Source organism: Thermanaeromonas sp. C210, assembly GCF_013167955.1.
Taxonomy (GTDB): domain Bacteria; phylum Bacillota; class DSM-521; order Neomoorellales; family Neomoorellaceae; genus UBA12545.
The window spans coordinates 1-57671 of sequence record NZ_BLWF01000003.1 but is presented as its reverse complement, the minus strand read 5'-3'; the positions used below and the strand labels follow the sequence as shown (position 1 = coordinate 57671).

The following is a 57671-nucleotide window of genomic DNA, read 5'->3' as shown; positions in this document are numbered from 1 at the left end:
TTTATTTCCTCCCTCAGGCTCCCCAGCACCTGGGCGGGGGTAATCCCCCCGTCTCCTACGGCCGCCACCAGGTCGTCGGCCGTGGCCAGGTTGAACTTGCGGGCCGCCTCCTGCAGGAGGGGGGGCTTCAAAACTTCTTCCGAGTTCAGCCCCTGCTTGCGGCATTCCTTTTCCAGCAGCTCCCTGCCCCGGGCCAAATTCTTCTCCCGCTCCTCTTTGCGGAACCACTGGCGGATGCGGTTCTTGGCCTGGGAAGTCTTGACTACCTTCAACCAATCCCGGCTGGGGCCGCTCCCCTTTTGCACCAAAATCTCCACGATGTCTCCCGTTTTTAACTGGTAGTCTAAGGGAACGAGTTTGCCGTTCACCCGCGCCCCTACACACTGGTGCCCCACATCCGTATGCACCCGGTAGGCAAAATCAATGGGCACCGACCCCGCCGGCAACTCCACCACATCTCCTTTAGGGGTAAACACGTACACCCGGTCCGAAAAGAGGTCGATCTTGAGGGACTCCATAAATTCCCTCGGATCCCGTAGCTCACGCTGCCAGTCAAGTATCTGGCGCAGCCAGGTGAGCTTCTGCTCGAATTCGTGATCCGATACGGTATAACCCTCTTTGTACCGCCAGTGGGCCGCAATCCCGTATTCGGCCGTCCGGTGCATTTCCCAGGTGCGGATTTGAACTTCAAAGGGTTCCCCTTCGGGTCCCAGAACGGTGGTGTGGAGGGATTGGTACATATTGGGTTTGGGCATGGCAATATAATCCTTGAAGCGGCCCGGGATGGGTTTCCATAGGGCATGGATGATTCCTAATACTGCGTAACAATCTTTAACCGTATCCACGATGACCCGGAGGGCAATAAGATCATAGATTTCGCTTAGCTCCTTCTGGTCTTTTTTCATCTTGTTGTAAATACTGTAAAAATGCTTGGGCCTCCCCTGAATATCCGCTTCAATCCCGCTTTCCTGCAATTTTTCCCTTAAAATGGAAGCTACTTTGTAGATATACTCCTCCCTCTCCTGGCGTTTCTTGGAAATGCTCTTTACCAGGTCGTAATAAACATCGGGCTCCAGGTAGCGTAAAGCGTGGTCTTCCAGCTCCCATTTTAAGCGAAAAATGCCCAAGCGGTGGGCCAGGGGAGCGTAAATTTCCAGGGTTTCCCGGGCTATTTCCCGCTGCTTTTCCGGGGGGCAGTGCCTCAGGGTCCGCATATTATGCAGGCGGTCGGCCAGTTTAATCAATATGACCCGTATATCCTTGGCCATGGCCAGGAACATCTTGCGCAGAGTTTCCGCCTGCTGCTCCTCCTTGGTCTTGTACTCCAGGCGGCTCAGCTTAGTAACCCCGTCAACAAGGTAGGCCACTTCTTCCCCGAAATTCTCCCGCACTTCGTCCAGGCCGACCGCAGTATCCTCCACCACATCGTGAAGCAACCCGGCGGCAATGGTGACAATGTCCAATTGCAGTTCGGCCAGGATTTCCGCCACGGCCAGGGGATGAATGATATAGGGCTCGCCGGAATACCTCTTCTGATCACCATGGGCCTTCCGGGCATAGTCGTAAGCCCTGCGGATAAGCTGCAAGTCGGCGTCGGGATAATAAAGGAGGATCTGCCTCTCCAACCCCTGGAGGTCCACAACCTTCACCTCCTTAAACCCCGGAGCTCCCGCCATAAATCCATTGCCAGTTTATAATCCCGGCAGAGTTGACGGTAGCGCCACGAGTTATGTAGGTCCCGCTTCCCCTTGGTCCCGGCGGTCAGCCGTACCCTCGTTCCCCTGGAATCTTCTGTTAACTGTACTAATCCCAATTCTTCCAGGACATTCACACCGCACCGGACCAAGTATCCGCCCAGCATCTTCCTATCCAGGTAAACCCCTTCCCTCCCGGAGGTCAACGCTGCCAGGCGCCGGTAAAGGCGCCCGAGAAAGGGCCGTAAGCCCGACATTTCCGGAGGTTCCTGGTTCAGAAACCGGCCCCCCAGGTAGACTTGCGGCCGCGCCGGTTGCGGCGGCAGGCTTAGCTCCATTTCCTCCCGTCCCCGGGGAAGGTAAGCGAAGACTACCGTCTGCGCCGGGTAAAACCACGCCGGCCTGGAACCCACCCCCACCAGGAGACACACCTCTCCGGCGAGGGAGGCCCGGCGGACCAAGGCTTCCTGATGGACGGTTAAGCCTTCGTCCAGCACCACCTTTAGCCCCTGCTGCCGGAAGAAGCGGGCCAGCCTTCGGGCCTGCGGGTAATCAGCGGCGTAAAGGAGCGTCCGCTCTCCCCTAGATGCCCTCTCCAAGGCACAGCTTATCGGGTCCTCAATACTGATGGCCCCAGGCCGACCGGCGGGGCTCCAGGGTTGCGCCCTCGGCACGCCCTCGCCTATTTCCGGGGACCATAGCTGCCACCCCTCATGTTCCATCCCTGCTATCTTAAACAACTCTATAGGTTGCAGGATAATCCCCGGGCAGTGGTTTCCAGGCCTCAGTTCTTCCTCCGGTAACCACGGCCCCCACGGCCGCAGCTCCCGTTCCGGAAGGGCCAGCAGGCGCCTTAATCCGTAGTAGCAGGCCAGGACTCCCCGGCCCGAGGCGAATACCAAACTCCCTGCTATCCTACCCTGCCTCAAATGCTCGCCCAGCTCTCCCAGAAGGGCTGCTGCCCAGGTAGGCGACTCCCTGCTTTCCCCTTCCCGGCTCCCTTCTCTTGCTTCCGGGTAAGTGACTATCCCTGGCCCCTCGTTGTCGCGGGGCTTTTCCTCCCCCACCACGACGATGGGAGAGGACTCCGCGGGCCGCAGGTCTGCCACCACCAATTCCACTTCTTCGCGGCCGTTATACCGGTCTACAACCGGCCGAAAGGCCACATCTATTTTGCTCCCTTCTCCCACGCCCTGAGGCAGGGCCATGTTAAAGCCGATGGCAGGCAGCTCTTGCCCCTCGGCCAGGAGCCTGAATTTAATATGTACTCCCTGGGCCCCCACCGCCCGTAAGGCGGCAATTTCCGCTCCCCGGTACAGGAAGAGGGGACGCGGGTTCTCCTCGCCAAAGGGGGCCAGACCCTCTAATTCTTCCACTAGACCCTTGTCTATCTGGCTGAACAGTACCTCCGCCTCCAAGTGTAGCAAGGGTTGGGGCACCTCCCCGGTGCAGGCCGCCTCCAGGGCGGCAAGAAAGGCTTCGCGAAAGGGGGCGACCTGGTCCTCGGCTATTTCCAGGCCCACGGCCTGTCCGTGGCCTCCGAAGGCGGAAAGGTACTCGCGACAAATCTGTACAACGCTAAAAAGATCGATGCCCATGGCACTGCGTCCGGAACCCCGGCCCCTGCCCTCCGGCCCCAAGCCGATGAGAATAGCCGGCCGGCCCAGGCGCTCCGCCAGCCTGCCCGCTACAATTCCCAGCACTCCCGGGTGCCACCCGGGGGAGGCCAGGACCACCCCGGGTTCTCCCCGCTCCAGAGCTGCTTGGGCCTGAGCCAGCGCCTCGGCCAGCACTTGTTCTTCTAGGAGCTGACGGGTCTGGTTTTCCCGGTTCAGGGTCTGGGCCAGCTCCCAGGCTTGTTGCGCCGAGGGGGTGAGGAGCAAATCCAGGGCGGGCCGGGCCGAACCCAGCCGCCCGGCTGCATTGAGGCGCGGCGCCAGGCCGAAGGCTATTCTTTCAGCGCTTAACTCCTCAGGTTTGAGGCCGGCTGCTTCCAGGAGGGCCTTTATCCCTGGCCTCCTGGCCTCCTTAAGCACCTCCAACCCGGCACGTACCAGAATCCGGTTCTCCCCCAGGAGGGGCACGGCATCGGCAACGGTCCCCAGGGCCGCCAGGTCCAGGGCCCAGCCGGCAGGTATCCCCTCGGGGCACAGGTCAAAAAGCTGCGCCAACCCTTGGGCCACCTTAAAGGCCACCCCGGCCCCGGCCAGGGCGGTGCTCCGTCCGGGAGCCAGCCAGGGGTTCACCACTGCCAGGGCGGCGGGAAGCTCGCCGGAAGGCCGGTGGTGATCGGTGATTATCAGGTCCAGGCCGTGTTCTGCGGCCCAGGCGGCCTCCCCCACGGCGGTGATGCCGCAGTCGACACTGACAGCCAGAGTACACCCCTGCCGGAGGCCCCAGGAGAGCCCTTCTATCTTCAGCCCGTAACCTTCCTCCAGGCGGTGGGGAATGTAAAACTCCACTACCACCCCTAACTTTTCGAGGGTTTCCCCCAAAATAGCAGCCGCCGTAAGCCCGTCCACATCGTAGTCTCCGTACACCAAAACTTTTTCCCCGGCCCGCACGGCCCGGCTCAGGCGCTCTAGGGCCTGCTCCATCCCCGGTAGGGCATAAGGTGAACTCAAATCTTCTACTCCTCCGGTCAAAAAGGTCCGGGCTTCCTCTACCGTCTTAACCCCCCGGTTTATCAGGACCTGGGCGGTGACCGGCGATATGTTCAGGGCCCGGGCCAGGGTTCCCTGGAGGATAAAATCCGGCGGGTGGACTTTCCACAGGGACCTCGACATTCAGCCCTCCTCCCTGGGGCAGGTGTTGCATCCCCGGCAGCCCTCATCTTCCTCGCAGGGTTCAATGTGGATGAGAACTTCGGTATAGGGTAAGGCGGCCTTGATGGCCGCCGTAATCCTGTCACTTAACCGGTGGGCCTGGGCCACTGATTGGCGTCCGGGAACTACCAAGTGTAAATCGATTTGGCGCTCCCGGCCGGACTTGCGGGTGCGCAACTTGTGAAATTCCACATACTGGTCGGCATAGGAGCTTATAATGTCTTTGATCAAGCGCTCTTCCTCCTCCGGCAGGCAAACGTCCATTAAGGGAGTAAAGGCTTCCCGCGTCAACCGGTAAGCCGCCGCCAGAATGAGGGCGGCCACCACCAGGGCAGCCAGGGGATCCAGCCAGTTAAGGCCCGTGATCTCGATGGCCACCAGCCCCACCATAACGCCTGCCGAAGTATATACGTCCGTGCGCAGGTGCCAGGCATCGGCTGCCAGGGCCACCGACTGGGTCTCTTCCGCAACCTTAAAGAGATAGCGGGAAACACATAGATTAATGAGGGCCGATAAGCCCATGACGGCCATACCGATTCCCGGCTGAATCACTTCCGCCCCCAGCCGCAGCTTTTTTACAGCTTCCGCTATGATGGCCATGGCGGCCCCAAAGATGAGGAGGGCTTCAATAGTGCCGGCCACATTTTCGATTTTACCATGGCCGTAGCGGTGCTCGAAATCGGCCGGCTTGCTGGCCTCCCTTACCGAAAAATAGGCAATTACCGCCGCCAATAAGTCCATTCCCGAGTGGATGGCCTCGGAAATGACGCTCAAGGAGTTGGTGGCCAGTCCGGTGGCCAATTTCAGGAGCACCAGAAAGGCGTTGGACACCACCGATATCCTGGCCGCCCTCGCCCGCTCGTCCACGGAAATCGTCCCCTTGACTTTAAAAAATTGGACTTCATCCTTCGTCCCGATGAAGTCCTACCGCTCCGCTACTTCCCCCTATCGCGTGCGGGCTTCCGCCTCCGGCCCGCACCTGCCAGGTTAATCACCCTTGGAAAAGCGGGCCTACCCTTGCCAACGCAACCATTGTCCTTTCCAGGCCTTGTTCCCATTGTAACACTGAAAACCGTCGGGCCGCAAGATTTACCACTACAGAGAACCGACCACCTGGATTAAATGGAGAGTCCACAGGATCAGCACCCCTACCCGGGGGGCCAACCACGCAGCCAAAAGGCTCCAGTATCTGCCAAACTTGCCCTGTTCCTTGAGGAGCAACAACTCCCTGGCCCCCGCCAGACCGGCCAAGGCCACTCCCCAGCGAGGTCCCGCCAAGGCTCCTCCCACCAGCAGGGCAGCCAGGCCGGCGGCCATCACCCGGCTGGGGTCCGGGAGCCGCCTGGGACCGAGCAGCCCAGGTACCGCTACCAACCCAACGGCCAGAACCGCACCTACCAGTAACAGTATAAGCATAAGTCCACCGGGGGGTGCGTGCAGGGCATAAGTTAAAACGGCCGCCAGAAGGGCGAACAGGCCTGTCCATGGATAGAACAGGCCTGCGGCCAAAACCACGACGAGGAATACCCCCCAGAGGAAAACCACCCTCGGCCCCTCCTTAAGGGGACGTCGCCCGGCGAACCTTGGCCCGGGCGGTCCGCCTCCGTCCCTGAGTTAGGTTACGCAAATCGATCCACAGGGGGCTGGCGGTAAAGATGGATGAGTAGGTACCGCTGACGGTACCAATAAGAAGGGTCAAAGCAAAGAATTTGGTAGTATCTCCTCCTAATATCAGCAGGGCCAGCAGAGCCATCACAACGGTAGTCACCGTGTTAATACACCGGGTGAGGCTCTGGGCAATGCTCTTGTTGACCAGCTCTTCCAAACTCTCCTTCTTGCGCAGCCGGAGGTTCTCCCGGATCCGGTCAAAAATTACAATGGTATCGTTAATGGAATACCCGATGATGGTCAGGATGGCCGCCACGAAGGCACTGTTAACCTCCCATCGGAAGAGGGCAAAAAGGCCAACGGTGACCAGCACATCGTGGAGCAGGGCCACCACTGCGGCGATGCCGAAGAGAAATTCAAAACGGAATCCGATATAAATAACCATTAGCACGGTCGCCAGGGCCAGGGCATATAGCCCCTTTCGCGTCAGTTCGGCGCCGATTACTGCTCCTACCCTCTCATTCCGCTTAATATCGAGGTTGCCGAACTTTTCCTTCAGGCTATCCAGCATCCTGGTGCTTTCTTCTTCCGTCAGCACCGGAGTCCGGAGCAGGAACTCGTTGGGTCCGGCCGTCTGAATGGAGGCCTGCTCTAGGTTAAACTCCTTCAAAGCCTCCCGGACCTGAGACGTTTCCACCGGCTGCTCAAATTTAACCTGCAGTAGGTTCCCGCCGGTAAAGTCGATGCCCAGGTTTAACGGCGGCCGGTGGGTGGCCATGGCAATAATCCCCGGAATAATCACCAATATGGAAAGGAAATACCAGAGCTTACGTTTACCTACGAAGTCCAACAGCCTTCACCCCTCTGCCTCGACCGAAGGTTCCCGCCTTACCCCGTACAACCGCACATCCTGGAAGGCCGGTATATTGACAAGGAGGCGCAACAAGAATCTGGTCAGCGTAATGGCCGTAAACATGCTAGCTGCGATGCCTAACACTAGGGTGACGGCAAAACCCCGGATGGTCCCGCTTCCCAGAAAGTAAAGGACAACGGCAGCCAGCACAGTGGTAGTGTTAGAGTCAAAGATGGTAGCAAAAGCCCTGGTAAAGCCCGCCTCTACCGCAGCGCGCAAGGTCTTGCCATTCCGCAACTCTTCCTTCAGGCGCTCATAAATAATGATGTTGGCATCCACCGCCATGCTCACGGACAGGAGCAAACCGGCGATGCCCGGCAGCGTCAAGGTGGCCTTCAGGGCCCATAAAGCCGCGAGGACGATTACGGCATATACGATCAAGGAAAAATCGGCCACCAGGCCGGGTAGACGGTATACAATAAGCATGAAAAGGGCAATGGCGATTAGCCCGACGACGATGGCGTTCCTGCTCTTAAGCAGGGAGTCCTGTCCCAGGGTCGGTCCCACGGCCCGGCGTTCCTCTATCTCGACGGGCACCGGCAGGGCGCCGCCCCGCAAAAGGGCCGCCAGGTCGGCCGCTTCTTTGAAATCGGCAAAGCCGCCGCTAATCACCGCTTCGCCGTTGGGAATAGCCTCTCGCACTACGGGATTGGTCAAGAGTTCATTATCCAAGTAAATCCCGATATGCCTCCGCGGATCATTCAGGCTGTACTGCTTTACCAGTTCCGCCGTAACTTCGGCGAACTTCTTGGTCCCCTCGTCATTGAACTTTAGGGTTACCATGGGCTCATTAGTCTGCTGATCAATAATGGCCTTGGCATCCCTCAAATCCTTGCCGCTTACCACCACCTGGCCGTCGGCGGTCTTAAATTCCAGCAGGGCCGTTTTCCCAATTACCTTTACGGCTTCCTCGGGATCATTGATCCCTGCCAGTTCGATGATGAGGCGACGGCTGCCTTCCCGCTGGATCAGCGGCTCGGCGAGGCCCAGTTCGTCCACCCGGCTGCTCATGACCCGGCGGAGGGCCTCCATATCCTCATCCGTCACTTGGTGGTCAGCGGTGTCCTTGGCTTCCACTACGATGTGCACCCCGCCCCTTAAGTCCAGGCCCAGTTTCATGGACCGGATTAAAGGGGGTAGAACACCTACCCCCAGGGCCAGGATGGCCAGAAAAACGGCGACGGCCCTAAAGGTTTTCTTACTTCCTCCCGTCAAACTCCCTTCCCCCTCTGCTGCACGGCCGAACTAACCACGTCATTATAGCTCTCCCCCACGTTGATGTCAATTCAAAGGAGGCGGGCGTTATTAATTACCAGGCCAAACTGGCAGCCTAAAAAGGCAGCGGCCCGGCGGCACATCATCATCCGGGTCAGGAAAATCTCGAAGTACTCCGCCGGGTTGCTGATATTTAAATCGATCTTGAGTTCCAGGGTGATGGTTTTTTCCTTTTCTTCCACCCGCAGGAAGGAGTGTTCTACCGCATAGTTGACCCGATCGTGGAGGTCGAAGGTGGCCAGCTCTGTATTCCGCACCCTGGAACGGTGCACATCAGATTTGTCGGCCAGGATCAAAGCGGCTGCCACCGCATTGACCGCCTGGCCGTAGGCCTCCTCGTGGTTGCCTATAGCCCCCATAATGAGGGCCGTCTCCTCCGGTACCATACCTAGCCGGGACAAAATATGGTAAGCCAGCAAAGCCCCTGCCTGGCCGTGATTTTCGCGGCTGATGACGTTGCCTATATCATGGAGGTAGCCCGCAATAGAGGCTAACTCGGCCATGCGTTCCGGATAGCCCAGCCGGTGAAGGACGTTATAACTAATACTGGCCACCAGGCTCAAATGGCGGTGGCCATGCTCGGTGTAACCCAAAACCTCCAGATGCCGGTTGCCTTGCTGGACCAAAATTTCTACTTCCGGATCCTTCTTAACCTCTTCCAGGGTTACCGGAGCCAAGGATTACTTCGCCTCCTGGCCGGGCACATAAGAGATGGCGCTCTTATTTACTTCCACTTCTACCTTGTCGGCAATGCGCAGCATTACCGTATCATCCTTTATCTTGGTAATACGCCCGTGGAGGCCGCCCACGGTGACTACCCGGTCGTCCACCTTTAACTTGCTGAGCATTTCCTGGCGCTTTTTCTGCTGCTTCTGCTGGGGACGGATGATCAAGAAGTAAAAGATGGCAAAAAAGAAGACCAGGTAAAAAATGGTCAGCCCCCATCCCTGGGCCTGCTCCATAACATCACCTCCCATTATTCCTTTCGACAAAAGACGGATAACACCTTTCGCCCTTATAAATTTTCTCCCGTGCTGTTGTAGCGGGCATAGAATTCCCGGGCCATATCCTCCAGACAGTCCTCGGCTATGGCCCTACGGATGCGCTCCATTAAGCGGAGGGAAAAGTGCAAGTTGTGAATGGTCGTTAGCCTTAGACCTAAGACCTCGTTGGCCTTGAGGAGGTGTCGAATGTAAGCCCGCGAAAAATTCCGGCAGGCATAGCAGTCGCATTCGGGGTCCAGGGGTCTGAAGTCCCGGGCATAGGAAGCATTGCGTACCACCAATTTGCCCCGGCTGGTAAGTACCGTGCCGTTGCGGGCAATACGCGTAGGCAGCACGCAATCAAACATGTCGATGCCCCTTTTTACTCCCTCTATAAGGCAGTCCGGCGAGCCCACTCCCATAAGGTAGCGCGGCCGGTCCTCGGGCAGCAGGGGCCGCAGCTCTTCCAGGATCCTGTACATCACATCCTTAGGTTCCCCTACACTCAAGCCTCCAATACCATAGCCAGGGAAGTCCAGGGAGGTAATTTCCCTTGCGCTGCGCCGCCGGAGTTCGGGGAAGGTCCCTCCCTGGATGATCCCGAAAAGGGCCTGGTCCTTCCGGCGGTGCACCTCCAGGCAGCGCTCGGCCCACCGGGTCGTGCGTTCTACTCCGGCTTCGACCTCCTCATAAGTGGCGGGATAGGCCACGCACTCGTCAAAGGCCATGGCTATATCCGAACCCAGGGCTTCCTGCACCGCCATGGATTCTTCCGGCCCCATAAAATGGGTGGAGCCGTCCAGGTGGGAACGGAAGACCACGCCGTCAGGTCGGATCTCCCGCAGCGGGGAAAGGCTAAAAACCTGAAACCCCCCGCTGTCCGTCAGGATGGGCCGGTGCCAGTTCATAAACTTGTGCAATCCCCCGGCCTCCCTGATAATTTCCGCCCCCGGCCGTAGATACAGGTGATATGTATTGCTGAGGATGATCTCCGCTCCCAGCTCCACCACTTCTTCCGGGGTCATGGTTTTAACCGTGGCCTGGGTGCCCACCGGCATAAAAACCGGGGTGTGGACTACCCCGTGGGGGGTAACCAGACGGCCCAACCGGGCCCCGAAGGTCTTCTCCTCTCTAAGTACCTCAAAGGTAACAGCAGCCATTGCCTGTGTCACTCCTCAGAGGATTAGCATGGCGTCACCAAAGCTGAAAAACCGATAACCCTCTTCTACGGCCACCCGGTAGGCCTGGAGGATCTTCTCCCGCCCCGCGAAGGCGCTCACCAGCATGAGGAGGGTGGAACGGGGTAAATGGAAGTTAGTAATTAGGCAGTCAACCGCCTTAAAGGAGTAACCAGGATATATAAAAAGATCCGTATATCCCTCTCCCGGGGATATCCTGCCCTCCGGGGTGGCCACCGTTTCCAGGGTACGGACTACCGTGGTCCCCACGGCCACCACCCGTCCGCCCCGGGCCCGGGCCTTGTTGATGGCCTCGGCCGTTTCCGGCAAAACAATATAGTATTCGGCATGCATGCGGTGTTTTTCCACCGTTTCTTCCTTCACCGGGCGGAAGGTACCGAGGCCGACGTGCAGTAGAATCGAAGCCACTTCCACCCCCTTTTCCCTTATTTTTTCCAACAGGCGGGGGGTAAAGTGGAGGCCCGCCGTGGGGGCTGCCGCCGAACCGGGATGCCGGGCGTAGACCGTCTGGTAGCGCTCGGGATCCGGCAGTTCCCGCCGGATGTACGGGGGCAAGGGCACCCGTCCCAGCCTGGCCAAGATATCCTCCCAGCTTCCCCGATAGGCGAATTCCAGTACCCGTCCACCTTCGTCGGTGGTAGACAACACCCGGGCCTCCAGCTCTCCTTGACCGAAAATAAGCCGGGTACCGGGCGGTACCCGGCGGCCGGGCCGCACCAGGGTCTCCCACCGGTCCCCTCCCAGAGGGCTCAGGAGGAGCACCTCTACCCGGCCTCCCGTTCCCGCCTTCCTGCCGAATAAGCGAGCCGGTATGACCCGGGTATCGTTTAGCACTAGAATATCTCCCTTTTCCAGGTATTGCGGCAGGTCATAGAAACGGCGGTGCTCCAGGCGCCCGTCCCGGCGGTGCAACACTAGGAGCCGCGAGCTATCCCGCGGCTCCACCGGTTCCTGGGCTATTAATTCCGGGGGCAGATAATAATCGAACTCCTCTACGCGCATACTATCTCCCCGCAAAAGGTGCAACCACCAGTTTTCCGTCCCGGCGGTCCTGGTTATAATAGTGTTCAATTATCTCCCGGTAACTATACCCCTTCGCGGCCATCCCCCTGGCCCCCCACTGGCTCAGACCCAGGCCGTGACCGTTACCGCGGCCCTGAATAACTACCTGCCGAAATACCTTGGGCACCGTGCGGCTCCCGTCCCGGCCGGCTACCACGTATTCGCCCGCCGCGCCGTTCACCGCATCCGGGGCGCCCTTAGCCCCCACCGCCACCAGTTCGCCGCCGTAGCTTAGCTCCCGCCTATTCCCCCTTGCGTCCACCACGGCCACGGTAGAATCCGTCTCCAGGGTAAATAAGGTGCTGCGCAGCCCGAGAACCGACCGTATGCCGTCCCGGTAGGCCGACACCGCGCTCCTATCGCCTATTATATCCAGCCGCGTTGCCCGCCCGGATATCGTGGGCCCGCTCCCGTCCGACCTCTGCCGGGAGACTACCAGTTCCCTCACTTGCCCTATCTCGGTTTTCTGGCCCGTCCTCTCTAACCAGGCCTCTACCCTCCTCTGGATCTCTTCCCTGGTCAGGCTAAGGGTCCACCTGTAAGTATCAGCGGGCCACCCGCTGTACTGGAGGGCATGCTCGTCCTCCGGGGAAGGGACGCCCCGCAGGTAGGGCAAGGCCGCGGACCATACGTTTTCGCTGTCCTCTGTATGTCCCCCGGCATTGGAATGGAAGTAAGCTTCAATGAGCTTGCCGTCATAATAAATAACTTGTCCGCGCGTGGAATCCACGGCCTGCTTTACCTTGTCAGCGCCCGGGACCACTTCGGCTTCATAGCCGTCATAGACCTGAGTAGAGGTATCATCGGTTACATCATAAGGGGCCGCCGGCCTCACCCTGCTTAAGGCAAAAGTGCGGGAAACTACGGCTTGAGCTTTGAGGGCTTCCAGTCCGGCACCGGTACCCATCTCGGCCCCCACTACTCCGTAAAGATACTGTTCCACATCCAAACTATTAATGGCCGCCAGCCCCGTCCCCTCATAAAGGATCCGGAGGCTTCCCCGGTAGCGCTTCCCCTGGTATTTAAAGAGATTCGAGGCTTTCTCGTCCGCCGGTTTAAACTCCACCCTTCCGACCCTTACGGGGGGCAAAGCCTGCCCCTCCTTGAAAAGTCTTAACTGGCCTTCTTCCAGCCTGACCTCCCAGGACTCACCCGTGCCGGGCCGGGCGAGCTCCTTTCCCTGTCCGTCCACCAGCCGGTAGCTGCCCTGAACCGCCTCAAAACTAACCCGGCTAAGGCCTCTATCCAGGAGTACCCTTATGGATGGGGAGTCCGGGTCACCCGCCCCCGCCGGAGAAGGTAAGAGGGTAACCGTCAACAGGAAAAGAAAAAGAATTCCTCCCCGTAAAGTCTTCCTGCCCAATGCCCCTTCCTCCATTTCTCCTCAGGTACTGAACTATGTGCACCAACTCTCACCGCGGGCATCCCGCCACCAACATCCGTTGTCGGCGGCACAACCCCCGCGACAACCTTACCTCTACCAGGTCCTTCCCACCACCGGCGCCGGAAATCAGCCTCTTCAATCCCCCGGCCGCGTTAGGCCTTTCCTTTCCCTGTCGGGTTCCCGTCCTGGAACTCACCGCGCCGGTCTTTCATTTTTCCCCGGCCAACCCCGGGGCTCCTTTTCCCTCGGAGGGGGGCTCCCCCTGCCCTTGCCCCCTTCTCCTCCGCGGGGGGCTTTCTTACGACCGGTCTCCTCCACCGGCCTCTCCTTATCTTCCGCAGTATTGCCTGCCTCTGCAGGCCTGGAGTCCTCGGCCTCCCATACCCAGTTCTCCCGCTTTCCTCCCTTTGGGGCGTCATTCCCCATTTCCGCGCCGTCGGTGCGCGCCGGGGTGCCCGGCGATGACTTTACAAGATTACCGCGCAATCCGTCACCGACCTCTTCCCGTCTCCCTTCGGCCCGCCCGGCTGCCTCGGGATCGTAGTCGACCTTTGAGCCCAGGGCTTTCTCCAGGAGGGGCTTTACCCTTCTCTCCTTTTCCTCAAGATTATTACGTCCTCCCAGGGAGCGCAGGATCTCCTGCCAGTCAGCCCCCGACTTCCGTAACACATCTAGAATCCTCTCCTGCTTAAGGCTCTCGCCGCTCACGTCCACCCCCTGGGCCAGGGACTCCAGCAACACGGCGTATTTGCCGGAGGAAAGACCGGCCCGCGAAGCTTGCTCCCGCAAGGCAGGCTTCATAGTGGCCGCCTGCACTACCGGTATAATCCGGTTCTCTTCCAGCGCCTTTTCGGCCGTCGTCGTCAGCCGGGCAGCGAGGCTCTCACCGGCCTCCAATCCTTCCTCTGCGTCGGTGGCGGGAACCACAGCCAGCAACAGTACCCCTTCCTCTTGGGCCCGGTAATAGCCCCTTCTAACGGCTTCCCGAGCCAATTCCGCTACAGCCCTCTGGACTTCGACCTTCTCTAAACGCAGGCCCTCCAGGAGATCTTCCCCCTCCGGGTTGAAGGCCCGGGCCTCCATAACCCTTTCCCGTCTGTCGGCGGCCAGCTCTATGCTCGGGTTGATATCCACGCTGATGTAATAAGCTACTTCCCGGGGCCCGCCGAAGAGGTTACCGGTCCAGGGGACTACCAGAGCTATAAACAATAAAGCCGCAGCCGCAACTACCACCCTATACCACGGAATTCCACGGGATGCTTTAGGGGGCAGCATGATTTCTTCCCCTACTTCGGGCAAAGGTACGGCAAGGCGTACCCGGCGAAACTCGCCTTCAGGGGTGAGAACAATAGCCTTCCTGCCCCGTACCTCTAAAACCACGCCCCTTTCAGCGCAGGCCACACCCCTCACCTCCTCTCTTCCAACCTAAATATTCCTGGAGATACTCATATTGCCCCATCATTATCACGGCGGCGGCAATAATGTACTTGCGGTGGCGCTCCAGCGTCTTCCGGCTGGTGTCCAGCTCCTTTTCGAGGGCCTTTAAAGGGAGCTCGTGCTTTTCCTGCAAATGGCACCGGAAAACCGGGTTGTCCGCGATCACCCGGGCACAGGCCAGCGCCCGCTCCCTGGCATCTCGGTGGCGGGGGCTACCCCTCACCAGGTCGGCAAAGGTAATCCCGTAATGGGCCAGATCCTGCTGGTAGCGGATGACCTCCCGTCTCCGGTCCTCCAGCTCGGCCACCAGCGTATAATCCTCGATCCCGGCCACCATACCGCCCCCTCCCTGTCCCGGAGCTTGGTCCAGGGCGGACAGCGGGATATTCTGCCGGTGCCGCTTTTCGCGGCGGAAATGATCGACCAGCCGGCGGCGGATAATGGTCTCGGCCAGGGTTAAAAAAGAAATACCCTTTTCCGGGTTGAAGTTATCAATGGCTTCGTTGAAGGCCATAAGCCCGATGCTGGCCTCGTCATCTTCGCCCAGACGGATAAAACGGCCGCTCAACCGGGAGGCGATCTTCAAGATAAAGGGGGTAAACTTCCGGATGAGCTCTTCCCTGGCCAGATTATCCCCTTGGCGAGCCAAAGAAAGAAGCCGGTTGGGGTCTGTTTCCGGCTGCAACCAGCTTCACTCCTCCCCAAAGAAAATTCGGCCCTTACCGCCCATTTCGGGGCTACCAGCCACCTTCAGCGGCGCCAAAAGAGATTTAACACCAGGGTGAGGATTAGACTCAAAATAAGGGAGGTAACCAGGGGGAAATAAAAAGTGAAATTGCCCCTTTGAATATAAATATCCCCCGGTAAGCGCCCCAGGGAGGTAAGTTTACCCATTCCCCAGATCATTAATCCCAGCAAGGCCAGAAATAGCCCCACGCCCACCAGCATCTTGCCTAAAGCCCCAAAATCCCCCACCGAATACCACCCCTCTCTCTACAGGGAGACCGGTCCTGGAGCGAGATGGAACTCCCCTTATAACTCCCGGCCGGTAATGGTAAATCGTAAGCCTCGGTTTTCTCCCGGCCCTCCGCCCCCGAGGCCGTACCGGCCCTGGTGCCCGCGACAGCCCGCCTCAAGCTTTAACCCCCTGCCCCCCGCCTGTCCCCAGGCTTTGGGAACCCCAAAATCTTTAGGTCCCCGAATTAAAGGATGGTTAGCTGGACGGCTCCGTCTCCCTTGTTATATTTTAACCCCAAATGCCGGTAGGCCAATTCGGTGGCCACCCGTCCCCGCGGCGTGCGCTGGAGGTACCCCTTCTGCAGCAAATAGGGTTCGTACACGTCCTCCAGGGTTTCCGCATCTTCGCTCAAACTGGCGGCCAGGGTATCTAAACCCACAGGTCCCCCTCCGAATTTTTCGATGATGGTGGCCAGGAGGCGCCGGTCCAGGGTATCCAGGCCCTCCTCATCCACTTCCAGTAATTCAAGGGCTTCCCGCGCCACTTGTAAAGTGATGACCCCCCCGGCCTTTACCTGGGCATAATCCCGCACCCTTTTAAGGAGGCGGTTGGCGATCCTCGGGGTCCCCCGGGAGCGGCGGGCGATTTCCCAGGCACCTTGGGGATCTATTTCTACCCCCAGTATTCCGGCCGAACGCCGGACCACGGCGGCCAGCTCTTCTTCCCGGTAAAACTCCAGCCGGGCCATAATACCGAAACGCTCCCGTAAAGGAGAGGTGAGGAGGCCCGTCCGGGTGGTGGCTCCCACCAGGGTAAACCGCGGCAGGGCCAGGCGCAGAGACCTAGCGCCAGGACCCTTGCCCAGCACGATGTCCAGGCCGAAATCTTCCATGGCCGGGTAAAGGATTTCTTCCACGCTTCGCGGCAACCGGTGGATTTCATCTATGAATAGCACGTCCCCCGGCTGCAGGTTCGTCAGGATGGCCGCCAGGTCGCCCGGGCGTTCGATGGCCGGTCCCGAAGTGATACGAAACTGTACTCCCATTTCCCGGGCGATGATACCGGCCAGGGTAGTCTTGCCCAGGCCGGGCGGGCCGCATAAAAGTACGTGGTCTAAGGCTTCGCCCCGGGCCTTGGCAGCGGCAATAAAAATGCGCAAGGTTTCCTTAACTTGCTCCTGGCCGATATACTCGGCTAAAGACTGGGGCCGTAAGCTTGCTTCTATCTCCTGTTCGCCGGTATGTGGTGTGGAGGCCACCAGGCGTTCCATAAAGCTGCAACTCCTCTCCCAGAAATGTCCCCGAGTTGGACCCGTTGAGGCCGGGGGCTCGCCCGCTTCCACCCCGCCCCGGCAAGACCCTCACCAGCCAGGGAAGCCCGGCCGGGATCTGCCCGACCACATACCGCATCTGACCGGCTCCCGCCCCAACATCTTTACGCAGCCAAACAAGGGCTTTAATGTCCAAACAGGTCTTCTATGAAAACACCCTCCGGGCCCTTCCATCCCTTTGTAACTGCTGGAACTGCCGGCAAGGCAGCAAGCCGGTCTACCTGGAAAAAGTCGCCCGCCGCCCTTTTACAGCCCTTTAAGGGAGCCCAAATCTTTAAGTACGGCCCGCAAGAGCTCACCCGTGCCTGCCCCCGGGCCCATCTCTTCCCTGGCTTTCTTGAGGGGTCCACGTACTTCGGCTGCACTGTATCCCAGCCCCACTAGAGCTGCCAACACTTCATCTTCACCCGGACCAGGGACCGAGGACCCGGCGTCAAACCGCAGGCCGGCCTTTACCAGCTTGTCCTTTAATTCCACCACCAGGCGTTTGGCCTTTTTGGGGCCGACCCCCGGGAGGGCGTTGAGAAAACCCTCGTCCTCTTCAATAATGGCCTGACCCAGGCGTTCGGGGGAGGCGGCGGCCAGCAAAGCCTGGGCTCCCTTGGGCCCCATGCCGCTAACTCCCAGCAAAATCTGGAACATCTTTAGTTCTTCGGAGGTCTTAAAGCCGTATAATTCCAGGGCGTCCTCCTTTACGGCCAGATGGGTATACACTGTTACTTCGCTTCCTACCGGCGGCCAGTCGGCACCGGGCAGGGTACGGACGAAAAACCCCAGCCCGTTTACCTCCAATAACACCCCTTCCGGCCCTACCTGCCGCAACTCACCCCTCAGGAACGCTAGCAAAAGAAGCCCCCTCCCTCCACTTGGTCCCGGAAGCTCTGGTAAGCCGCATGGCACACGGCCACGGCCAGGGCATCGGCGGCGTCGTCGGGAGCGGGCAGCTCGGGCAATTTCAAAATGGCCTGTACCATTCGCTGCACCTGATCCTTAGGAGCGCGGCCGTAGCCGGTGACGGCCTGTTTCACCTGCAGAGGGGTGTACTCCACTACGGGAAGCCGGGCGTGGGCCGCAGCCAGCAGCACCACCCCCCTGGCCTGACCCACGGACAAGGCCGTGCGCACGTTTTTGTTAAAAAACAGTTCCTCTATAGCCATGGAGGAAGGCTCCATTTCCCGGATGAGGGCGGTCAATTGTTCATACAAAGAGGCCAGCCGAAGGGGCAGGGGGTCGCCCGCCCGAGTACGAAGGCAACCGTAGCCGTGCAGCCTCATACCTTCTCTGCCCGTCTCGATTAAGCCGTATCCGGTGGTGGCGGTGCCCGGGTCAATACCCAAAATTCGCATATAACCTCTCCTTTAGCCTTCGGCCGTCCTAACGTTCCACGAACCTCTAGCCTCCAGCCCCAATACGCGACCAGCCCCGTGCCCTAGGCGCTAATCGTCTTCTCCCCTTCAATAGCCCCGCCCGCCAGGCGAGCTCCGGCGCCTTCACCCGCCGATCTGCTAGAGTGGTAATTCGCCAACCTTAGCATCGGTTCCTTCTCCTGTTAATTAATTCCTGAGATCGGGCAGCGCGGAGTATGGGCGAGGGGGCCGTTACGACCCATAGGCCGAAGAGTATTCATCCAGGCTGTCCAGGGCCTGCCCCAGTTCTTCCTCAGACCCGAACTCTGCCTGACCCCGGCGTATCCGCTCCTGCCAGTAGGCGGGTAGCTGGGATATCTCCACGTCCAGCACCCTTTCCAGGGGACCGGAGCTCCCGGCCGGCCCCCGGTAAACCGCCACCCGGCCGTCCAGTTCTGCCAGGTGAAGCTTCCCGGCATCGGCCGGGCAGAGCTCCAGGATTTCCTGGGAAATGACTACCCGTCCACTACCCTCCTCCCGGATTATCCATCCTTCCCCCGGCGGAAAGGCAGCTTCCAGCTCCTCCTTGCCCGCCCTCTTCCAGTCTACACCGGCAGGGAGCGGCAGCTCTTCCCGGTGCCCGCAAGCCACGTAAACCTTCTCCACCACCGGAAGGGGGCGCGCAGGCCGGGGTACGGCAGGCCCGGGAGACTTCTCCAGGGTTACGATTTTCGGCCCTAAGACTGCAATCATTCCTCCCACGGCGAGGAGGAAGAGGACCAACAAAAAACGCCGGCTGCCAGATTCCATAAGCCAACCTCCTTGCTACCAGAATCTAGCATCACCGGCTGGACGTCCTGCTATACCCTGTTCCCCTCAGCTTATCCGTTCCATAATATCCTGGGGAATATCAAAGTTGCTATAAACAGCCTGCACGTCATCGTGGTCTTCCAGGAGATCCACCAGCTTCAACACCTTGGCCGCCGTCTCCAGATCTTCAATAGTCACCGTAGTGTTAGGTACCATCTGCACCTCGGCGCCGGCAATTTCGATCCCGCTCGCAGCCAAGGCCTGGCGCACCTTCTCCAGTTCCCCCGGCTCGGTGTAGATTTCCAGGATCTCGGCATCGCTGTCGTCCACATCCTCTGCTCCGGCCTCAATGGCCTGGAGGGCGACCTCTTCCCGCTTTTCGCCCGCCGGAAGGGCAATGGTGATGACGCCCCGGGGCCGGAACATCCAGGACACGCACCCGCTCTCCCCCAGATTACCGCCGTTACGGGAGAAAATATACCGGATTTCCGCTGCCGTGCGGTTACGGTTGTCGGTAGCAATATTGAGAAGCAGGGCCACCCCGCCCGGTCCGTAACCCTCGTAGGTCAGCTCTTCATAGGCAGTGCCCTCAATCTCCCCGGTGCCGCGCATGATGGCCCGCTGGATGTTTTCGTTGGGCATATTGGCTTCCTTAGCCTTCTGGATGGCCGCTTTCAAGCGGGGATTGGCCTCCGGGTCACCACCGCCCATCCTGGCGGCTATGATCAACTCCCGGCCTATCTTCGTAAACAGCTTGCCCTTTTTTTCATCCATTTTGGCCTTCCGGTGTTTAATGTTAGCCCACTTGGAATGCCCGGCCACTTATCCTCCCTCCCCTCCTCCTCTTTTTTAGCGTGCACAATTCTATCATATTACGCCCTGGCGGTGCAAGGGAGGCATGACTTGAGGCATCCTACTTTTCTCGCCCGCCGTAACGAGCCCCTCCGAGAGATCGTCCGCTGGCCCGCGGGAGCGGTTTACAACCTTCAGCGGGCCGTGGGATACCGGCTACATATCGAACTTAAAGAGCTCGGTGCTAAGATACCTTTCCCCCGTATCGGGGGCTATGGCCAAGACTCTCCTCCCCTTGCCCAGGCGGCGAGCCACCTGCAGGGCAGCATACACCGCGGCACCCGAAGAAATCCCGACCAGGATGCCCTCTTCCCGGGCCAGCCGCCGGGAAGTTTCCATGGCCTCTTCATTACCCACGGTAATAATTTCATCAACCACTCCGCGGTTAAATACCTTGGGTACGAACCCGGCCCCTATTCCCTGGATCTTGTGGGGTCCGGGCTGTCCCCCCGAAAGTACGGGCGAGGCGGCAGGTTCCACGGCCACGACCTGCACACGCGGCAACTCCTTTTTGAGTACTTCGCCCACCCCCGTTATGGTCCCGCCGGTACCCACGCCGGCTACAAAGGCATCCAGGCGTCTTCCCATTTGCTCCAGTATTTCCCGGGCCGTAGTCTCCCGGTGAATGGCAGGATTGGCCGGGTTGTCGAACTGCTGGGGCATAAAAAATTGGGGATTTTCCTGCACCAGCTCCTGTGCCTTTTCCACTGCTCCCCGCATTCCTTCCGTACCCGGGGTAAGGATAAACTCCGCACCGAAGGCGGCCAGGAGCTTGCGCCTCTCAATGCTCATGGTTTCCGGCATCACCAAAATAAGCCGATACCCCCGTGAGGCGGCTACCATGGCCAGGCCTATCCCCGTGTTGCCGCTGGTTGGTTCCACAATGGTGTCCCCAGGCTTTAAGCGTCCTTCCTCTTCAGCCTGCCTGATCATGCTCAGGGCGATACGATCCTTTACGCTGGAGCCGGGATTAAAGAATTCCAGTTTAACCCATACCTCAGCCCCTTCCCCCGCCAGGCGATTAAGTTTCACCACCGGCGTCTGCCCGATCAACTCGGTTATGTTTTCCGCTACTCGCATCTTAACCTACAACCCCCTCGTTTTATCGTTCCCATCCACCCTAATTCCTACTATTTCTATCTTCAAATGTTATTTTAACCGGCACCCCACCCGTTGTCAATGAGGGAACGCAAGATCCTTCTGGCGTCCGATACATCCCGGGGCAACTTCATATTTGCCGGCAACAAACCCAGGAAAACTTCGGCTACCCGGGGCAGGCGCAAGCCGGCTTCCCGTACTAACTGGGGCTCCAGAAGAATCTCCGGACCGCCCTGGGCCAGCACACGTCCCCCTTTCATAATTATTGTGTCCTCGGCCCAGGACGCAGCAAAGTCGACATCGTGGGTAGCGATAACGAGGGTTTTTCCTTCCTTATGGAGCCGGTCGAGGATGGCCCGTACGGCTTCCTGGCCGGCAGGGTCGAGAAAGGCCATGGGTTCGTCCATAACAATAATGTCCGGTTCCATAGCCAGAACCCCGGCTATAGCCACCCGCTTCTTTTGGCCGTAGCTGAGGTGGTAAGGAGCCCGATCCCGATAGGCCAGCATGCCTACGGCTGCCAAGGCCACTTCCACCCGCTCTTCCACTTCAGCAGGCGAAAGGCCCAGGTTGCGCGGCCCAAAGGCTACATCCTCTTTTACCGTGGTAGAAAAGAGCTGATCGTCCGGGTCTTGGAATACCATGCCCACCCGGGAACGCACCCAGCGTTCCGTGCTCCTGGATATTTCCCGGCCCGCCACCCGTACCCTGCCGCGCTGGGGCAGATGGATGGCATTCAAGTGTAAAAGGAGGGTGGACTTTCCTGCTCCATTGGGGCCCAAAAGGGCCACCTTCTTACCCCCCTCAATAAATAAAGAAAGGCCCTGGAGGGCCACCGTACCGTCTTTATAGCGGAAATACAGATCCTCTATCTGGATAATATAGTCCAAATCCATCCCCCCGGTTCCAGCAGCCGCAATCCTAGGCCCATTCCCACGATACCCAGCCCCCAGGCCAGATCCCATCCCCCTGGACGTGTCGGAGACGTATACGGTACATGGCCTCCGGCCATGCCCCGGGCGAGCATAGCCTGGTAAACACGTTCGCTCCGCTTCCAGGAGCGGATGAAAAGGGTCCCGATTACCCTGCCCAAAGTGTAAAAGGTATCCCGGTCCAGAAGGCTGCGACCGCTTTTAAAACCCCGCGCTTTAAGGGCCACATTCATGCGGGCTAACTCGTCGCCGGTGACAAAAATATAGCGCAGGGTAAAGTCTATTAATTGTACCAGCAAGGCAGGAAAGCGCAGGCTCCTCAAAGCGCCCATGAGTTCACCCCAAGGGGTGGTGTCCAGAAGCAAGGCGGCCGCTAATAAAGCGTTAACCATGCGCAACCCTAGCAAGACGGCCAGCCCGTAACCCTCGAGGCTCAAGGTCAACTCCCAGGGCCCCATCCTTATTTGGTGCCAGGGGTGCCCGGGGGTCACCGCCGGCAGGAACAAGAGCATAGCTACGGCCAGGGGCGACGCCCAGGCAAGGCGGGCCGCTGCCCGGCGCCACCCGGAGCCCGAAAAGGCGATTAACAGGCCCAGAAAGGCGACCCCCACCAGCAATGAAAGCCAAGAAGTAAGGCCCGTAGCCAGGGCAATATATCCGACCATGGCCACCAGTTTCACCCGGGAATCTACCCTCTGCAAGGGCAACAAACCCTTACCCCGGCCGGGGAAAGTCCCGGCCCGGGCGGCATGGAGGTCCACCATGGGTGCTTTCTCTCCTTTAGCGCCTGGGCAGGGTAATCAATTTGCCCAGGCCCCAGGTAGCACCCAAGGTCACAAGGGTGCCTATCACCCCCGCGAGGGAGGTCGCCAGCCCCTCGTGTGGGAGGCCGGGAAAAAGGTAGTCCGGCATCCAGCCTTCCAGTAACGGGGCCCCTTCCGCCAAATACATGAAACCGAGGTCTTCGGCTACCCGCTCCAGGCCGTCGGGGCTGGAGGAAGCCCAAGGGGATAGCAGGGCCGCCACCGCCAGGGCGACGAGAAGGAGGATCATCACCTTGGCCTTGGGTTGATGCCTGTCGGTTGAGGTCACGCTATTTTCCCCTCCCCGTTCTCGTAGGGACTTGCGGACGGCAATAGACCGCTGCGGCTCACGAAAGCCACCACCGCGCAGGTTACAAGCCCCTCTCCGATACCTATGAGTAGGTGCCAACCCACCATAGCCGTCAACACCGCGGGTAACGGGACTGCTCCCGCCAGGGCCAGTTCCAAAGCTGTCGCGGTTGCCGCAGCTATCACCGAGCACCAGCTGCCCAAGAAAACACTCAGGGGCCGCACGCCGCCCAAGAGTCTATAAACACAATGGGCTGCCATGGGGGCTATAACAGCCATATTTAACACATTAGCGCCCAGGGCAGTAATCCCCCCATCCGCAAAGAAAATAGCCTGGATGATCAGTACAGTGGTCAAAATAAGAGTGGCGCTCCAGGGGCCCAGCAGGGCCGTAGCCAGAGCGGCACCTAAGAGGTGGCCGGAGGTCCCCCCTCCCACCGGGAAGTTGACCATTTGGGCGGCAAAGATGAAAGCCCCCAGGACCCCCAGGACGGGGATTTGCCGGTCCTGAAGGGCCTCCCCGGTTTTTTTAAGGCCGTAACCCACGGCGGCGCCGCTTAAGGCTGCGGCTCCCAACCATGTCTTGGCGTCCAAAAAGCCGTCTGGAATGTGCATGGAGATGCCCCCCCTTCCTAAAAAAACAACGCCATGGAAACTCCCCTTGGAGCCTCCATGGCCCACGCCTTCACCGCGGCATCCGCTGTCCTATGGTCCTCCGGACCCTTACCCTCTCGTTATTCCGTTTCCTCCAGGATGATCTTATGTTCCACCAGGGCCATCTCTTTAATGCGCGCCCGCAGGAGTTTCCGCTTGCCGAAAATGTCTTCTAAAAGAATCCCTTCTTCCTGGGGAACGACTCGGTCCACACCCTCCAGGACCAGCTCTTCTTTATCTCCCTTCAAAAGATAGGCGTTAGCCTCGCACACGTCCCTTCCTCCTTCCCGTCCGCCCCGCTAGTTCGTAAGCTTACCGGCCTCCATAGCCCACTCCTTTAGCCGCACTACCAGGGCATCTATCAAATGGGGTAGGGGTTCCTCCTTGACCCCTACCACCTCCACACCGGATCTGTTGAGGGGTAGCAGCAGTTTTAGGGCCGGACTGGCGGCAATGCTGGCGGCCATACGGGGGGTAACCTCGCCCAGCATACTTTCAGCCAGCACAATGGCCAGGGACCCCACGATCACGTCTACCCGGGAAGCATTGCGTACCACGGCATTTTCCCCCGTGGCTCCCTCATTGGCCCCGGCCTTGAGCATAGCCGCCGTGGCCATGGCGTTGGTCCCCAGGGCCAGAATTTCCACTTCCGGCGGTAGCTCCTTGCGTATCTTGCTGGTGATGTGCTTTCCGATGCCACCGCCCTGCCCGTCCACTACCGCAATGCGCAAAGGCATCTCTCCCAGAACCTCTACCCTACACAAAAAGGCCAGAGGAACCCCCCAACTCCTGATAGCTGGTGACCTCCTCGTGGCCAGACATCCAGCGCGGCCTCCACTGACCGCTCCTTAAATAAAACTATTCGCCCTAGAAACGAAAAATCCTCCTTAAGCCGGCAAGAAATTAAAAGCTCGGGGAGTGGAGTATGCCCTTGCCCGGTTCCATATTAAAGGAGAGATAGGTTTGGGGAACCGGCCCTACAATAATGGCCTCTGCTACCGGTATCCGGGATTCCACCCTCACCTGTTCCGCCAGCAACGGAGCTATTACCTGCACATTACTCTCCACCTGCAAATAGATTCGGTGACGGGTTTGGTTGATGCCCGCCGCCTCGAAGCTGTCCCCCAGGGTAACAGCTACCGTACCCATAGGCACAAAGCTCACGGGGATGGGAGGACCGAGGGCGGCGACCACATGCCATCCCAGCAGCTGCCCGAGGGGCAGGGGATACCTGTGGCCCTTCAACTCCGATAGCTTTTCTTGGATGGCCAGCTGGGCTTCCGCCTGCAGCCTGCTTATGCGTAACACGTCGGCCTCCATGAACACCACCTGCCGGCTCTCGTCGCTGGCCGGTTGGATCAAATCATTATATTTTACCTCTCCAGCTATCCGCTCCAAAACCGCCTCTTGAATGGCTTCGGTGGCTACCCACTGGGCTTGGGCCACGGCCAGCCTTTCCATGGCTGGCTTCAGGCGCCACTCCAGGGCCGCCAGTAAGGCCAGACCGCCCAGCAACACCAGGACCCAAACCTTTGCCCGTCCTCCGGGCCGGCGCCACCGCCGACGCATACTTTCACCCCCATATAGAAAGTATACGCGGCGCCCGGCCAAAGGTGCCGTTAATCCTGGCGCCGGAGGCGGACAAATTTTCGCTTGCCCGCTTGAAGGACCATGCCGGGGGTAATGGCGATCTCGGCTTCAGGATCCGTTACCCGGCTCCCCCCTACCTTTACGGCCCCTTGCACGATCAGGCGGCGGGCTTCGCTGGTGCTGGACGCCAGGCCCGCCCGCACCAGGAGCCTCGGAAGCCACACGGAGTCTTCGGCCACAACCATCTCCGGCATGTCCGAAGGCATATCCTTTTCCTGGAAAACCCTGCGGAACTCGGCTTCCGCCTCATAAGCAGCTTCCTGGCCGTGGTAAAACTTCACGATTTCCCGGGCCAGGTACATCTTGGCATCCCGGGGATGGAGCTCGCCCGCCGCCAGCCCCCGCCGGACGGCTTCCACCTCCTCCAGGGAAAGGGGAGTTACCAATTCAAAGTAAGTAAGCATAAGCTCATCGGGCAGGGACATGACCTTGCCGTACATCTCCGCAGGCGGCTCATTGATGCCGATGTAGTTCCCCAGGCTCTTGCTCATCTTTTGCACGCCGTCCAGGCCTACCAGGATAGGCATCATAAGGGCTACCTGGGGTTCCTGGCCGTATTCCCTCTGCAGATGCCGACCCATAAGGAGGTTGAACTTCTGGTCGGTTCCTCCCAGCTCCACGTCGGCCTGCAGCGCCACGGAATCATAGCCCTGCATTAAGGGATAAAAAAACTCGTGGACGCTAATGGGGCGTCCTTCCCGGTAACGCTTGGCAAAATCATCCCTCTCCAACATGCGGGCCACGGTGATCTTAGCCGCCAGCTCGATGACTTCGGCAAAGGTGAGCTTTTTCAGCCACGTGCTGTTAAAGGCAATCTCCGTCTTAGCGGGATCCAGGATTTTAAAAATCTGCTGCTTGTAAGTTTCGGCGTTGGCCAGGACTTCTTCCTCGCTGAGCTGCCGCCGGGTTTCCGACTTCCCGGTGGGATCGCCGATGCGGCCGGTGAAATCGCCAATGATTATGATAACGTGGTGGCCGAGTTCTTGAAACTGGCGGAGTTTGTGCAAAACCACGGTGTGACCCAAATGTATATCGGGAGCTGTGGGATCCAACCCCAGCTTCACCCTTAAAGGTCGACCCGAAGCTAGGGAGCGGCGGATCTTGTGGGCCAGTTCTTCTTCGGGAACGATCTCGGCCGCTCCGCGGCGAAGAACGGCTAGCTGCCTCGATACCTCCGGCTCCAAAGATATCATCCTTCCCTTTTTATACCTGTTCTAAAAGTTTAGCACAAGGCTTTATGGGGTTCAAGCCACCTGCGGGCTGTGTTATAATTGAGGCGAAAGGAGGTCAGTTTCCTCGCATGCCAGCAGATAAAAAGAAAACCCGCCGGAGACTCAACCTAAAGCGGCTCCTGCTGCTCCTGGCGGCCGTTGTAGTTCTGGCGGGTATCGGGTCAGGTATAGGATTGGCCTTCGACGTTCTGCGAGGCCTTCCTTCCTGGGACCCCAACAACCTGCGCATGGATTTGACCACTTCTCTCTACGATAAAGACAACAATCTTTTCGCCACCCTTCACGGCGAACAGAACCGGCTTCATGCTTCCCTGGAAGAAATTCCTAAATATTTGCAGGATGCCGTTATAGCCATAGAGGACGTGCGTTTTTACCAGCACCACGGCATAGACCTGCGGAGCATCGCCCGGGCGGCCGTTACCAACCTGTTGCACCGGCAAATCCGGGAGGGCGGCAGCACCATTACCCAACAACTGGCCAAAAACGCCTTCATCGAAGATTGGGAACGGACCTTCCGTCGCAAGATTCAGGAAGCCATCCTGGCCCTGCAGATAGAGCGCGTCTATACCAAGGAGGAAATCCTGGAGCACTACTTGAACATCGTCTACCTGGGGCCGGGAATCTACGGTGTTAAGGCCGCGGCCGAAGCTTACTTCGGCAAGGATGTACAGGACCTAACTTTGGCCGAGAGCGCCCTTATAGCAGGGATAATTCAAAGCCCGGCCCGCTATTCACCCTTGATCAAGAACAATGAAAAAGCGGCCAAAGAGCGCCAGGCCACCGTACTGGCCAATATGGTTAAATACGGATTCATCAGCCAGGCCGAAGCCGACCAGGCTCTACAGCAAGAACTGGTCTTCAACAGCAAGCCGCCGACGAGCACCCCTAAGTATCCTTATTTTGTGGATGCCGTCATCGAGGAAGCCAGTCGCCTCCTGGAGGAAAACGGCATCAGCGCGGGAGAGCTCTTCCGCGGCGGCCTCCATGTTTATACCACCCTGGATCCCAAGGTCCAGGCTAAGATGGAGGAAGTATACGCCAACCCAGCCAATTTCCCCAAGAGCCCTTCCGAGCGCCTGGTGGAGAGCGCCATGGTAGTTTTGGACCCCCATACCGGCGAGATCAGGGGGCTGGTAGGAGGCCGGCAGTACACCGCCCGTCGTGGCCTCAACCGGGCCACCCAGGCCGAGCGCCAGCCGGGATCTACCATTAAGCCCCTAGTAGTCTATGCCCCGGCCCTGGAACGGGGCTTTACCCCGGCTTCGGTCATCGACGACGTTCCCACGACCTTTCCCGGCTCGCCCAAACCCTTTACTCCGCGCAATTACGACGGCCGCTACCGGGGCCTGATCAGCATGCGGGAAGCCCTGCGCTGGTCGGTCAACGTTGCCGCCGTCAAAATGCTCCACACCATAGGCGTGGATACGGGCTGGGAGTACGGCCGCAAGCTGGGGCTGCCCCTGCAGGAGGGCGATCGTAATTTATCCCTCGCCCTAGGGGGAATTACTTCGGGGGTCACCCCCCTGCAGATGGCCGCGGCCTACGGAGTTTTTGCCAATGGAGGTGTCTACGTAGCTCCTCATACCGTCACTCGCATTACCGACCGGCACGGCCGCGATCTGGTGGTGAACACCCCCCAGCAGCAGGTAATTATGAGCGAGCAGATGGCCTATCTCATGACCGACATGTTGCAGACAGTAGTCAAATCCGGTACCGGCCAGCGTGCCCAGATCGGTCGACCGGTCGCGGGAAAGACGGGCACCACTTCTCTACCCGACTTGCCCGCTTTCAGGGGGGTGTCCGGGGAAAAGGATGCCTGGTTTGTGGGTTATACCCCCGAACTGGTAGCCGCCGTCTGGATGGGCTATGATCAGACGGATCCCCAGCACTACCTTCGGGGCGTAGCCGGCGGTAGTTATCCGGCCCTTATCTGGAGGCAGGTCATGCAGGAGGCCTTAAAGGGAGTGCCGGTCCAGAACTTTCCCCGACCTTCGGGCATTGTCTATGCCGACGTGGATGCCAAGTCCGGCCTCCTCCCCAGCGACTTAACGCCCAAAGAGTTTATCGTCAAAGAAATATTCACGGCCGATACCGTACCCAAAAAAGTGTCGGACGTATGGGTGCAGCTCGAGGTCTGCGCTACCACCGGCCAGCTGGCCTCCCCCCACTGCCCCCAGCTCACTACCGGCGTCTTCCTCCGGCGTCCCGTCCCCTACACCGGCTCGGTACAGCCGGAGGACGCCTATCTGGAGGCTCCCAAAGAAGTCTGCACCCTCCACAGTTCCGGCGAAGCTCGGACTGTGCTGATATGTACCGATCCCCGCCACGGGGGAAAACCCGTTTTGGCCAACGTCCCCGGTCCCGGCCAGCAGGGCGGGTGCCCATCCGAGTACGTGCAGAGCAAGGAGTTCGCCCCCGGCACCGCCCCTACCGAACACTGTAACCTGCCGGAACACCAGCTCGGGGAAGGCTCCTCCGGAGAGCCGGCCCCCCCGCCGGCCCCCGAATTACAGGTGCAGGTAGATGTAGAGCTGAGCTCCGGCCGTCCCGAGGTAAAACTGAGCTGGCATACCGGGGGAGAAGGGGAATACCTTTATTCCGTGGAGAGGCGGGAGAACGGCAGCCGCAAGAACTTGACCATCACCCGGGACACGACTTACGTGGATACCGGGGTTAAACCCGGGAGGACTTATACCTACCGGGTCTTAGCCGTCGATCCTGCCACCCAGATCAGTACTCCATCCAACGAAGTGACCGTAAATGTACCGGCGGGCCCGAACCGGAAAAAGGCGCCGGAAACCTAAGTGCAACCTACTTTAGTTCTACGATGGTTACCCCGCTCCCTCCCTCTCCGGCGCCGCCGAACCGGAAGCCCTTTACCAGGGGATGGGAACGGAGGTAAGCGTGTAGGGCCGTTCGCAAGGCACCCGTTCCTTTGCCGTGGATGAGGCTTACCACCTTAAGGCCGGCCAGGTAGACCTCATCCAGGTATTTGTCGGCCTGCAGGCAGGCCTCGTCGGCCGTGAGGCCCCGCAAATCGATCTTCGGCTTCACGGCGCCCGCCGCCGGCGCAGAAAGCACCTTCCACCCGCCCGAGAGCTTTTTTTCCCTTGCCCCCTGCTGGAGGGAGCGGAGTTCATTTACCTTGAGGTTGACCTTTAAGTTCCCCACCTGTACGGTCACCTCACCCTCGCCCCCCGGCCGGCCAAGGATAACACCCCTCTGCCTCAAAGGCACAACCCATACCTCCTCCCCGGGGGCCGCCGATACCGGAGCGCCGCCGGGGATTGCCCCGTACGCCTCGCTCTTATCCTCTACTTCTTTGCTCAGGCTGGCCAGCTGCTGGCGGGCCAAATGGAGGGCTTTAATCTTCTCCTGTCGCTCCTCCTCAGCCAGGGCCTGTTGCAGCCTTTTCATTAATTCCCTCACTTCCGTCCTGGCCCGGCGCACTATGCTCCTGGCTTCCTCCCGGGCCCTTTCCACCATCTCGGCCGCCCGCCGGCCAGCTTCTTCCAGCTCCCTTTCCTTCTGCTGCTGCAGTTGCCTGGCCTCCCGCCTTATTGCTTCGGCCTCCCGGAGGGCCTGCTCACTGGCCCGCCGGTCTTCCGCCAGGCTGCGGATCATCTGGCCCACCTGTTTCTGTTCTTCGGAAAGGAATCCCTTGGCCCTCTCCACCACTTCCTCTGGCAAGCCCAGCCGGCGGGCGATGATAAAGGCGTTGCTTTCCCCTGGGGTACCTATGAGCAGGCGGAAAGTGGGCCTTAGGGTCCGGCTGTCGAATTCCACGGCGGCGTTCTCCACCCGGGGAGTGGTATAGGCATAGACCTTTAATTCGCTGTAATGGGTAGTAGCCACTACCTTGGCGCCGAGGCTGGCCAGGTAGTCGAGGATGGCCACCGCCAGGGCGGCCCCTTCCGTGGGGTCCGTACCGGCCCCGATCTCATCCAGCAGGACCAGGCTGCCGGGCTCCACCCGGTGCAAGAGGGATACAATATGGCTCATATGAGAAGAAAAGGTGCTCAAGGACTGCTCGATACTCTGCTCGTCCCCGATGTCGGCAAACACAAGGGAGCTTCCTGATATCTCCGCTTGCCGCGCCGGCAAGTGCAGGCCGCACTGGGCCATGAGGGTAAAGAGCCCGATGGTCTTGAGGGTAACCGTCTTGCCGCCGGTATTGGGCCCTGTTATGACCAGGATGTCAAAATCCTCCCCCAGGTACAGGGTAACGGGAACCACTTCTCCCGACAGCAGCGGGTGACGTCCGTCCTGTATCCGCCAGCGCCCCGAATTGTTTATAGCCGGCGGGACCCCTTCCATCCTTTGGCTTAAAATGCCCTTGGCCAGGATAAAATCAAGGCGTCCCAGGGCCTCCAGGGTCTCCAGCAGTGGCTCTTCGGCTTCTCCTACCATGCGGGACAATCCGGCCAGAACAGCTTCCACCTCTTGCTCTTCGGCGGCCAGCAACCGACGCAGCTCGTTATTAAGTTCCACCAGGGCCATGGGCTCGATAAAAAGGGTGGCCCCGCTGGCCGACTGGTCGTGGATCAGGCCGGGCACCTGATGGCGGTACTCTTGCTTGACTGGAAGGACGTACCGATTACCGCGCACCGTGTATATGTTGTCCTGAAGGTATTTCTGCATCTCCGGAGAACGTAAATAGGAGTCCAGGCGTGCCTTTATCTCCTCCTGCACGGACCTTATACGCCGCCGGAGCTGGAAGAGACGGGGCGTGGCCTCGTCCTTAACCTCGCCGTCCTCGCCGACGGCTTTGGCGATCTCTTCCTCCAAGCGGCGGAAATCCCCCACCCGGGCAGCCAGGCCTTTCAGGAGGGGAAAGGGGCCTTCCGCCTGCAGGACGGCCTTTCTAAAGCGCCTGCCGGCATTTAAGGTGCCCGCCACGGCCAGGAGCTCTTCTCCCTTGAGGGTGGCCCCGGCAGCCGCCCGCTCCACCCAGGGCCGGATATCACGGGTGACGCCGGGCAGGCAGTCGGGGTAGAGGCGCAAGAAATCACAGGCTTCCCCCGTTTCTGCCTGCCTCCTTTGAACTTCTTGGATATCGGTGGTAGGCCGGAGATGCAAGGCCAGTTCCTTGCCCAGGGGGGAGCTACAGCAGTCTTGCAGCCGCTGGAGGATTTTCTCTAGTTCCAATACTTCCCATGTCTTCTCTTCCATGTAATACCCCCTCCTTAGGACACTCCCCGGAAGTAGTGTCCCCGGGTGACATGCTCGCCCACCAGCTCCCTGAGTTCCCCGGCCAGAGCCGGCAAGGCTTCCCTATCTCCCTTGTCCAGGCAGAACAGGGCCTGGCGATAGAGGGCGGTCACCCTGCGTATATACGGGGCCCCTTGGTTGCGGACCTCCAGGCGCACAAAACTAAGACCGGCGCCCTGCAAAAGGCCCATGTGTTCCAGGAAGTCGAGGGTCTTGGGGTTATACAGGTAGAAGCGGCAGTTCACGTCGGTCGTTATGGGAAAGACGAGGCCCAGGCGGTCCTTCAACCCAAAGGTTTCTCGCCGGCAGGGAGCGGAACACCTTTTCCCGGGTCCCTTTCCGCCCAGGCGGGCTCCCAGGACGCAATGGGCGGAGACGGCCAGGGGCAGGGACCCATGAACTATTACTTCCAGGGAAAGGAAGGGATAGATCCCTTTTATCTCGTCCAGGTTTAACTCCGGCGAAAGAGTTACCCCCCCCAGGCCGAGAAGGCTAAGGGTCTGCACGCAAGAACTGTTAAACACATTTAAGGGGTAGTCCCCCCACCCCGTTGCGCCCAATTCTTTCACGAGCCAGAGGCCGCCCAAATTGGCCACTAAGAATTGCCGGATACCGACCTCAAGGAGCTTTTCCAACCGGCGGCGGACCCGCCCCCCTTCTACCTCATGCCACAGGCGGGGTAAGGCCGGAAGCAATTCTATACCCCGGCGTGCCAACTCCTGCCCTAGCCGGGCCACCTCTGCGGGAGGAGGAGCTTCCCCTCCCTGCCATACATCACCGCCTAAGTAAATCCGGTCGGCCCCGGCTTCGGCGGCGGCCCTGGCTCCCTCCAGGTCCCGGACCGCCACGGCTAAGCGGGGAAGGCCGGGAGCGGGGGTCCCGGCCGGCCGGACCCTTCGTCCGGCTTCGGGGATCGCCCCCTCCTCCAGGGCCTTTTCGAACTCTTCCCGGGAGGGCACCGGCCGCGGCCAGCTTGCCAGCCGGGCAGCGGCCAGGCCGGACACGGCTTCCCGCCGCACACCGTTGATGACGCTCAACGGGACCATAACTTTCCCCTGGATATGGGCCTTTAATTGTTTCAGCTCGTAGGGCGTGTTTCCGAGGCGGTCCAGCTGGGCCCGCAGAGTTTCTACTGTCAAAGGGTGCTTGCGGGCCGGTTCCGAAGGCACCGGGGCCACCGCCTCACCTGCCCGACCCTGGGGGTCCGTCACCCGGAGCCTCAAAGGTTCACCCGGTGCCGCCCATACCTCCATATTCACCGGGATCTTCCTTCCCTCCCGCGGAGAGGTGTAACCGCGGCGCACCCGGCGGAGTAGCTCGGCATCGCTAGTCTTGAAAAGACGGTCCCCCGGGCGCGCTGTCGGCGGCAGGGCCAGGAAAACTACGGAACCCGCCGGCGCCTCATCCACCGGCCGGCCGTCCATTCTTATCTCGGAGATGACCATGCCAGGGTGCCCGCCGCGGCGCACCCAGACCTCCACCCCGTCCCCCCGCTTCAGGGGCACCTCCAGCTTTACGCGGTATAATCCCCCCTTCTCTCGGGCCAGGATCCTCCCCAAGAAAATGCCCCGGTTGCTGGGGCGTCCGTAACTCATGAGTTCGGAGCCGGGATCTCCCAGAAGATAGCCGGTGGTAAAATCCCGGTTAAAGATCTGGGCGATATCCCGGGCTTCCTCCGGATCTACGGCGAATTTCCCGGGATTCTCCAGAAAACGGTCGATGGCCCGCCGATAGGCCCGCGTGACCACCGCCACATATTCGGGGCGGCGCATACGGCCTTCAATTTTAAAGGCGTTGACTCCCGAGCTAATAAGGAGGGGCAACATTTCCAGGGTGCAGAGGTCCCTCGTGCTGAGGAGGTGTTCGGACGCCGCCTCCACTTCCCGTCCCCCCTCATCCACCAGGGTATAAGCCAGCCGGCAGGGCTGGGCGCAGCGTCCCCGGTTGCCGCTCCGGCCCCCCACCAGGCTGCTCAAGAGACACTGACCGGAGTAGGAATAGCAGAGGGCGCCGTGGACGAAAACCTCCAGCTCTAGCGCGCACTCCTGCCGGATACGGCCAATATCCTCTAGGGATAGCTCCCGGGCCAGGACCACCCGCTTAAATCCCATTTTCTCTAGAAGCTTGGCCCCTGCGGCATCGGTAACCGTCATCTGGGTGCTGCCGATGAGGGGGAGGTCTGGTAGAAGCCGGTGGGCCTCCCACGCCAGGCCCAAGTCCTGAACGATAACCCCGTCAACCCGGCTTTCTCCCAGGGCGTAGAGGTAGCGCAGAGCCGGTTCCAGTTCCTCCTCCTTGAGTAAGGTGTTTACCGTGACGTATATTTTAACCCCGCGCTCGTGGGCATAAGCCACGGCTTCCCGTATCCCTTCCAGGGTAAAGTTCTCCGCATACTGGCGGGCATTAAACTGCCTGCCGCCCAGGTACACGGCATCGGCGCCGTTGGCCACTGCCGCCCTCAAGGCTTCTTCACTGCCCGCCGGCGCCATGAGTTCAACCCGGCCTTCCAAAGTCCTACTGCTCCCCTTTACGGCCTCGTTTTTTCTAGCTTATCCCTTTACGGCCTTCTGCTTTATAGTGAGGGTGATTATGCTCACCTTGTTATCCATTGTAACATAATCCCTTCCTCCCTCAAAAGCTCCCCCCTACCGGGCCCTGGCCGTGGGTGCGCTTAACGCGCCTCCCTTCCGCCACGGTGGTAAACCCCCGCCGGCCTATGGGCCTTCCGTACGATTAGGGCTCCCCCCTCCCGCTTTTACGGCAGACGCCTACCGCAAGGGCGTTGGCCACTACTTCCCAACAAAAAAGATCGTTTTCTGCCGGACCTGCTCCCGCAAGAAAACGATCTTTTTCCGGTCGCGTAAAATAAAGGGCGCGACGGGTCGCGCCTCAGTTCTCATCTACTCTTCGAAGAACGCCGGCAGTTCTATCGATCCGGTTGTCTTCCTTTACGAACCACTCCCAGTTAGACCTCAACCCGTTATACCGTTCTTCCAGCCTGGCATAAGCCTCATTTAATTCCTCGGGGCTCAGCACATCCCATTCTGGCTCCCCGCGCTCCCACGCCTTTACTGCCCTCGCCATAGGTAATTTCCTCCCCTTGAAGTTTACCCGTTCGTCCTATGGAATCATTTTAACATAGTCTTTATTTAATTTAGAATTTCTCTCGCTATGTGGTTGATAATTAACCCCCAGTAGCTCCTAAAAGGGACCGAACGGTTTGTGAAACTTTCGCCTTGCATGTAGGTTGTATTGCAAGTTTCGTGCCAGTTTATACAAGAGTCGGGGGCTTTCTCTTCCTTGGCCCCCCGGGGTCTCCTGTCGGCAGAAGGTTCAAATAGGTGAATCCCAGGACTCGGCATATCCCCCATATGGCCATAATAATAAAGGCCCCTGACTGGCAGGGGCGTTGGGTTCGCTTTTTTGAACTATCTCCGGTTTTCCGAATACCTCTTGGCCATTTTGGGCAATAGGCGGTACCTCTTAAGCATCTCATTGAGGGTGCTGCGCTTCAATCCTAAAATTTCGGCCGCCCGGGCCTGCACCCATTTGCTCTCTTCCAGGGCCTTGATGAGGAGTTGGACTTCGTAGGCCTCCACCGCTTCTCTAAAGGTCATTCCCTGGGTATAGGCCCACCCCGCTGCATTAGCCGCCCTGTTGCGCAGGTCCCGGGGCAGGTCGGTCAGCTCTATGCGATTGCCTTCACATAATATGACGGCCCGCTCGATGACATTCTCCAGTTCCCGGACGTTGCCCGGCCAGTCGGCCCGGATCAGGGCGTCCATGGCTTCCGCGGTGAAGCCTTTTATATCCTTGCCCAGCCGCTGGCAGGCCTGTTCCAAGAAATGGCGCGCCAGGAGCGGAATATCGTCCCTCCGTTCCCGTAAGGGAGGCAGCCAAAGGGTAATCACATTCAAACGGTAGAACAACTCCGGGCGGAAACTCCCCTCTTTAATGGCCCCTTCCAGATCCCGGTTAGTAGCCGCAATAATCCGTACGTCCACCCGCCGCGGCCTCGTTTCCCCTATGCGGATAAACTCTCCCTCTTGGAGGACACGAAGGAGCTTGGCCTGGAGGGATAGGCTTATATCTCCAATCTCGTCCAGAAACAGCGTCCCTTCGTGGGCCTCTTCAAACAGGCCCTTCTTAGCGGCTACGGCACCGGTAAAGGCACCCCGGGCATGGCCGAAGAGCTCGCTTTCCAGCAGATTTTCCGGCAGAGCGGCGCAATTGATACTCACAAAGGGGGCCTCGCTGCGCAGGCTGCGGTAGTGGATGGCCCGGGCCACCAACTCCTTCCCGGTGCCACTCTCTCCCCGGATGAGAACGGTGGCATCGGTGGGAGCCACCTTTTCAATCAGGCGATAAACTTCCTGCATGGCCGTGCTCTTGCCTACCAACTGGCCGAACTGGCCGCGAACCGTCTTTAGTTCCTGGCGCAGCCGCAAATTGCTCTTTTGTAATTGCAAGATAAGATAGGGAAGGCACATTTCGTTTTCCGCCAGACCTCGATATACGGCAATGGCCTTATCCCGGCAAGAAGGGTAACCGCACGCTCCGCAGTTCAGTTCGTCCTCCGGTCCCATCTTCCCCAGTTCGGCCATTATGGCGCGAATGTCTGCTTCGCTCGGTCGCGGTAAGTGTACGCTCCGATCCCGGAACTCCCTGCGGAGATCAAGCTCCTCCATGGCCTCTTCTCCGCCGTCAGACACCTGCTCCAAGCCCCTGTGGGCAAATTCCGCCACGATGCGCCGGCGACGGAAGGAAGAATACTCGTTTTCTATCGCAGGCCCGTTGATACAGCCCTTACAGAAGAGCATGTCGGCTACCTGGGGTACCATTTTCCCTTCGTTAACGGCCCGCAGGAATTCCAGGCATTCCTCCCGTCCTTCCACCACCAGTACCCGGCTTTCCAGGATGTCCGGCAGGATCCCGGCGCTGCGCAGCAGGCCGCCCCCTATGGGATACAGCCGGCCAAAGTGGGGAGGAGGACTGTCGAATTCACCGTCCTCCTGAGCCGATATTTCTAATCCCCTTTCCCGCAACATCTCCCGGAATTCCGCAAAGGTAAGGACGGCGTCTACGGCCCCGGCTACTTCCTCGTCCCGAATTTCGGCTTTCTTGGCTACACAGGGCCCGATGAACACCACCTTCAAGGCCGGACCTCGGGTCTTTTTTAAATACCTGCCCAGGGCGATGGCCGGGGAGACTATGGGGACCAGTTGGGAAATCAAGCGGGGGAAAAACTTCTCCACCAGGTTAACTACCGCGGGACAGGGAGTGGTAATGAGGCCCTGCCGGTCCCCCATTTCCTCGAGATACTTCAGGTACTCCTGGGTAACCAGGTGAGCACCGAAAGCAACCTCGTGGACTTCGGCAAAACCCATACGGCGCAGGGCGGATATCACCTGCCCGGGCCATGCCGGGTGAAATTCGGCCACAAAGGAAGGGGCCAGACAGGCCGCCACCCTTTCGTTCTGCAAATAACTATTGACTTTTTCTATTTCACTTTCTACCAATTTAGCCTTTTGCGCACAGACCTGTACGCAGTGGCCGCAGGATATGCAGAGCTCCGGCACCACCTGGGCCTGCCCGTCCACTACTTTAATAGCCTTTACCGGGCAGTTGCGTATACAAGCGTAACACATGCGGCATTTACCAGTGATTACTTTCACAATGCCCGACACGCCTTCTCCCCCTTCTGTTGCTTTCATCACTATTATACGATACATCGAACCGGAAGGCGAGACAGAATTTTGTATTATTCTCTTCGGTACACCGCCGCTGCCTTGTCACTTTCTTGCGACAACGCCTCCTTGGGCTGGGAAAGAGGCGAGCAACTGGCGACAACCCCACCTGAGCTTTGCCCGAAGGGAAGGCGGGTCGAGGGTCGGGGGCCGGAGACGGAGACGGGCCTAGTCGCCATGGACGTCCACCGGTCTGGGAGCCCCGCCTGAACCTTTAAGGCCGAGCAAGAGTCCGGCCCCCGCGAGAGAAACTATGAGAGCGAGCCCAAGCCAAGCAGACCAGAAATCAAGAAATGGAACAACTCAGTGCCCGGCGTGGTTGATAACGGGTATGCAAATCCCTATGGGTGCGGGCATTGGCCCAGCCGCCAAACCAGCGTTCAAAGGCCCTGGTCACAAAAATATTATCCTGGGGCTTGTGGAGCTGTTCTCCCCTGTCCAGCCGGTAGAGGCCTTTCATGCGTTCCAGCCGGGCGGCAGTGTCATTGGGCACCGGCTGGCCGCCGCCTCCCAGGCATCCTCCCGGGCAGGCCATGACCTCTACGGCATGATAAAAGACTTCACCCCTCCGGAGGCGTTGGATCAGTTCTTCGGCCCGGACCAGCCCGTTTACAATGGCAAGCCTAAGCCTTTGCCCCTGAATATCCACTTGGGCTTCCTTAATACCCTCCATCCCCCTCGCGGGATAAAAGTTCACTCTGCCTACTTCGTCGGCCTCCGTAAGGTAGCCGTAAAGGAAACGTACCACCGATTCCATTACCCCGCCCGAGGCGCCGTAGATTATGCCGGCACCAGAGCCTACCCCTAAGGGATTGTCAAATGCTTCGGGTTCCAAGTCGGCGAAAACAATTCCGGCTTCCTTAATCATCTGAGCCAGTTCCACCGTGGTAAGGACGAAATCTACATCCCGGACGCCGTCCGTAGTGAACTCCGTTCTCCTAGCTTCGAATTTCTTGGCCGTGCACGGCATAATTGATACGCAGACTATCTCCCGGGGGCCTTTTCCTATTTCTCGGCAGTAGTGCTTCTTTACCAGAGAGCCGAACATCTGCTGGGGCGAACGGCAAGTGGAGAGATTATCCAAAAGCTCCGGGTGGAACTGCTCGGCGTACTTAACCCAGGCCGGGCAGCAGGAGGTGAAGAGGGGCAGCTTCTCGCCCGTTTCCAGGCGTTGAAGCAGTTCCATGGCCTCTTCAATGCTGGTCATGTCTGCGGTAAAGGTGGTATCGAAGACCCGATCAAAGCCCAGCTTCTTTAAGGCAGCTACCATCCGTCCCGTGGATGCCTCGCCGCGCTTCAAGCCGAATTCCTCTCCGATGGCCACCCGCACCGCCGGGGCCACCTGGACTACTACCATGCGGTCAGGGTCTTGTAAGGCCGACCACACCAGGTTGATTTCCGATTTTACGGCCAGGGCGCCGGTAGGGCAAACAGCCACGCACTGGCCGCAGTTCAGGCAGCCCACCTCCGCCAGGGGCCGGTTGAAAGCAGTGGTCACCCGGGTCCTTGAGCCCCGAAAGGCAAAATCCCAAATTCCCACTCCCTGGATTTCCTTGCACATACGGACGCAGTCGCCGCACAAAATACATTTATTCGGATTATTCACCAGGGACGGTGAACTGTTATCCACCGGCACCCTCTTGTCCCGCTGTCCGAAGCGTACCTGGGTAACGCCCAGCCGCCGCGCCAGCTGCTGGAGTTTGCAACTTCCGCTCCGCTCACAAGTGGTGCATTCCCGCTCGTGGTTTGCCAGCAGCAATTCCAGCACCATACGTCGCAGACGCCGGGTGCGGGGAGTGTTGGTATGGATTTTCATGCCGTCCGCCGGCGGCGTAGAGCAGGCGGCAACCAGCCCTTGGCCCTCTACCTCCACCATGCACATGCGGCAGGCCCCGTAAACGCTTAATTCGGAGTGGTAGCAGAAGGTGGGCAATTCGATCCCAGCCCGCCGCACCACTTCCAGGAGATTCTTGGCGCCGTTGATCTTTACCGTTTCGCCGTCTACCGTTACTTTTCCTGTAGCCATAACTCCGCTCCCTCTTTCCGAGTTTCCTGGGCCCGGCTTTTCAGGCCGTATACACCGCATTGAACCGGCATACTTCCAGGCAAGTCCCGCACCGGATACATTTCTCCTGGTCCAGGGTATGGGGATGGTTTCTCTCCCCGGTAATGGCCTTTACCGGACAACTCCGGGCACATAGGCTGCACCCTCGGCACTTTTCTACGTTGATGAAGTAACGCAACAGTCCCCGGCAGACCCCTGCGGGACACCTTTTATCCTTAATGTGCGCTTCATATTCTTCCCTGAAATAGCGCAGAGTGGTTAGCACAGGGTTCGGAGCCGTCTTGCCCAGCCCGCAGAGGGCGCCGTCCTTCACCACCAGGGCCAGCTCTTCCAGCAGGTCCATATCTTCTTCGGTGGCGTCGCCGGCGACGATCTTATCCAGCAGCTCGAGCATGCGCTTCGTACCTTCCCGGCAGGGGACGCATTTGCCGCAGGATTCATCCTGGACAAAACCCATGAAGAATCTGGCCACTTCCACCATACAGCTATCCTGCCCCAGGACTACGAGCCCTCCCGATCCCACCATGGCTCCTGCCTTCTGGAGAGAATCGAAGTCCAGGGACAAATCCAGGTGCTCGGCGGTGAGGCATCCCCCGGAGGGTCCCCCGATCTGCACCGCCTTAAAACCACGGCCTTCCCGCGGACCTCCACCTATTTCAAAAACCACCTCCCGGAGGCTCATGCCTAGGGGCACCTCTACCAGGCCGGTATGAGCCACCTGCCCGGCCAGGGCGAAGGTCTTAGTGCCGGGACTGGTGGGAGTTCCGCATTGTCTGAACCAGCCGGCGCCGTGCATGATAATGGGCGCCACGTTGGCCAGGGTTTCTACGTTGTTGATGACCGTGGGGCAACCCCACAGCCCCCTCTGGACCGGATAAGGCGGCCGGGGACGGGGCATGCCCCGCTGGCCCTCTATGGACGCGATCAGGGCGGTTTCTTCCCCGCAGACAAAGGCACCGGCTCCTTCCTTGATATGCACCTTAAAGGAAAAGGGGCTCCCCAGAATGCGGTCACCTAACAGCCCCAGGTCTTCGGCATCGGCCACGGCCTTGCGCAACCTCTTTACCGCCAGGGGATATTCGGCCCGAACGTAAACATAGCCTTCCTGGGCCCCGATGGCGTAACCTGCAATGAGCATGCCCTCCAGCACCCGGTGGGGGTCGCCTTCCATGACGCTGCGATCCATAAAGGCGCCCGGGTCGCCCTCGTCGCCGTTGCAAATGATATACTTCGGGCCCCCCGCTTCCGACCGGGCCAGGGCCCATTTCTTACCCGTGGGGAAACCGCCCCCGCCCCGCCCGCGCAGGCCAGCCTCGTGGATCTCCTGAATGACTTCCTCCGGCGTCATTTCAAACAGGGCTTTGGCCAGGGCTTGGTAACCGCCGTGGGCCAGGTAGTCATAGGGATCCTCCGGGTTAATACGGCCGCAGTGCTCCAAAACCACCCGTCGCTGTTTCTTATAAAAGGGGATGTCGTCCTCCCTGCGTACAGCTTGTCCGGTAGCCGGGTGGTGGTAAAGGAGGCGCTCCACCGGCCGATTCTGGAGAAGGTGTTCCTCGATTATTTCCGGTACGTCTCCTGGTTTTACTTTACAGTAGAGGACTCCCTCCGGCTCCAAACGCACCAGGGGACCCATCTGGCAAAAGCCGTGGCAGCCGCTGATGTTTAAGGCTAGCCCGGCCCCCTCCCCTTCTCTAAGCAGTTCGACCTTATGGGCCAGCCCCCGCCGCACCAGTTCCCGGTGAAAAGCCTCGTAGACACCGAGAGAACCGTTAGCAACACACCCCGTTCCCGCACACACTAAAATGCGAGCCTTCTCCTTTCGCAGCATTTTCTCGGCCCGCTCCGCCATGGCTTGCAAATCTTCCCTTGACTTAAGCAACATGGTCCCTCCCCCGGACCTTCTCCTTCTCCTCTTCCGCAGCCTTCACCTTCAACCCTCGCACGATGGAGACAGCCCCTTCGGGAGTCAATTGGCCGTGAACTTCATTGTCATTAATGGTCATAACAGGTGCCAGGCCGCAGGCCCCCAGACAGGAGACTGTCTCCACCGTAAACTCCAGGTCTGCGGTGGTGTTTTCCCCTTCCTTGAGTTGCAGCTCTTTGCACAAGGCTTCGTGAATCTGGGCCGCTCCCCGCACGTGACAGGCCGTACCGTTACAGATCCGGATAGTATATTTGCCCTTGGGTTTTAACGAAAACTGGGCGTAAAAGGTGGCTACACCCCACACCACTGCCGGGGAAATGTGCAAATCACCGGCAATAACCTCCAAGGCTTCCTCCGGCAGGTACCGGTATTTCTGCTGAACTTCCTGCAGTATGGCGATCAGATGGGAAACTTGTCCTTGGTGGTGCCCAATAATTTCCCGAATTTCGTCCTTTAAACACGACATGAAGGTTTCCTCCTCCCCCAAATGACACCTTAGATACGCTCCGATGTTAACATTTTCCCTATTTAACTTATTGTTCTTGTGCTTGCCTTCACGAAATCAGGTACTATTATAATAAAATTTCTGCCGCAAAGCAACCTGCGGTGCCGCTAGCTCCCAGCTATTTTTGCTCCCCAAATCCCCAATTTAGCAGCTCCTTCATCTCCGGCGACAATAAAAGAACAAGGCCCAGGGGGCTCCAACCCCAAGCCTTACTTGGGGTTTAACTCGCAGTAACTGTGAAGTCTTTCACATTCGTCCATTTACCTATGCGCCATCCATCCGGAATTTTCCTCTGCTATTGGCAAAATCCATATTAGCTCTGCAGTAATTTGGACACTTCGACTCGGATTCTTGGCTTCCAATTTTTGGTTGGTGGGCTCCTCCTCAAACCGTGCCCCGGATGCCTGGCCACCACCCGGCCCAGGGAGCGGATCATTCCTTCCAGGCAGTGACGGCAGTCATCCGGTTCCTCATTAATACAGATCTTCCCGGGGTATATCTGGTAATTAGGCCGGTATTTCCCCGGAGTAAGGTTGGGCATAACAACGTTAGCCCCTCGCCGCAGGGCCATCTGCCTGCCGTTGGGGGAGAGGGTGCCCACCGCTGTGGTAGCCGGCAGGTGGGCCCAAGGTACGACCAGTCTGGTCACCGCCAACACCCGGTAGGTCAAGTCCAAACTGCCCGCCGGGTGGTCCCCCAGAGGCGTGTTCGGGTGGGGAATAAAGGGGCCTATGCCGGCCATCTCCACCTCCAGTTCCCGCAGGAGGAGGATATCGGCCGCCAGGTCTTCCAGGGTCTGGCCGGGCAATCCTACCATATTGCCCGATCCCACCTGGTAGCCCAGTTCTTTCAACCACCGCAGGCAGGCCAGCCTCTTTTCCCAGCTCATATCCGGGTGGAGCCGGGCATAGAGTTTGGGATTGGCCGTTTCATGCTTTAAAAGATACCGGTCGGCCCCTGCCCGCCGCCACAGCTCGTAATCTTCCCGCGGCCTTTCCCCCACACAGAGGGTAACGGCCACTCCCAGCTCTTTTATGGCGGCCACCGTTTCCGCCAGGATATCTGCCGTATACCAGGGATCCTCCCCTGACTGCAGGACTATAGTCTTGTAGCCCAGCTCTACGCCTCTCCTGGCGGAGGCCAGTATTTCTTCCGGGGTCATCCGGTAGCGGTCCAGCCGGTTGTTATCGGCCCTCAGCCCGCAGTAACGGCAGCGCCGCCGGCAATGGTTGGAAAACTCAATAACCCCCCGCAGGTGCACTTCTTCCCCCACGTAGCGCGACCGGAAGGCATCGGCCTGCCGGTAAAGGGCTTCTTCTTCCTCGCCTGGCTGTGCGGTAAGGAGCATAACTACGTCCTCTTTTTCTACTCCCCGGCCCGCCGTCACCCGGGCCAGGGTGGCGGCAAATTCTCTGCGCATACTTTCGACCCTCACTTTCCGGTTAAGGCGGCCCGCACCCTGACTCCCGACAACGCTCCCAGTTTACCGGTAAGGGCTCCAATGGCATCCGTAGTTCCGTCTACTATGAGGGCGATAACCGACACCCCCCGCTCGCGATAAGGGATGCCCATGCGGCCTACGATATATTCGGCATAATCGCTCAGAATGGCGTTGACCCGGGCGGCTGCGGCCTGCCGGTCTTCAATCACGATGCCGATGACTCCGATGCGGCGTTCCAATACCCGGCTCCCCCCTTCCCAAGCCCCAAGACTCCGACCAGTGAAAGCGGCGGATTAACCTTTGTCTAGAAGTACAAGTCCCTCTCCCCGGCCTTAATGCGCTCCAGCCGCCGGGCAGTTTCTTCCCGTACGGCAGGACTGGGTATCTCGGCCAGGTAACGTTCCATGGTTTCCTGTCCTATTTTCCTAGTTTCCGGAGTGGCGTAATCCAATAAATATTCCTGAAAGGTCAGTAAAGCGTTGGGCTGGCAGACATTTTGAATCTGCCCCGTCTTGGCCAGGGCCATAAAGCGCTCCCCGGTACGTCCCCGCCGGTAACAGGCAGTACAGTAGCTGGGTAGGTACCCCCTCCGACATAAATCACGGATCACTTCGTCGGGGTGGCGGTGATCCCCTACCTCGAACTGGGGTATTTCGTCGGGTTCCTCGGTGTAGTGGCGCCCGTACCCCCCTACGCCCGTACAGGAACCGGCACTAAGCTGGGAGATGCCCAATCCCAGAAGCACGGCCCTAAACTCCGGGGTTTCGCGGGTGGAGATGATCATACCCGTGTACGGTACCGCCAGGCGCAAAACGGCCACGATTTTTTTAAACTCCTCATCGGGTACCAGGTACGGGAAAGCATCCAAATTAATACCCTGGGCCGGTCTAAGCCGGGGCACCGAAATAGTATGGGGGCCGACGCCAAAGGTCGCTTCTAAATGGCGGGCGTGATAAAGGAGGCCCAGCACTTCAAACTTGTAGTCGTAAAGCCCGAAGAGGACTCCCAAGCCGACATCATCTATTCCGGCTTCCATGGCCCGATCCATGGCGGTAGTGTGCCAATCATAATCAGCCTTGGGGCCGGAGGGGTGCATATAAGCATAGGTCGGCCGATGGTAAGTCTCCTGGAATAAAACATAAGTCCCGATACCGGCGGCCTTTAGTTCCCGGTATTCATCCACCGTAGTAGCGGCAATATTAACGTTAACCCGCCGGATGCTCCCGTTTTTCTCCGTTATCCGGTAAATACGCCGGATAACCTCTACCACATAATCCAGGGGACAATGAACCGGATCCTCTCCCGCCTCCACGGCCAGACGTTTATGCCCCAGGGATTCTAAAATCCGGACTTCACGCTCCAGCTCTTCCCAGCCGAGCCGCCGGCGGGCAAATTTGTTATCCCTGCGGTAACCGCAATAACGGCAGTTATTAACGCAGTAGTCACTGATGTACAGGGGGGCAAACAGGACCATGCGTTTCCCATAAATTTTCTCCTTAATTTCCTTGGCAACAGAAAAAACTCTTTGCCACACGGCTTCGTCTTTATTCTGCAGCAGGACGGCTACCTCATACGGCTCCAGTCCCTTAGCCTCCCGGGCCTTATCCACAATCTCCTCTGCCCGGCCCGCGCCCACACAGGCGGCTTCGGCCAGCAGGCCCTCTATTTCTTCCTCAGGGATAAAATCAGCTCTATAATGGTGGCGCACGGCTTTTCTCCTCCCTTGCTAATTAATCCTGAACAACTAGCTTCCATGCTAACCCGTGAAAACAAAAAATGCTTACCTGCCTTTGCCGACAGCAAGTAAGCATTCGCGGGCCATCATTTGCCTCTCCCCCTCGCTGCAGGTTGCCCCTGGCTGCAGGACTTTTCTTCCCGCCCTCCCCGGCCGGCCCCCGCACCCGCCGGGTCAGGCTATATTGTGCTAGTTATATTTTGTACAAAGTTACTGAAGAAATCAAGGGCAAAAGAAAAAGAAGCCCATGGATAATCTTCCCGGATATGCCCGGCACCTGTAAGGCCTACCCACCGCTTAAAGGGGGATAGAGGTATAAAGTTTCGCCGGGCTCTACGAGGGCATCGGGCTTTAAAATCCTGTCCTCCTTCATGGGGACGATGCTGCCCCAGAATATAACCTCGTCTTTAACCTGCGGCACGAACTTCTCCAGAGGAGGAAACTGCCGGACAAGCCGGTCTAAAATTTCTCTTACCATCAGCGGCCCTTCCGCAGCCAGTTCCAGGTTTTTACCGCCTACAATTTCCCGGAAGGGAGAAGAAAAAATGATCTTTATAAAGTCCCCCACAGTCTTCACCTCGCCCCCCTCACTGCGACCCCGGCCGTCCCTCCTTTATGGCAGGGATCAAGGCCGGGCGTTTCCCTGCCCCGGAGCCGAGTGCTTCCCACCGTTTCCGCGGTTACGCTTGAGGGCCTTTAAGACGCCGTCCAGCTCCCGCGTGTTGAGAAGGTCTTCCGGTCCCAACCAGCCCCGGCGGGCCACCGTAATGCCGTACCACATGTCTTCCAGCCGGCCCATATCATGGGCATCGGTGTTGATGGCCAGGAGCACGCCGTATTCCTTAGCCCGGCGCGCGGCGTCTTCATCCAGGTCCAGGCGGTCGGGAGACGCGTTGATCTCCAGGATGGTGCCGGTCTCCGCCGCCAGCTCCAGCAACCTTTCCAGGTTGACGGCATAGGATGGCCTCCGGCCCAGCATGCGCCCGGTGGGGTGGCCTATTATGTCTACCCAGGGATGGCGCATGGCCGCCTCTAAGCGGGCCATAATCTGCTCTTCCTTTTGGTTAAACCCCGAATGAATCGAGGCAATTACGATGTCCAGGGAAGCCAGGATATCGTCTTCCAGATCCAGGCGGCCGTCGGGGAGGATATCTACCTCTATACCCGACAAAACCACAAAATCATCTAGCTCCCGGTTTAGCCGGGCGATCTCCTCTCGCTGGGCCAGCAATTGCTCGGCGCTCAATCCCCTCGCAACGGCCAAAGAACGGGAGTGCTCGGTAATGGCCATGTAGCGATAGCCCCTGGCCCGGGCCGCCTCCACCATTTCCCGGATGGTATGCAGGCCGTCGCTGTACCTCGTATGGATGTGGAGATCACCTTTGATGTCTTTCAGGGTGATGAGGGCGGGGAGGCGCCCCTCCCGGGCCGCCCAGACCTCGCCCCGCCCCTCCCGCCATTCGGGCACAATAAAGGGCAGCTCTAGCCGGCTGTAAAACTCTTCCTCCGAGCGGAAAGAAGCCTCTGCCTCCTCCAGCCTGCGGGGCAAACCCAATTTCTCCAGGGAGAGATGGCGCTCGGCAGCGAAACGTCCCAGCTCTTCCCGGTGGGCCGGTGACCCCGTAAGGTACAGCCAAGCGGGAGCGAATTTGTCCTCTGGTACCAGAAAAATTTCCACCTTTACCCCCGCCCATGTACGCAGGGACAGGCGGTTTTCCTCCTCCAGAAGGACTTCCTTAACCTGGGGATGGCGGGCCATAACCTCCTTCACTTCCGTAGGACCCTTAACCCCTACGACGAGGTCCACGTCGCCCACCATGGAACAGCCGCGCCGCAGGCTGCCGGCCACCTCCACCTTTGCGACCCCCGGCAGGGCCGATAACTGGCGGCAGAAGAGCTGGGCCAGGGGCCTGGCGATACCAAGGGGTATCCGGTCCCGATTCTCTTTGAGCATATCCAGGCCCCGCAAGATGGCCAGTTCCGTCTTGCTACCCATACCGGGCAGCTGGCGGATCCTGCGCTCCCGAGCGGCCCTTTCCAGTTCTTCTAGAGTTGTTATCCCCAAATGCTGGTGGATCACGCGAACGGACTTGGCCCCCAGGCCGGGAACGGCCAGCATATCTCGTAGCCCGGGCGGAACCTCCTGCCGGAGCTGCTCCAGGAAGGTGGAACGCCCGGTTTCCAGAAGTTCGGCAATCTTTTTGGCCAAATTTTTCCCCACGCCCGGTATCCTTTCCAGCTCCCCCCGGGCGTAAAGGCTGGCTGCCTCTTCCTCCAAGTGCTCCAGTGCCCGGGCGGCCCGTTGATAGGCCCGTACCTTAAAGGGTTCTTCCCCCTTTAACTCCAAGAGATCCCCCATTTCCGCCAGGGCCCAAGACAGTTCAAGGTTGGTCAACCCTTCCGCTCCTCCTGAATCAGCCTTATAAGGGTCTCATAGTCCTGCCGTATTTTGTTTAATTCATCGGCGATGTTCAAGGCGGCCAGCACGGCGATCTTCACCGGAGGGTAATGGGGGTTTTTCTCACCCACCTGGCGCATCTTCCTGTCCACGTAAGCCGCCAGGGCACGCATATATTCCGGCGTCTCCGTCCCCTTTAATACGTATTCATGGTCGAAAATAGTGACTGTAGTCCGGTTAATACCTTCTTCCTTTTTTTCCTCCTTAACCTTTGCAGGTTCGGGCAAGGGCGGCCACCCCTCTTAAAGTAAACTCGGTACTTAAGCTGGTTTGATTTCCTTAAGTTTTCTCCCCGAAGGCCAAAAATCCTTTTGGTCCAGGAGCTACTTCCGCAAAGTTGCGCCCAATTTTTTCGCCAGCTCCTCTTCAATGCGGTTTAAGGCTGTGTGGACTTCTTCTTCCGTCAGGGTGCGGTCGTCTCGTTGGAAAGTGAGGGCATAGGCCAGGCTCTTAAAGCCCGGGGCAATCTGCTCCCCCCGGTACACATCAAAAAGGCGGCATGCCCTGAGCATTTCTCCGGCAGCACCCACAATTATGTCCTGGACCTGGTCGGCCGCTGTTTCCTCGGCCACCACCACCGCCAGGTCCCTCTCCACAGCCGGGAAGCGGGGCAGGGGCTCATAAACGGGCGAGGTTTCAGCCAGATCCAGGGCCCGATCCCAGTCCACCTCGAAAACACAGGCCCGCTGGGGCAGGTCATAGGCCTCCAAAACGTCCGGGTGTACCTCGCCCAAAAAGCCCAGGTTGACATCCCGCACCCAAAGGGCCGCGCTGCGCCCGGGGTGGAGGAAGGGCCAGGCGGTACTGGCCTTAAAGCGCACCTCCGGTAGCCCGGCGCGCTCTAGGATTTCCTCTAGTATTCCTTTAAGATAGTAGAAATCCATTTCCTGGCGGGGCCAGGCCCAGCCCCGGTCCCGGCTGCCCATTACCAGGCCGGCCAGCCTTAAGGGCTCTTCCGGCAACTCATCCCGCCCGGGCAGGAAAACGCGGCCCAGCTCGTAAATAGCCACGGGCATGACCTTCCGATGGGCATTGCGGGCTGCCACCTCGAGGAGCCCTGGCAGTAGAGTAGTTCTCAGAACGCTCTGCTCTTCCCGCAGGGGATTCTGCAGGACGACGGTCCGGCGCCAGGGGTGGTCGGGGGGCAGGCGAAAAACATCCCATCCTTTGGGGTTTATAAAGCTATAGGTAACAACCTCGGCCAGCCCGCAGGAGGTGGCAATCTCCCTACCCAGCTCTTCCCAACACAGCCGGGGTGATTTCTTCTCCCCCGCCGCCACCCCTGGCGGTATAGTTACGGGAATGCGGTCGTAACCGTAAAGCCGGGCCACTTCCTCGACGAGGTCGACCTCCCTGGTCAGGTCTCCCCTCGCCGCCGGGACTTCCACCCGCAGGGGGTCCCCGCCTTCGACCTTAAGGTGCAGTCGCTCTAAAATCTGCCGGATTTCCCGGGAGGTGAGTTCGGTCCCCAGAAGGTAATTTACCCTTTCCGGCCGGAGGTTAATAATTACGGGTTCCCGCCTCTTCACGTAACAATCTACCCGCCCGGGGCTGACTTTCCCCCCGGCCAGCGCCTGCATGAGGGCGGCAGCGCGGTCGGCCGCCTCTGCACACCCTTCTATGTTGACCCCGCGCTCAAAGCGCAATGAGGATTCCGAACGTAATCCCAGCAGGCGGGAAGCCCTGCGGATGGACGCCCCGTCGAAGTGGGCCGACTCGATTAAGATGTCCTCCGTGTTCGGGGTTACTTCGGTGTCCTGTCCCCCCATCACCCCTGCTACGGCCACTGCCCTCTCGCAATCGGCTATGACCAGTACCCGTGGATCTAGGGCACGTTCCTGGCCGTCCAGGGTCACAATTTTTTCTCCCGGCTTGGCCCGGCGGACGATAATTCGCCTGTCCCGGAGGAGGGTGTAATCAAAGGCATGTAAAGGCTGGCCCATCTCCAGCATAACGTAATTGGTAACGTCTACTATGTTGTTGATGGGCCTTACCCCGCAAGCCCGCAACCTCTGCTGCATCCACGTGGGAGAGGGACCGATTTTTACCCCCCGCACGATCCGGGCGACATAGCGGCCGCACATATCCGGGGCTTCGATTTCCACCTGGACCAAACTGGAAGTAGGGGGCCCCTCTTCCACCACCTCAAGGGCCGGCCGGAGCAAAGGCGCACCGGTTAAGGCCGCTACCTCCCGGGCCACCCCCTGAATGCTCAAGCAGTCGGCCCGGTTGGGAGTCAGTTCCAGTTCTAATACGGTTTCCTTGAAACCGAGAATACCGGCCACCTCTTCACCCAGGGGAGCATCGGGCGGAAGGGTGAGGATGCCTTCCCGGTCCTCCGGAGCCACCAGGCTGCTGTCCAGGCCCAATTCCTGGGTCGAACAGACCATGCCGTGGGAGTCCACGCCGCGAAAGGTGGCCTTGCGAATTTCCCGGCCGCCGGGGAGGCGGGCCCCTTCTAGGGCCACCGCCACCTTCTGGCCCACCCATATGTTAGGGGCGCCGGTTACCAGGGACAGCACCCTGCCTCCTACATCCACTTGGCATACTACCAGGTGCTCGGCGTGGGGGTGGTCCTCTATGGCCAGGATTTCACCCACCACCACTCCTTCCAGGCCGGTTTGGGGACCTATAATATTCTCCACGGGTACCCCGGCCATGGTGAGTTTTTCCGCCAGCTCCTCCGGCGGTAAATCTATTTCTACAAATTCACGCAACCAACTGTAAGGTACGCGCAATTCCCTTCCTCCTCACTCATCCCGGAATCCTAAAACTGGCTCAAGAAGCGCAGGTCGTTTTCAAAGAAGAGGCGAAGGTCGTCGATACCGTACTTAAGCATAGCCAGCCGCTCCACGCCCAAACCGAAGGCAAAGCCGCTGACTTCTTCGGGGTCGTATCCGGCCATTTCCAGGACGGCGGGGTGGACCATGCCACTCCCCAGTATCTCCAGCCACCCGCTCTGCTTGCACACCCGGCAACCCCGTCCCCGGCACATAACACAGGAGATATCCACTTCGGCGCTCGGTTCGGTAAAGGGAAAATAACTGGGCCGGAAACGAACCCCTACACCGGACCCGAAGAACTGCCGCAGGAAGGCCATGAGGATGCCCTTTAAATCCCCGAAGGTCACCCTCCTGTCCACCAGCAATCCCTCCACCTGGTGGAACATGGGGGAATGGGTAGCATCGTCATCCCGCCGGTACACCTTGCCCGGAGCTATAATCCGGATGGGCAGGTGCGGGCGCATGGCCTCCATGACCCGCACTTGAACGGGCGAGGTGTGGGTACGGAGCAGGACGTTGGGAGTGATGTAAAAGGAATCCTGCATATCCCGGGCGGGATGCTCGGGCGGCAGATTCAAGGCCGTGAAGTTGTAGTAGTCCGTCTCCACCTCCGGACCCTCGGCTACGGCGAAACCCAGTCCCACAAAAATATCTTTCAGTTCCGCCAAAACCCGGCTTAAGGGATGGCGGTAACCGCGAGGTAAGGGCCGACCCGGAAGGGTGACATCCAGGCTTTCCTCCTTAAGGCGGCGCTCCTTTTCCGCCTCCAGCAGGTGCCTCCTGGCCACTTGCAGGGCGGCCTCCAGCTCTTCCCGGGCCCGGTTGGCCGCCTGGCCCACCCGGGGCCGCTCCTCGGGGGACAGTTTCCCCATACCGCGCAAAATCTGGGTCAGTTCTCCCTTTTTCCCCAGGTACTTAACCCTTATAGCTTCTAGTTTTTCAAGGTCTTTAATTTGCGATAGCTCCGCGATAGCCCTTTCCTTTAGCTCGCTAATGGCTTCCAGCATATCCTCACCCCATAAAAAAAGCCTTCGCCCCTTCGGGACGAAGACCCAATGTTTACAAAAGAAACCACCCCAAGATACCTGCCCAACAACAGGTCTCCTTCTTAACGGTAGGAGGACCGGCTTAGCCTACTCGGCTTCCCGCCTTTCAGCCAGCTGCTCCCGGGCGAACTTCGCTTGCCCCTCCCTTAGCAGCGCTTCCAGTCGCCGACGCCGCCTCCCTGTAAGGTACCGGCAAGCTACTCCTCCCGTTCACGGCATTTAAACGTCTTATTTACTGCAGGACTAGTCTGCGGTAAATAATATAGGCTGCTATGGACCCGGTTTTCTCGAAAATCCGCCAGAAGAATTCCGCGCACCAGGACACCATATCACAACCTTTCCAGGGGTTGGGACCTTTCCTTTAAGATTATACCATACGGCCCAACCCTTGGCTAGCCCAAAATGACCTGTTCTTCCGGCAGATGAATGTTAACCCTTACCTGTCGTTTCCAGATGGCCATGGCCAAGCTCACCGGACCCACCCTGCCGGCAAACATGGTAAGGATAAGGAGGCAGCGGCCGACAGGTGTCAGCTCCGGGGTCAGGCCCGTAGTCAGGCCTACGGTGCCGAAGGCCGAAGTTACTTCATACAAAACGGGCAAAAACCCTTTCCCTTCGGTAAGAAGGAGGATAAAACCGACGGCGTTCACCAGTAAGAAACCCAGGGCAGCAATGACCAGCGCTTTAATTACGCGGTGCCAGGGGATACACCGGCCGCCGAATTCCACTTCCTGCCGTCCCCTCACTACCGCCGCTATGGCCAGCACCAGAACGGTGAAAGTGGTGGTCTTAATGCCGCCGCCGGTACCCGCCGGCGAAGCTCCTATAAACATCAAGATGACCTGAACGTACTGGCTCGCAGGGCGGAGGTCGTTGATGCTAACAGTATTGAAGCCTGCCGTCCTGGGGGTAACCGCCTGGAAATATGCAGCCATCCCCTTGCCCGCGGGCGATAAAGGTCCCAGGGTGTTGGGGTTATCCCATTCTATGGCTAAAAGAATAAGCGTACCGGCTACAATCAGGACGAGAGTCGTCAGAAGAACCATTCTGCTGTGCAAGCTCAAACGACCCGCTCTCCTCCGGAACCCCGCCACTTCCATGATTACGGGGAATCCGATACCGCCAAGGATCAATAAAGTCGAAATAACTATATTGATGGTGATATCCTGGACGTAGGGGGTCAGACTGCAGTACGGCCCAAAGACGGGGCCCAACACATCGAAGCCGGCATTATTAAAGGCCGACACGGCGTGAAATACCCCGTAATATACCCCTCGTCCCCACCCAAAATCCCGGGCAAACCGCCAGGATAAAACCAGGGCCCCTACACCTTCCAGGACAAAGGTAGTGAGAATAATCCTCTTCGTTAGAGCTACGACCCCGCCCAAATTCTCCCGATTCAGGGCCTCCTGGATTAACAGCCTTTCCCCCAGGGAAATGCGCTTCCGGATTAGGAGGGCGAACAAAGTGACCACACTCATCCAGCCCAGTCCACCTATCTGGATCAGCAAGGCAATAACCCCTTGACCGAAGGCAGACCAGTAAGTACCGGTATCCACCACTACCAGCCCGGTCACGCACACGGCCGAAGTGGCGGTGAACAGAGCCGTCAAAAAATCAGTCGCCCGCCCCGCCGAAGAAACGGGCAACATCAATAAAAGGGTTCCCGCCAGAATCACGCAGGCAAAACCTATGACGATCCCCTGGGTAGGAGTAAGGCGCGCCCGCAGCATACTTAAGCCTCCCCCATATGGCGCCTGCGAGCCGCTTCATAAAGCAAAATAGCGGCCGCCACCGCCACATTAAGGGATTCTACGGGCCCCCAAAGGGGAATGCTCACCTGGGCCTCGGCTTGCTTTAGTATTTCCGGACTGGGACCTCTGTTTTCGTTACCCAGAACCAGGGCCACCCTTCCGCCGTAATCGTAGTCGTAGTAGGGGCGGACGGCATCCACGTGGGCCACGATTACCCTCACCTTCCCCTTTAGCCGAAGGGCCAGCTGGGCTGCCGCGATACCCGTGACCACCGGGAGGTGGAAAAGGGCGCCCATGGCAGCGCGCACCACTTTCTCGTTATAGGGATCTACCGTCCCGCCGGTCAAAACCGCCCCGGTGCAGCCGGCAGCCACCGCCGTGCGCAGCATGGTTCCCAAATTACCCGGGTCCTGGACCCCATCGGCTACTAATAAAAAAACCTCCGGGTTTTCCAGCAGGAGGGATAAGCTGGCCCTTTTTTGCCTGGCTATGGCCAGGACTCCGGGAGGCGTGACGGTAGCGGCCACACTCTCCATAACCGACGGTTCCACCTCCAGGCAGAGGTATCCCGCCTCCCGGAGCCGGGATATGAGCCCGGCATGCTCCGCCGACCTAACGAAATGGGGCTCATAAAAAACTACCTCTACCTCCGCCCGCGCTGCCAGGGCCTCCATGAGGAGATGCTTCCCTTCCAGAAGGTAGAGCCCTGTCTTTTCTCGCTGGGCGCGACGGTAGAGGGAGCGGGCCAGTTTTACATACCGGTTGGCCCGCGAAGTAATTATACTTCCCACAGCTTCACTCACTCTCGCTCTTGAAAGCGCTCCAGTACTTTAGTAGGCCCCAAGAGTACCAAAATATCTCCTGCTTTTATAACTTCATCTCCCCCCGGGGCTACGATAATTTCATCCCTGCGCTTTATGGCCATTACCGTGGCCCCGTGTTTGGCCCTCAGATTTAGCTCTGCCAGGGTTTTCCCGGCCACCCGCTGGGGCGCCGCGATTTCTTCGATGCTGTATTCGGGTGAGAGCTCTATGTGCTCCAGAACATTTCCCGCCACCAGGGCCCGGGCCACCCTTATCCCCATGTCGCGCTCGGGGAAAACGATCTTATCCGCCCCGATCTTGGCCAATACCTTGGCATGGAGATCGTTTAGAGCTTTAGCCACCACACACTTAACGCCCATCTCTTTCGCGATCAGGGTCACCAGGATGTTGGCCTCCACGTCTTCCCCGATGGCAACGATGGCTACGTCGACATTGCGGACCCCGGCGGCCTTGAGGGCCTCTTCATCCCGGGCATCGGCCTGGATGGCATGGGTAATCTCGTTCATCACGGCTTCTACCTTGGCGGCATCCGCGTCGATACCCACAACCTCACATCCCAAGCGTGCCAGGGCCGTGGCAACGCTGGCCCCGAAGCGTCCCAGGCCGATTACGGCAAACTGCTTTTTCATAAGTTTAGGCTCCGACTCCCAGCTTTTCCTTGGCGATATCCACTAATTGACGAAACCCTTGGGCATCGTTGACGGCCATATCGGCCAGCATTTTACGATTGATTTCTACCCCCGCCTGCTTTAATCCGTTGATGAAACGGCTGTAAGTAAGGCCGTTCTCCCGGGCGGCCGCGTTAATCCGGGCAATCCATAGCTGCCGGAAATCCCTCTTGCGCTTACGCCTGTGGGCGTAAGCATACATTAAGGATTTCATTACCTGCTGGTTGGCCACCCTAAACAGCTTGGACTTGGCGCCGAAGTAACCCTTGGCCAGTTTCAGGATTTTCTTGTGACGCCGTCTCTTGGTTACACCTCGTTTTACCCTGGACATGTTCTACCTTCCTCCTCTACGCTCCGTAGGGTAACAACCTGGCCACCCGCCGCCGGTCGGCAGAAGAAACCAGATCGGGTTGGCGCAGGCGGCGCTTTCTCTTGGCGGTCTTACCCCCCAAAAGGTGGCTCTTGAAAGCCTTGGCCCGCTTGATCTTTCCTTTACCCGTAAAGCGAAAACGCTTAGCAGCCCCGCGGTGGGTTTTCATCTTGGGCATATTGTCCACCTCTTAATTCTTAGTTCTTAGGAGCCAATATCATAACCATATTGCGCCCTTCTAACTTGGGCGGCCTTTCAACGGAGGCTAGCTCCGACACCTGGTCGGCCAAACGCCAACAAAGCTTTTCTCCCAGCTCGGGATGGGAGATTTCCCGGCCGCGAAACATAATGGTTACCTTTACCTTATCGCCGTCTTCCAGAAAGCGGAGGGCATTGCGGGCTTTGACCTGGAAATCGTGTTCCTCAATGCCCGGCCGCAGCTTTACCTCTTTAACATCGATAATCCGCTGCTTTTTCCTGGCTTCACGTTCCCGCTTGCTCTGCTCATATTTATATTTCCCAAAATCCATAATGCGGCAGACCGGTGGTCGGGCCTGAGGTGCCACTTCCACCAAATCCAGCCCCTGCTCATGGGCTATGCGCAGAGCCTCCCGCAACGGCATGATGCCTAGCTGCTGGCCGTCGGTTCCGACCAGGCGCACTTCCCGGGCGCGGATTTCTCCGTTCACCCTCCAATCTTTGCTGATAACCCGTCACCTCCAGATGAAATTCCGCCCAGCATAAAGAAAGCGGGTGTCCCCACCCGCTTATACATCTAAACCCCTTCTTTCACCGGGCGCCGACCTTAGCAGCCTGGGGCTGTAAGGTGAGAAGCGGATGGCTTCTACTTTCCTGGGCTAGTATAGCACAGCCATAGATTACCGTCAATAACCGGTTTGGCCTGAGCTCCCCATCTTTACTCCACCACCGGCAGCAGGGATCCCCCCTGAGGAATGACCATTACCCTTGCCCCGGCGCCCATAGTTTCTAACGCTCTCCTGTAGGCTTCCTGCAACTCCGTAAACGGCTCAAGGAATACGCGCCTTACAATATCCGGGGATAAGGAAGAAACCAGGTATATGTCAATCTTACGGCGGACCATGGCTATAGCCGCGGCTTTGTGACCTCCGAGCTCGAAGTTAACGCGAACGCGGTCGAGCAGGTCCTCAGGTTTCTGTGCCGCAGCCACCCACTTAGAAAAAACCTCGTCGCCGAGGCCCTCCGGACACTCCGCCACCAGGATGAGAATACCACCGGACCTCACCGCCCGGCTGGCATTATCCATGGCCTTCTGGGCCTGGTAAAGGTTTATATCCTTGGGAAAGCCCCCGGCCGACGCAACGACGATGTCCGCCGGTTCGGCTATCTTCACTTTGTAAATGCCGTCTAAGTACTTGCAGGCCTCCCGGTGGGCGAGGACAGGGTGGCCGGCAAAGGCGGCCAGGATATTCTTGGCCTCATCGAGCACTACGTTGAAGATAAAATCCACATGGACAAAGTCGTTCACTTCTTCTATATCCCGCCTCACCGGGTTGTTATCGATTTCCCCTGCGGTAGCGCCCTCTTCGACCATCATGCGGTGATTGGCCTGTATCGTGCGGGGCGTAGCGCAGCCCGGCAGAAGAGCTTTAACCCCGCCGCTATACCCGGCGAAATAGTGGTACTCTACGTTACCCAGCAGTATCCTCTTATCGGCCTCCACCACCGGCCGGAATATTTCTACCGGAGTTCCCCTGCTGGTAGTACCTACGTAGACCGTATCGGCAGGATCGGAATCTACGCACCGGTAGGCCGCATAAACCCCTTCTCCCAGGAGGGCTCTCTTCTCTTCCTCCGTATGGGGGCGGTGATTGCCGACGGCCAGTACTATAATGATATCTTCCCTCCTGATACCGGCCTCCTGAAGCTCTTCCAAGATTAAAGGCAACAGCACCTTGCTCGGGCAGGGTCGCGTTATATCACTGGTAACAATGGCTACCCGGTCGCCCTTCCTAACTAGCTCCCTTAGGGGAGGAGTACCGACAGGGCTGGCAAAGGCCCGCCGTAATCCTACCTCGTCCAGGGGAGGACCCGCCTCCCGGTGGTGGAGTAGACCGGCAAAATTGGCCTCCTCTACTATAAGCTCCTGGTAGCTGTCGCGGCCATAGGGCAGTCTAAACCGACGGGACATAATGCCTCACCTTCCAGTAAGGGAGTAGTTTAGGCCTTCTTTTTGGAATCCTCTCCTCAACCCTGTAAGCTATTCCACCTCAAGGCTCCCGAATTCCCCGCCGCCAGCCGGCCCGCCCCGCGGTTTTTCTGGCGGGTCCTAGCCCCTCCGTTCCTTAATCTCCTTCACAATGCGGTTAACAAAGTCTGTCAGTACGACGTTCCCAGTGTCGCCCTTGCCCCTTTCGCGCACGGCTACGGTACCTTCGGCCGCCTCCTTGTCCCCTATAACCAGCATATAGGGAATGCGTTCTACCTCCGCCGCCCGTATTTTGTAACCGATCTTGTCGTTACGGTCGTTAACCTCGGCCCGTACTCCGGCCTGCTCTAGGGTATCCCGCACCTTGTAAGCGTACTCATGGTGGCGGTCGGCTATGGGGAGGATCTTTACCTGCACCGGAGCCAGCCATACCGGGAAGGCGCCCCCGTAGTGTTCGATTAGGATGCCTATGAATCTTTCTATGCTGCCGAAAACCACCCGGTGGATCATCACCGGCCGGTGTCTCTGCCCATCTTCACCGATGTAGGTGAGATCGAATTTTTCGGGCATGAGGAAATCCAACTGGATGGTGCCG

The 57671-nt window shown here is 58.9% G+C and carries 52 protein-coding genes (1 of these 52 running past the window's edge); 1 reads left to right on the top strand and 51 read right to left on the bottom strand.

All coding sequences use genetic code 11. The features are described 5' to 3' along the window. From TAMC210_RS07710 to tyrS, 28 genes are all read right to left on the bottom strand, one after another. Nucleotides 1–1676 carry the 5' portion of a RelA/SpoT family protein gene (locus TAMC210_RS07710; RefSeq protein WP_173298236.1) on the bottom strand. Its footprint begins 526 nt before the window's first position, so only the first 1676 of its 2202 coding nucleotides appear in the window; it begins with the start codon at nt 1674–1676; its stop codon lies off the left edge, out of view. Then, entirely contained in the window at nt 1646–4480 is a 2835-nt protein-coding gene (recJ, locus tag TAMC210_RS07705; protein WP_173298235.1) for a single-stranded-DNA-specific exonuclease RecJ, read from the bottom strand. Before recJ ends, TAMC210_RS07710 begins: the two co-directional genes overlap by 31 nt. Next, on the bottom strand, nt 4481–5386 hold the full coding sequence (locus TAMC210_RS07700; protein ID WP_173298234.1) for a cation diffusion facilitator family transporter: 906 nt from the start codon (nt 5384–5386) through the stop codon (nt 4481–4483). Nucleotides 5387–5614: 228 nt separating this feature from the next. Then, nucleotides 5615–6064, bottom strand: coding sequence for a hypothetical protein (locus tag TAMC210_RS07695; protein WP_173298233.1), 450 nt, complete (start codon nt 6062–6064; stop codon nt 5615–5617). Nucleotides 6065–6077: 13 nt separating this feature from the next. Next, a complete protein-coding gene (gene secF / locus TAMC210_RS07690) occupies nt 6078–6977 on the bottom strand; it encodes a protein translocase subunit SecF (RefSeq protein ID WP_173298232.1) in 900 nt (299 codons plus the stop codon). A gap of 6 nt (nt 6978–6983) precedes the next feature. Next, on the bottom strand, nt 6984–8255 hold the full coding sequence (gene secD / locus TAMC210_RS07685) for a protein translocase subunit SecD (RefSeq protein WP_254388589.1): 1272 nt from the start codon (nt 8253–8255) through the stop codon (nt 6984–6986). A gap of 71 nt (nt 8256–8326) precedes the next feature. Continuing rightward, a complete protein-coding gene (locus TAMC210_RS07680) occupies nt 8327–8992 on the bottom strand; it encodes an HD domain-containing protein (protein WP_173298231.1) in 666 nt (221 codons plus the stop codon). Nucleotides 8993–8995: 3 nt separating this feature from the next. Next, nucleotides 8996–9277, bottom strand: coding sequence for a preprotein translocase subunit YajC (gene yajC, locus TAMC210_RS07675; RefSeq protein ID WP_173298230.1), 282 nt, complete (start codon nt 9275–9277; stop codon nt 8996–8998). A gap of 53 nt (nt 9278–9330) precedes the next feature. Then, complete coding sequence (tgt, locus tag TAMC210_RS07670) at nt 9331–10458, bottom strand: tRNA guanosine(34) transglycosylase Tgt (protein WP_173298229.1); 1128 nt, start codon at nt 10456–10458, stop codon at nt 9331–9333. Nucleotides 10459–10473: 15 nt separating this feature from the next. Continuing rightward, complete coding sequence (gene queA, locus TAMC210_RS07665) at nt 10474–11499, bottom strand: tRNA preQ1(34) S-adenosylmethionine ribosyltransferase-isomerase QueA (RefSeq protein ID WP_173298705.1); 1026 nt, start codon at nt 11497–11499, stop codon at nt 10474–10476. A 1-nt stretch (nt 11500) separates the two neighbouring features. Further along, nucleotides 11501–12922: a SpoIID/LytB domain-containing protein gene (locus TAMC210_RS07660; protein WP_217267326.1), complete on the bottom strand. Its 1422-nt coding sequence runs from the start codon at nt 12920–12922 to the stop codon at nt 11501–11503. Between the two features lie 213 nt (nt 12923–13135). Further along, nucleotides 13136–14344, bottom strand: a complete 1209-nt coding sequence (locus TAMC210_RS07655) for an anti-sigma factor domain-containing protein (protein WP_173298227.1) — start codon at nt 14342–14344, stop codon at nt 13136–13138. Further along, nucleotides 14331–15065, bottom strand: a complete 735-nt coding sequence (gene sigI / locus TAMC210_RS07650; RefSeq protein WP_173298226.1) for an RNA polymerase sigma factor SigI — start codon at nt 15063–15065, stop codon at nt 14331–14333. The genes TAMC210_RS07655 and sigI overlap by 14 nt, the downstream gene beginning before the upstream one ends. A gap of 65 nt (nt 15066–15130) precedes the next feature. Then, nucleotides 15131–15355: a DUF2905 domain-containing protein gene (locus TAMC210_RS07645; protein ID WP_277997697.1), complete on the bottom strand. Its 225-nt coding sequence runs from the start codon at nt 15353–15355 to the stop codon at nt 15131–15133. Between the two features lie 227 nt (nt 15356–15582). Further along, nucleotides 15583–16608: a Holliday junction branch migration DNA helicase RuvB gene (ruvB, locus tag TAMC210_RS07640; protein WP_173298225.1), complete on the bottom strand. Its 1026-nt coding sequence runs from the start codon at nt 16606–16608 to the stop codon at nt 15583–15585. A 306-nt stretch (nt 16609–16914) separates the two neighbouring features. Beyond that, nucleotides 16915–17514 carry a Holliday junction branch migration protein RuvA gene (ruvA, locus tag TAMC210_RS07635; RefSeq protein ID WP_173298224.1) on the bottom strand — a complete coding sequence of 200 codons (600 nt, stop codon included), beginning with the start codon at nt 17512–17514 and terminating at the stop codon, nt 16915–16917. Further along, on the bottom strand, nt 17508–18014 hold the full coding sequence (ruvC, locus tag TAMC210_RS07630) for a crossover junction endodeoxyribonuclease RuvC (RefSeq protein WP_173298223.1): 507 nt from the start codon (nt 18012–18014) through the stop codon (nt 17508–17510). The genes ruvA and ruvC overlap by 7 nt, the downstream gene beginning before the upstream one ends. A 252-nt stretch (nt 18015–18266) precedes the next feature. Continuing rightward, the gene (locus TAMC210_RS07625) at nt 18267–18824 is read right to left on the bottom strand and encodes a hypothetical protein (RefSeq protein WP_173298222.1); all 558 of its coding nucleotides are present in this window, start codon (nt 18822–18824) and stop codon (nt 18267–18269) included. Between the two features lie 66 nt (nt 18825–18890). Then, entirely contained in the window at nt 18891–19646 is a 756-nt protein-coding gene (locus tag TAMC210_RS07620) for a YebC/PmpR family DNA-binding transcriptional regulator (RefSeq protein WP_173298221.1), read from the bottom strand. A 186-nt stretch (nt 19647–19832) separates the two neighbouring features. Then, nucleotides 19833–20756: a cysteine synthase A gene (gene cysK / locus TAMC210_RS07615; protein ID WP_173298220.1), complete on the bottom strand. Its 924-nt coding sequence runs from the start codon at nt 20754–20756 to the stop codon at nt 19833–19835. Between the two features lie 74 nt (nt 20757–20830). Then, the gene (locus TAMC210_RS07610; protein WP_254388587.1) at nt 20831–21670 is read right to left on the bottom strand and encodes an ATP-binding cassette domain-containing protein; all 840 of its coding nucleotides are present in this window, start codon (nt 21668–21670) and stop codon (nt 20831–20833) included. Next, nucleotides 21643–22470 (bottom strand): cobalt ECF transporter T component CbiQ, encoded by an 828-nt coding sequence (gene cbiQ, locus TAMC210_RS07605; RefSeq protein ID WP_173298218.1) that lies wholly within the window; start codon nt 22468–22470, stop codon nt 21643–21645. Before cbiQ ends, TAMC210_RS07610 begins: the two co-directional genes overlap by 28 nt. Before the next feature lie 16 nt (nt 22471–22486). Further along, nucleotides 22487–22798, bottom strand: a complete 312-nt coding sequence (locus tag TAMC210_RS07600) for a PDGLE domain-containing protein (RefSeq protein ID WP_254388585.1) — start codon at nt 22796–22798, stop codon at nt 22487–22489. Continuing rightward, entirely contained in the window at nt 22795–23433 is a 639-nt protein-coding gene (locus TAMC210_RS07595) for an energy-coupling factor ABC transporter permease (protein WP_173298217.1), read from the bottom strand. The genes TAMC210_RS07600 and TAMC210_RS07595 overlap by 4 nt, the downstream gene beginning before the upstream one ends. Nucleotides 23434–23552: 119 nt before the next feature. Further along, nucleotides 23553–23744 carry a CooT family nickel-binding protein gene (locus tag TAMC210_RS07590; RefSeq protein WP_173298216.1) on the bottom strand — a complete coding sequence of 64 codons (192 nt, stop codon included), beginning with the start codon at nt 23742–23744 and terminating at the stop codon, nt 23553–23555. Nucleotides 23745–23771: 27 nt separating this feature from the next. Then, entirely contained in the window at nt 23772–24203 is a 432-nt protein-coding gene (locus TAMC210_RS07585) for a DUF3842 family protein (RefSeq protein ID WP_173298702.1), read from the bottom strand. Nucleotides 24204–24375: 172 nt separating this feature from the next. Then, the gene (gene yunB, locus TAMC210_RS07580; protein WP_173298215.1) at nt 24376–25041 is read right to left on the bottom strand and encodes a sporulation protein YunB; all 666 of its coding nucleotides are present in this window, start codon (nt 25039–25041) and stop codon (nt 24376–24378) included. Between the two features lie 50 nt (nt 25042–25091). Further along, nucleotides 25092–26315, bottom strand: a complete 1224-nt coding sequence (tyrS, locus tag TAMC210_RS07575) for a tyrosine--tRNA ligase (RefSeq protein WP_173298214.1) — start codon at nt 26313–26315, stop codon at nt 25092–25094. A gap of 107 nt (nt 26316–26422) precedes the next feature. Here tyrS and TAMC210_RS07570 point away from each other — a divergent pair, with 107 nt between their 5' ends. Then, a complete protein-coding gene (locus TAMC210_RS07570) occupies nt 26423–29158 on the top strand; it encodes a transglycosylase domain-containing protein (RefSeq protein ID WP_173298213.1) in 2736 nt (911 codons plus the stop codon). Nucleotides 29159–29165: 7 nt separating this feature from the next. Here TAMC210_RS07570 and TAMC210_RS07565 read toward each other — a convergent pair whose 3' ends face one another. The 23 genes from TAMC210_RS07565 to TAMC210_RS07455 form a co-directional block, all read right to left on the bottom strand. Next, a complete protein-coding gene (locus TAMC210_RS07565) occupies nt 29166–31526 on the bottom strand; it encodes an endonuclease MutS2 (RefSeq protein ID WP_173298212.1) in 2361 nt (786 codons plus the stop codon). 14 nt (nt 31527–31540) lie between these two features. Further along, nucleotides 31541–34075: a DUF3656 domain-containing U32 family peptidase gene (locus TAMC210_RS07560; RefSeq protein ID WP_173298211.1), complete on the bottom strand. Its 2535-nt coding sequence runs from the start codon at nt 34073–34075 to the stop codon at nt 31541–31543. A 379-nt stretch (nt 34076–34454) separates the two neighbouring features. After that, nucleotides 34455–34649, bottom strand: a complete 195-nt coding sequence (locus TAMC210_RS07555) for a hypothetical protein (RefSeq protein ID WP_173298210.1) — start codon at nt 34647–34649, stop codon at nt 34455–34457. A gap of 344 nt (nt 34650–34993) precedes the next feature. Continuing rightward, entirely contained in the window at nt 34994–37252 is a 2259-nt protein-coding gene (locus TAMC210_RS07550) for a sigma 54-interacting transcriptional regulator (RefSeq protein ID WP_173298209.1), read from the bottom strand. Nucleotides 37253–37598: 346 nt separating this feature from the next. After that, complete coding sequence (locus tag TAMC210_RS07545; protein WP_173298208.1) at nt 37599–39338, bottom strand: [FeFe] hydrogenase, group A; 1740 nt, start codon at nt 39336–39338, stop codon at nt 37599–37601. A gap of 40 nt (nt 39339–39378) precedes the next feature. Next, on the bottom strand, nt 39379–41262 hold the full coding sequence (locus TAMC210_RS07540; protein WP_173298207.1) for an NADH-quinone oxidoreductase subunit NuoF: 1884 nt from the start codon (nt 41260–41262) through the stop codon (nt 39379–39381). Continuing rightward, nucleotides 41252–41770: an NADH-quinone oxidoreductase subunit NuoE gene (gene nuoE, locus TAMC210_RS07535; protein ID WP_173298206.1), complete on the bottom strand. Its 519-nt coding sequence runs from the start codon at nt 41768–41770 to the stop codon at nt 41252–41254. Before nuoE ends, TAMC210_RS07540 begins: the two co-directional genes overlap by 11 nt. 352 nt (nt 41771–42122) lie before the next feature. After that, complete coding sequence (gene hydE / locus TAMC210_RS07530) at nt 42123–43229, bottom strand: [FeFe] hydrogenase H-cluster radical SAM maturase HydE (protein ID WP_173298205.1); 1107 nt, start codon at nt 43227–43229, stop codon at nt 42123–42125. 11 nt (nt 43230–43240) lie between these two features. After that, complete coding sequence (locus tag TAMC210_RS07525) at nt 43241–43489, bottom strand: TM1266 family iron-only hydrogenase system putative regulator (RefSeq protein WP_173298204.1); 249 nt, start codon at nt 43487–43489, stop codon at nt 43241–43243. A gap of 65 nt (nt 43490–43554) precedes the next feature. Next, on the bottom strand, nt 43555–44958 hold the full coding sequence (gene hydG / locus TAMC210_RS07520) for a [FeFe] hydrogenase H-cluster radical SAM maturase HydG (RefSeq protein WP_173298203.1): 1404 nt from the start codon (nt 44956–44958) through the stop codon (nt 43555–43557). 313 nt (nt 44959–45271) lie between these two features. Beyond that, nucleotides 45272–45562, bottom strand: a complete 291-nt coding sequence (locus tag TAMC210_RS07515) for a MoaD/ThiS family protein (protein ID WP_173298202.1) — start codon at nt 45560–45562, stop codon at nt 45272–45274. A gap of 48 nt (nt 45563–45610) precedes the next feature. Beyond that, complete coding sequence (gene polX / locus TAMC210_RS07510) at nt 45611–47380, bottom strand: DNA polymerase/3'-5' exonuclease PolX (RefSeq protein WP_173298201.1); 1770 nt, start codon at nt 47378–47380, stop codon at nt 45611–45613. Continuing rightward, nucleotides 47377–47670 carry a cell division protein ZapA gene (locus TAMC210_RS07505; RefSeq protein ID WP_254388583.1) on the bottom strand — a complete coding sequence of 98 codons (294 nt, stop codon included), beginning with the start codon at nt 47668–47670 and terminating at the stop codon, nt 47377–47379. The genes polX and TAMC210_RS07505 overlap by 4 nt, the downstream gene beginning before the upstream one ends. Nucleotides 47671–47766: 96 nt before the next feature. After that, nucleotides 47767–50181, bottom strand: a complete 2415-nt coding sequence (gene pheT, locus TAMC210_RS07500; protein WP_173298200.1) for a phenylalanine--tRNA ligase subunit beta — start codon at nt 50179–50181, stop codon at nt 47767–47769. A gap of 29 nt (nt 50182–50210) precedes the next feature. Then, nucleotides 50211–51233 (bottom strand): phenylalanine--tRNA ligase subunit alpha, encoded by a 1023-nt coding sequence (pheS, locus tag TAMC210_RS07495; protein WP_173298199.1) that lies wholly within the window; start codon nt 51231–51233, stop codon nt 50211–50213. Between the two features lie 431 nt (nt 51234–51664). Then, a complete protein-coding gene (locus TAMC210_RS07490; RefSeq protein ID WP_173298198.1) occupies nt 51665–53005 on the bottom strand; it encodes a TrkH family potassium uptake protein in 1341 nt (446 codons plus the stop codon). 2 nt (nt 53006–53007) lie between these two features. Then, nucleotides 53008–53817: a TrmH family RNA methyltransferase gene (locus TAMC210_RS07485; protein WP_173298197.1), complete on the bottom strand. Its 810-nt coding sequence runs from the start codon at nt 53815–53817 to the stop codon at nt 53008–53010. A gap of 8 nt (nt 53818–53825) precedes the next feature. Then, entirely contained in the window at nt 53826–54479 is a 654-nt protein-coding gene (locus TAMC210_RS07480; RefSeq protein ID WP_173298196.1) for a potassium channel family protein, read from the bottom strand. 4 nt (nt 54480–54483) lie between these two features. Next, a complete protein-coding gene (rplT, locus tag TAMC210_RS07475) occupies nt 54484–54849 on the bottom strand; it encodes a 50S ribosomal protein L20 (protein WP_173298195.1) in 366 nt (121 codons plus the stop codon). Nucleotides 54850–54865: 16 nt separating this feature from the next. Continuing rightward, nucleotides 54866–55066, bottom strand: a complete 201-nt coding sequence (gene rpmI / locus TAMC210_RS07470; protein ID WP_173298194.1) for a 50S ribosomal protein L35 — start codon at nt 55064–55066, stop codon at nt 54866–54868. A gap of 19 nt (nt 55067–55085) precedes the next feature. Further along, complete coding sequence (infC, locus tag TAMC210_RS07465; protein WP_254388582.1) at nt 55086–55577, bottom strand: translation initiation factor IF-3; 492 nt, start codon at nt 55575–55577, stop codon at nt 55086–55088. Nucleotides 55578–55804: 227 nt separating this feature from the next. After that, on the bottom strand, nt 55805–57058 hold the full coding sequence (larA, locus tag TAMC210_RS07460; protein WP_173298193.1) for a nickel-dependent lactate racemase: 1254 nt from the start codon (nt 57056–57058) through the stop codon (nt 55805–55807). Nucleotides 57059–57196: 138 nt separating this feature from the next. Then, nucleotides 57197–57671, bottom strand: a 475-nt coding sequence (locus TAMC210_RS07455) for a His/Gly/Thr/Pro-type tRNA ligase C-terminal domain-containing protein (protein ID WP_254388581.1), incomplete at its 5' end; no start/stop codon positions are given.

What these genes read in the sequence shown, in the direction of transcription:
- TAMC210_RS07545 (WP_173298208.1), bottom strand. Translation starts at nt 39,338, where the DNA reads ATGGCTACAGGAAAAGTAACGGTAGACGGCGAAACGGTAAAGATCAAC.
- TAMC210_RS07565 (WP_173298212.1), bottom strand. Translation starts at nt 31,526, where the DNA reads ATGGAAGAGAAGACATGGGAAGTATTGGAACTAGAGAAAATCCTCCAG.
- rpmI (WP_173298194.1), bottom strand. Translation starts at nt 55,066, where the DNA reads ATGCCCAAGATGAAAACCCACCGCGGGGCTGCTAAGCGTTTTCGCTTT.
- hydE (WP_173298205.1), bottom strand. Translation starts at nt 43,229, where the DNA reads ATGCGCAGAGAATTTGCCGCCACCCTGGCCCGGGTGACGGCGGGCCGG.
- tyrS (WP_173298214.1), bottom strand. Translation starts at nt 26,315, where the DNA reads ATGATATCTTTGGAGCCGGAGGTATCGAGGCAGCTAGCCGTTCTTCGC.
- TAMC210_RS07610 (WP_254388587.1), bottom strand. Translation starts at nt 21,670, where the DNA reads ATGGATTTGGACTATATTATCCAGATAGAGGATCTGTATTTCCGCTAT.
- tgt (WP_173298229.1), bottom strand. Translation starts at nt 10,458, where the DNA reads ATGGCTGCTGTTACCTTTGAGGTACTTAGAGAGGAGAAGACCTTCGGG.
- TAMC210_RS07555 (WP_173298210.1), bottom strand. Translation starts at nt 34,649, where the DNA reads ATGGCGAGGGCAGTAAAGGCGTGGGAGCGCGGGGAGCCAGAATGGGAT.
- TAMC210_RS07490 (WP_173298198.1), bottom strand. Translation starts at nt 53,005, where the DNA reads ATGCTGCGGGCGCGCCTTACTCCTACCCAGGGGATCGTCATAGGTTTT.
- TAMC210_RS07595 (WP_173298217.1), bottom strand. Translation starts at nt 23,433, where the DNA reads ATGCACATTCCAGACGGCTTTTTGGACGCCAAGACATGGTTGGGAGCC.
- TAMC210_RS07480 (WP_173298196.1), bottom strand. Translation starts at nt 54,479, where the DNA reads ATGAAAAAGCAGTTTGCCGTAATCGGCCTGGGACGCTTCGGGGCCAGC.
- cysK (WP_173298220.1), bottom strand. Translation starts at nt 20,756, where the DNA reads ATGCGAGTAGCGGAAAACATAACCGAGTTGATCGGGCAGACGCCGGTG.
- queA (WP_173298705.1), bottom strand. Translation starts at nt 11,499, where the DNA reads ATGCGCGTAGAGGAGTTCGATTATTATCTGCCCCCGGAATTAATAGCC.
- yunB (WP_173298215.1), bottom strand. Translation starts at nt 25,041, where the DNA reads ATGCGTCGGCGGTGGCGCCGGCCCGGAGGACGGGCAAAGGTTTGGGTC.
- cbiQ (WP_173298218.1), bottom strand. Translation starts at nt 22,470, where the DNA reads ATGGTGGACCTCCATGCCGCCCGGGCCGGGACTTTCCCCGGCCGGGGT.
- TAMC210_RS07570 (WP_173298213.1), top strand. Translation starts at nt 26,423, where the DNA reads ATGCCAGCAGATAAAAAGAAAACCCGCCGGAGACTCAACCTAAAGCGG.
- rplT (WP_173298195.1), bottom strand. Translation starts at nt 54,849, where the DNA reads ATGTCCAGGGTAAAACGAGGTGTAACCAAGAGACGGCGTCACAAGAAA.
- TAMC210_RS07625 (WP_173298222.1), bottom strand. Translation starts at nt 18,824, where the DNA reads ATGGAATCTGGCAGCCGGCGTTTTTTGTTGGTCCTCTTCCTCCTCGCC.
- larA (WP_173298193.1), bottom strand. Translation starts at nt 57,058, where the DNA reads ATGTCCCGTCGGTTTAGACTGCCCTATGGCCGCGACAGCTACCAGGAG.
- TAMC210_RS07540 (WP_173298207.1), bottom strand. Translation starts at nt 41,262, where the DNA reads ATGTTGCTTAAGTCAAGGGAAGATTTGCAAGCCATGGCGGAGCGGGCC.
- pheS (WP_173298199.1), bottom strand. Translation starts at nt 51,233, where the DNA reads ATGCTGGAAGCCATTAGCGAGCTAAAGGAAAGGGCTATCGCGGAGCTA.
- yajC (WP_173298230.1), bottom strand. Translation starts at nt 9,277, where the DNA reads ATGGAGCAGGCCCAGGGATGGGGGCTGACCATTTTTTACCTGGTCTTC.
- recJ (WP_173298235.1), bottom strand. Translation starts at nt 4,480, where the DNA reads ATGTCGAGGTCCCTGTGGAAAGTCCACCCGCCGGATTTTATCCTCCAG.
- ruvC (WP_173298223.1), bottom strand. Translation starts at nt 18,014, where the DNA reads ATGCGAATTTTGGGTATTGACCCGGGCACCGCCACCACCGGATACGGC.
- nuoE (WP_173298206.1), bottom strand. Translation starts at nt 41,770, where the DNA reads ATGTCGTGTTTAAAGGACGAAATTCGGGAAATTATTGGGCACCACCAA.
- ruvB (WP_173298225.1), bottom strand. Translation starts at nt 16,608, where the DNA reads ATGGAACGCCTGGTGGCCTCCACACCACATACCGGCGAACAGGAGATA.